Raw genomic sequence first — 43964 nt, forward strand, 5'->3', positions numbered from 1 at the left:
ATTGATTAAGCAGCTCGTCGATCCAAGACGTGTAAGTGCTGCTCTGAAAACGAATAGACCTGAATGGTGAGAGTCGCGCAATCACAGAGGCAATAATTTCGTCACATTCCAAGTGGCTTCAAATACTACTGTTGCAATTCAGTGACAAAATCGACGTAAGGTCGTAAAAACTGTTAAGGATCACTAATAAACTGAATGTAAATAATATAATTCTAAATTAGATTTCAATAAATATTATTGGTCTGCTGTGGCGTTCAGACAGTGCCCATCACACCGGGACAAAAATTTCCTTTATTTTGATATTTACTAGATTAGAATATCCATAATTAAATAGCGTACTTTTGTGACGCCGAGCAACTACTCGCCCGCGCGAACTGGGGCAGATAAAAAAAGTACGCCTCATCACTCACACGCTGGAAATTCGCAGATATGTGTCCCAGCTTCTTCATCGAATATGACAAGCCATGCTCTCGTGCCTAAGGCATCGGTAGAAAAGGTGATCGAGCGAGCCGTTTTCTAGGGCCGAAGCGACACCGCCTAGCGGCATCAAGAGGGGTAACGCGCAAAAGGGCCTACCCAAGTTTAGCACAGATACGAGCGAAATCGTGCAATTCAAACTAGCGAGGATTTCTAAACGGAACCTTGCGCAAAGTTCTGTCGTGCCCCGCGTAAATCATAAAAAAAACCCGGCTCGAGAGCCGGGTTTCTGTCACTGACAATGTCAGATCAGATTAGAACGAACGCTGAAGGCGAACGAAACCAGTCCACTGCTTCGGGTTGTTGTCGATGTCGAGGTAGTTGACAGCGACCTTCGTGGTCAAACCTTCAACGATCTTGTAGTCGACCGTGAGACCGCCCTTCCAACCGTCGTTGTTGGTGAAGTTGTCAGCGTTAACGAGACCGTAGTTACCGTAGTACTGAACGCCGGGGGTGATGGTTAGCTTGTCAGTTGCCTTGATCGCATACTGAGCAGCAACAGCCCACTCGGACACTGCATAGTAAGCGTTCGAGCCAGATGCCCAAACACCAGCCAGACCAAGCTGACCAGGACCAAGGTCAGCCGTTGCGATAATACGTGCAGAACCATTGCTGCGGTCGATGTCGTAGCCACCCAGAACTTCTACAGCAGCGCCGCCGAACTTGCCGCCCAGAGCACCAGAAATACCGACGTTGTTGTCGGTTGCGCCTGGCAGAGTAATGCCTTCCAGTTCGTCAACAGACAGACCAGCGTAGAAAGAGCCAGCGTCGTAGGTGTAACGGATGGAGTTGAACAGCGTGTTGGAAGCGAGGTTGTCTGTTTCGCCAGACAGGCCGTTATCCCACCAGTTGTAGAACTTACCAACCTTCAGGCCGCCGAGTTCGATGAACGCCTGCTCAAGGAATACAGCCGAACCGAGGTTAGCAGAGGTACCAGCCGTGGCAGCACCCAGACCGGAGTCACCATTACCCTGGAAGCCGATGTAACCACGCAGAACGCCGAGTTCGGTGTCGCTGCGGGTGTCAATGTTGAACTGGCCACGCGTAACTGCATCCCAGTCAGAGGGACCGGACAAATCGCGGCCATAGTTAACCTGGAAACGAACGAAGCCGTCGAACTTCAGGCAGGTTTCGGAACCAGGAATGTAGAAGAAGCCAGCACCGAAAGCGTCGCAAACGCGAACGTATTCCAGGGGCTCAGGCTCAGCAGCGACGATCGCGTCAGCGGCCTTTGCGCCAGATACTGCTGCAAGAGCTGCAGCGGAGCCAATGAGAAGGCTCTTGATGTTCATGTTGACCTCCAGTCAAGTTGCATAAGGGTCTGGGTTCTTAAGCTGAAGGACAGCATTCCCTGCCCCATTCCCGTTTTTTTTGAAAACGAGCGATCCACCGCCGCGCTTCCGGTCGTGAAAATACAAGAGCTTTCTCAGTAGGCAATCGGCAAACAGTTTTATGACGATTATAACTAGATGCTTCACATAACCATGTTGCTTAAACAACACATTCGGTGCCACCGCACTGTTCAATGATTTAACAAATAGTTAATAAAAACAAAGATAAAGCTCGAGCATTAGAGACTTAAAATGGACTGCGACCAACGTTGCCACTTCGGCCGAAGGCAGCGATGGCCAGCGCCTGAAGGGGAACTTGACGGCCTTTCTGATGGCCAGTGCGATAACGCACGATCCCTGTGTGAGAGTGAAAGTCGCATGAATCGCGATCTCCCCTCAGCATGGAATCATTTCGAGCGGCGACTCGATTCGTCGCGAACGTAGAGATTCGGAGTTACCCTTGGAGTTGTTAAGAGGGAAAACTGGCTTGTCGGCAGGTCTTTTTCCACACTCTGATTAAAAGCGCTTGCATTCGTTTTTCTTACGCAATAATCAGGCGGCACCGGAGAGGTGGCCGAGTGGTCGAAGGCGCTCCCCTGCTAAGGGAGTATACGTCAAAAGCGTATCGAGGGTTCGAATCCCTTCCTCTCCGCCATTCCCCAATTTGTCCGAACCGAAGACATAGGTAACAGTTTGCACCTACGTAGGTGACAATCTCCCGCCGAGCGGCTTGAGTGCATTTCAATAAGACACTCCGATACGCATCTCTCACAAGTATTCTGGCACACGCACCCTGTACCTGAATATCATCCACCCTTGTTGACCGGGCCCGATAGGGTCAGTTGGTTATGGAGCAGCAAAGGGAACACCGATGATTCCGGCTTCCTTCCTCCCATTAAAGAACATTAAAAAAGCGATACCGGGTTGCAGCATAAGTTAGATGCGCTAGGGCTTGTTTCGTGCATCTTCCATACGTAGGCGCGTAACCGGCAAACGTTATGACGATGACGTTGTTTCTCGCCTCGTTTGGCAGCGCTGCAGCGGAGCTTAAGTGCAATAAAATCGGTCCTGATCCGTACGGGCAGAAAGAGTCTTTGCTCGTGAACGGCTCAACTGGGGTCTTCAGCTACATCGCTGCGGACGGCAGCTTGCAAGTCGTCGAACTCAAATGCGCTTCGTTCCTCGGCGACGAGGCCACCGACAAAGGTGGTCTTCTCTGTAGTTATGTGTTCGAACGCAAAGAGGGCCTCACCACTGAGCATTACCTGATCCATTCAATATCGAATTTCACGACACTCACTCGATCAGGCTTGGTCGAAAATTCTGAGCGCAAGAGACAAAACGCAGACCACTACGCCAGCGTCACGCAGGATATGGTGTCATGCGAGGGAACGCCGTAGAATCAGATATCCACCCTCCGACCCAAAGTAGGGACCATTTCACCTTCGTCCGCTGTGGAACATTATCGAGTTTGATCGCGTTATCGCCTCGGAAACAACATGAGGTGATTTCAGATGGCACAGACCAAATTGAACGTTGTTGATGATTCTCTCGAAAGCCAGATCTCGGAACTTCGCTCCCAGATCGCTTCTCTTTCCAAGTCGGTGTCGTCCCGTGCAGGCGCGATCTCCGAAGAGGCGTCTGACTTTGTGGATGAAGCAAAGGGTCGCGTACAGCGTGCAGCACACAGTGCGGCAGAAACCGTGAAGGCGCAAAGCCAGAATGTGGTGGAAGCGGTCAGGGAAAACCCTGCGACAGCAACATCCGTTCTGACGGTTGTTGGCGCGCTCGGTTTTGCTCTCGGCTATTTCGTGGCAAATGCTTCGACTCAGCACAAAAGCAGCAGCCTCTATCGCTGGCGCTAACAGCGTCTAGTTCAAGGGCAGGAAGGCAACGCCTTCCTGCCCTATTTTTATTTTGAATGGAGGAGTGAAGTGCAATTCTCTCAGGAGATCGAAAACGCCCTGGCCGCCTTTGCTCGAAACAGCGGTGTGACTAAGGATGAAGCAATCGCTCGCATTCTCCGCGAAAGGCTGATTGCGGAAGGACATCTGGCGTCCGGCCAGGAAGGCATTCCGCCGGAAAAGCTGAACGCCACAAATGATGACTGAAGTTTAATATCCGGACGGCTTCGGCGCCGCCGTGCCACCCTTGTAGCGAGATGCAAGTTGGCGGAGCACATTCGAAAATTCGAAGACGTCGGCACCCACCGCAACAAATGACGCACCCAACTCGAGATAGCGCTTATTGTAGGTCTCGTTGAAGGTCAAAATCCCGGCAGCTTTGCCTGCAGCGACAATTTTGCGAATCGCTCCCTCAATGACGTTCTGGACCTCCGGCTCATCGAGCTTGCCGAGATATCCCATATCCGCCGCCAAATCGGCCGGGCCGATGAAGACACCATCCACGCCTTCGACCTGAAGAATGTTATCGAGATCGGCAATCGCGGCGCGCGTCTCCGCCTGAATCAGAAGGCAGACATTGTCCGAAGCCTTTTGATTGTAATCACTGACACTGCCAAACGCCGATGCCCGGGCAACAACCGCACCCATGCCGCGAATGCCGCGCGGCGGATAATGCATGGCGGATACGAGCGCACGGGCCTGATCCGCAGAATCCACCATCGGAACCAAGAGCGTGCGCGCACCTGCGTCGAGCATCTGCTTGATAATCCAGCTTTCACCCGTTGGCACGCGCACGACGGGTTCGGCCGGCGATGTCGAGAGGGCGCGCAACTGCTCTATAATGCTGCGCAGATCGTTAGGACCATGCTCGCCATCGATGACGAGCCAGTCAAAACCAGCCGTGCCGGCAATCTCAGCAGTAATCGCCTCGCCCATATCGAGCCAAAGCCCGATCTGTGGTTCACCCCGGTGGATAGCGTTCTTGAAGCGGTTCTCAAGGGTCGGCATGGCAGTCCTCATGTCAAAAGCAATTTCAGGTCAGCGGTGTGGTCATCAAGCACAGCGCGGTTCGGCTCCGCGCTAGCGTCGAGCAACTTCTTGCCGGTGACGTAGGCCTTGGCATCATTGATGGCATCGACAGCGATGAAGCGGCCTTGCCTGAAATACCAGATGGAGTGGCTGCCTTCTCGTTGGCCTGGGCGCAGTACTGTTTCGTCATAACCTGCGTTGAAGCCGGCGATCTGCAATTTCACGTCATACTGATCCGACCAGAACCATGGCTTCGGTCGGTAGGGTTTCTCTTCCCCTGCGAGCACCAGCGCTGCGGCTTCCGCCTGATCGACCGCGTTCTGCACCGATTCGAGGCGAACGGAAGCACCCTCCATCGGTAGAAGCGTGCAGTCCCCCATGGCGTGGATGTCTGGATCGGATGTGCGGGTGAATTCATCCACAACGATCCCATTGCCGACCTGCAAACCCGACTCACGAGCCAGGCGGTCGTTCGGCGTCACGCCAATGCCGGCGACAACGAAATCGACGTTGAGCGTTGAGCCATCGGAAAGCTCCGCCTTCGTCACGCGTCCATCTTTCCCATCCAGCCGAACGAGGCCCGTTTTCTCGCGAATGGAAACGCCTTTTGCGATGTGAATGTCGCGCATGATGGTCGCAGTTTCGGCTGAGGCGACGCGCTGGAGAATGCGATCCGCCATCTCGATCAGCGTCACCTCAAGCCCAAGCTGGCGCGCAACGGCTGCCGCCTCAAGCCCGATGTAACCGCCACCAATCACCAGCAATCGGCGGCCGGGCTGCATTTCTTCCATCAGACGATCGGCATCGCGCTTATCGCGAACAGTCAGAACGCCCTCCAGATCTCCGCCCAGACCCGCCGGAAGCTCACGCGGCGCAGCGCCTGTCGTTAGTGCAAGCTTGTCGTATTCCAGCAGAGAGCCGTCCTGCATCCGCACGGTCTTTGCCTTACGGTCGATCTCCTCCACCCAGGTCGACAGGCGGATATCGACATTGTTCTCAACAAACCATTCTGCCGGGCGAAACTCCAGTCGATCGAAGGTCATCTCACCCATGAGATATTTTTTGGAGAGCGGCGGACGCTGATAGGGAAGCACGTCTTCCGAGCCGATGATGGTGATAGAGCGATCGTCCTTCAAAGAACGAAGCTTGGCAGCTAGGGCGAAGGCTGCCTGTCCAGCGCCGACAATGACCAATCTACCTGCCATATGAGATGCTCCACCCAAACCGTCGTCTCGAATATCAGCGCAGGCGTAACGGCAAGTACGCTTCACGTCAACCATGCGCTTACGCTCTTGCCTGCGTGGATAAACAAGCCCTGCGCAACCTTGTGCATGCAATAGTGTTTTAGCGATGAGACAGGTGAGACTGATGGCGGGATTGCAAAGTCCGAAACGAAACAGAAGGATCGATTCCTAGTGATTTCATTCAGGATCCGGCAAGGTCGCAGGCGTATCATTCAGGAACGAGAAGAGACAATCGGGAGGTTGTCATGACACTCAATATCGATATCAAGGCAAAGGATACGGTTCCGCAAGACGAGATGTATGAGAAGTATGTGATCGACCGTCCCGGCAAGATCACATTCATCGGCCATCATCTCAGTACCAGCAACACGATGCGCTGCCTCATCCGCAAAATCTCTCTTTATGGCGCGGATATCGAAGTCAGTCCGCATCTCGATCTGCCCAGTAATTTCTACCTCGAAATTATCGGCATTCGCGATGAGATCGGTTGCACATTGATCCGCCGGGAAGACGAGAATGCATCCGTCGGGTTCAACATGCTGATTGACCCGGAGTTTTTGCACCACATCCGCCGCTTGAGTTTCGAGACATCGCTCTGATAAGCCCGGACTTCGACTGACGCGAAAAACTCGCCTAAAACCGTCGCATTCATCCCGGCCTGCCTTGCGCAGGCCGATTTTGTTTCTATTGTGAGCCCGTCCGCCTCAAGAACCACGGAACGTACTGAAATGTCCGCCTTTTCGCGCTTTACGCCTCTCGCCTCCTCGCTACCCTCCACCGTTCCATTCGTTGGCCCGGAGGCCATCGAGCGGACCCGTAAATTGGCGGTACAAGCGCGGATTGGCGCGAATGAAAGCGGCTTTGGTCCCGCCCCATCCGTCTTGGAAGCCATGCGCAATGCGGCGCATGAAACCTGGATGTATGCCGACCCGGAGAATTACGAGTTGCGCGAAGCGCTCGCCATCCATCATGGGATTTCGCGCGGCAATATCGCCATTGGCAGCGGCGTGGATGGACTTCTCGGCGAAATCGTCCGGTTGGTGGTTGAGCCGGGTACACCTGTCGTGACCTCCTTCGGCGGATATCCGACATTCAATTATCATGTGAATGGCTATGGCGGCCGGCTGGTGACGACGCCCTATCTCGACGACCACGAAAATCTCGACGGTCTGCTCGATCTCGTCATCAAGGAAAATGCGCCGCTGGTTTACTTTGCAAACCCGGACAACCCGATGGGAAGCTGGTGGGATGCAAACGAGGTTCTGACATTCGCCAAGGCGCTGCCGGAAACCTGTTTGTTGATTCTGGACGAGGCCTATTGCGAAACGGCGCCCGAGAGCGCCGTTCCCAGCGTTCGCGCCATGATCGGCATGCCGAATGTGCTGCGCATGCGCACTTTCTCCAAGGCCTATGGTCTTGCAGGCGCACGCGTGGGCTACGCGATCGGTACGCTGGGTAATGCTGAAGCCTTCGACAAGATTAGAAATCACTTTGGCATGTCGCGAGTCTCCGTCGCGGCAGCGCTTGCAGCCCTGAATGACCAGGCCTATCTACGCGACGTCGTCAAGCGTATCGCCAATGCACGTGAGCGCATCTCCACCATTGCTCGCCAGAACGGCCTGTCGCCCCTGCCCTCCGCCACGAACTTCGTTGCGATCGATTGCCACAAGGACGGCGCTTATGCGAAGTCGATCGTGGATGGTCTGATGGACCACGGCGTCTTCATCCGCATGCCGGGCGTTGAGCCGCTCAACCGCTGCATCCGTGTCAGCGCTGGCCCTGATGACAAGCTCGATCTTTTCGCAGAGGCTCTGCCCAAGGTTCTCCAGTCGCTCGGCTGATATCAAGACAAGAAAAAACCGTGCCAGCCTTGTTTCTGCCGGTCACGGTTTTGATCTCGTTGCAAGCGTGCGGCTTTACCGTCTTCGTTTGCGGGTATGGCTGGTGTTGCGACCGGGACTGGAGGGACCAGTCGAAACGATTGGCGATCTTTTGATCGCTCCGTCTTTTTGAATTGTCCTGGAATTTAGTGTGTGGTCATCCAATCTCGAGCGGCGCGAAGGGCTGCTGCGAGGTCTGCCTTGGTCATGTTCCGGGCAAGATCGGCGCGCAACGATGCTGCTCTTTCCGAACCCTTGATGGCTGCAATGTTCAGCCACTTATGGGCAGCAACGAGGTCCACCGGGCATCCCCGGCCTGTCGCATAGATCAGGCCGAGATTGCAGAAGACATCCGCGCGGCTTTGTCCACCGGCAACTGCCAACTCGATATCGCGCATTTCAAATCTTGCCATTTTTCTAGTCCCTGTTTGCCCGTATTCTTCCTGTTTTTGGTGCTTCTCTGCGGAAGCTTTCAGCCTGGGGACGCTGCCGTCTTCTGCGGCTTTTTCGTCTCCTGCTGTCGTCAGGTTGTCCCTGCTCTTTGTTGACCTCACTATGCCAAACGGCTTTCAACGGGCGCTTAAAATCCATGATTAACGGGGGCCAAACAAAGTCCAAACGATTGGTAAAGTTGGATTTTTGTTAAATATGGGAAGGCCTGCAAATTAAGGATTTTCCACGCAATTTTACGAAAAGTTTACGGATGGATTTAAACGCTTTGCTAACCACGGCAGAAGCTCGCGATTTTTCAGTGCAGCAATCTTCGGCGTCGAGAGCGTCAAAAAATTCGTCACGAGGCCCCGCCCCATGTTTCCTTTTACGTGAACGTCAACTATAAAGGTTGGCATTCGCATGGGAGTTGCGAAGGCTGACGGCCACGATGCGCTGTCGTGCCTGGTTTGGATTGGGAGGTCCATATGAAGAAATTGACGATTCTCGCAGGTCTGGCATTTCTGATCAGCAGCAGTGCCTTTGCTGCCGAAGCCATCGAAGGCAACTGGAAGACGGCAAGCGGCGAGACCGCAGCGATTGCCAAATGCGGCTCTGCCTTCTGCGTGACGCTGAAGACCGGAAAGCATGCGGGCAAACAGATCGGCAAAATGACGGGAAGCGGCGACAACTATGCCGGCGAGATCACCGATCCTGCCAACGACAAGACCTATAGCGGTTCCGGCACCGTATCAGGCAACTCTCTCAGCATGAAGGGTTGCGTATTGAAGGTGCTGTGCAAGTCGCAGACCTGGACAAGACTTTAAAGACCTGGGGCAGCCAAAGGCTGCCCCTTCTTCATTTAGAAGGGTGAGTCAGTTTCCGGATATTCCCTCTCCCATTAGGGATGAGGCATGAGAACCAGCCGAAGTGCGAACCCGATCAATAGGGCGGCGAAAGTCCAGCTCTGCGCGCGCTGGGCAAGTGGACGTCTCGACATCCAGCCGCTCAGCAACGAGCCGACGGTCGCATAGGTCAGGTCGAAGGCAAGGCCGACAACCACCAACGTCATTCCCAGCATCAGAAACTGAACGCCCAGCCCCTGCTCGCCCGGTACAATGAACTGTGGCAGCAAGACAGAGCAGAACAGCAGCGCCTTCGGATTTAGAATATTGGTGAGAAAGCCCCGCCACAGTGCCGTGCCGTGCGAGGACGGTTGTTTCGGACCGTTGATCCGAATCGCGTCATCTCCACTATATTCCGATCTCAGAATCTCCAGACCAAGCCAGAGAAGATAGGCGGAACCGACAAAGCGCACCACTTCGAATGCCATGGGGCTCGTCGTCAACAAGGCTGCCAGCCCCAAGCCGGCGAACGCCACATGGGCGGCTCTTGCAAGCGCCAAACCTGCGCCTGTTGCGATAGCTGGACCGCGCCCTGCACTCGCACCTGTTTGCAGGACAAGCACCATGTCTGGCCCCGGCAACAGATAGACGACAACCAACGCGCCGACGAACAGAATGAACTCGCTCATGATCAAGCCTCAAGATAATGGTCGGCGCAAACTAGATCAGGGACTTGAGGCGTGTCCTTGCAAATTGCATCAATAGGGATGAGGGTGAAGCATCGTTTGTGCCAATAATAGATCGATTTGTGGTGGTTTATGCCAAATCTTAAACTTGACGCAATTGACCGCCGAATTCTCACGGCGCTGCAGCGGGATGCGCGTCTGACCAATGTCGAGCTTGCCGAAGAGGTTGGATTGTCGCCATCCCCCTGTCTGCGGCGGGTTCGTGCGCTGGAGAAGGCAGGCGTCATTCGGGGTTATCATGCGAGGCTGGACCGCGCCGGCCTCAGTCTTGGATTGACGGTTTTCGTCAGCGTCAAAATCGAGCGCCATCAGGACGCTTCTGCAGCAGCCTTCAGAGAGGCGGTCGCCGTACTGCCAGATGTGATTTCATGCCATCTTGTCTCCGGCGAGGCTGATTTTCTCTTGCAGGTCGTCGTGCCCGATCTCGCGGCTTACGAACGGTTGCTGGTGGACCGCCTGCTGAAACTTCCAAGCGTCAGTGACATTCGCAGCAATTTTGCTATCCAGACGGTCAAATCTGAAGGCCCTTTGCCGCTCAGTCACCTGCCCAGCGCGGAAACTTAAACAGCAGGGCCAATACAACCCTAAGACGTTTCGTCTCTGCGGGTCTGTCATATCGCTGTGATAAACCCGCTTTAGTTGCCCTCTCTAGAATTGTTCGAAACGACGACAATGGAGAGCGCCATGACCAATATCGACACAAGCAAGCTAAGCTGGGACGAGTGGGACGAGCTGCAAAATCCGCCCCCAGCCGTGACCGATTTCGACCGCGTCGTCGAATCCGCCATTTCGCGGCGCGGTTTCCTTGGCGGTGTGCTCGCCTTTGGGTCTGCCGCTGCGGCTCTCGGTACGCTCGGCAACCTCGCGACGTCCACATCCGCTCAGGCACAGGAAGCAGCCTCGCGCTTCCCGTTCAAGCCGGTGCAAGCGGCGACTGATCACACCGTTCATGTGCCGGAGGGTTACGGCTGGAAACCGCTTGCCAAGTGGGGGCAGCCACTCTTTCCGAACGTGCCGGATATCGACCCCGCGAAGGGAGTCAGCCTGGAGAACTCCGACAAGGTCTTCGGAGAGAATACCGACGGCATGGAACTCTTCGTGGTCGGTGGTCATCAGTTGATCGCCGTGAACCACGAATATGTGAACAACGAAACCAACCTCCCCCACCGCGAAAAAGGCATGCCCGCCAATCTGGATGAGGTGAAGATCCTTCAGCACATGCAGGGCGTGACTGTCATGGAAGTGGCGGAAGGCAAGGATGGCTGGGAGATTGTCGTCGATAGCCCGTTCAACCGCCGTATTCACCACAACACACCGATGAAGCTTTCGGGACCCGCTGCCGGCTCCGATCTCGTCAAGACCGCAGCCGACCCGAAGGGTGTCGACTGTCTTGGCACCTTCAACAATTGCGGCGCCGGTCGCACGCCTTGGGGCACCTATCTGACCTGCGAAGAAAACTTCAACGGCTATTTCGGCTCCACCGATGCCAACTTCAAAATGCCGGATGACTATAAGCGCTACGGCATCGCCGCCGAGACACGCTACGGTTACGAGAAGTTCGACGAGCGCTTCGATGTATCGAAGCACCCGAACGAGCCGCGTCGTGCTGGCTATGTCGTGGAGATCGATCCGTCCAACGCTTCTTCCACGCCGATCAAGCGCACCGCACTTGGCCGCATCAAGCATGAAAATGCTGCCGTGGTCGTAGCGCGCGATGGCCGTGTCGTGGTTTACATGGGCGACGATGAGCGCGGCGAGTTCCTCTATAAGTTCGTCTCCAATGGCATCTATGTGCCAGGCGGTGACACCTCGAAACTTTTGGACGAAGGCACGCTTTACGTGGCGAAGTTTACCGATGACGGCAATGGCGAGTGGGTGGCTCTGACGCCGGAAACGACCGGAATGAAGCCGGATGAAATCTCCGTCTTCACCCGCCAGGCAGCCTCAAAGGTTGGCGCCACGACCATGGACCGCCCGGAATGGGTGGCAATCAACCCCGTCGCCATCGAAGCCTATTGCGCGCTGACCAACAACAGCCGCCGCGGCGAAGTCAAGGACGGCAAGATGCGCACCAATGCCGGTGGCGATGTCATGGCTGTCAACGCCGCCAATCCGCGCGAGAAAAACGAATATGGCCAGATCGTTCGCTGGTATCCTGCTAATGACGATCACGCCGACGGCAAGTTCAAGTGGGATCTCTTCTGCATGGCCGGTAATCCGGATGTGCACAAGGACGCCTATGCGGGCTCCTCCAACATCAACTCCGGCAACATGTTCAACTCGCCGGACGGCATGATGTTCGACTCCACCGGCCTTCTCTGGATCCAGACCGATGGCGAAGACAGCAATGAAGGCCAGTTTGCCGGTCAGGGCAACAACCAGATGCTGGCGGGCGACCCGGTTACCGGCCGCATCGAGCGTTTCCTGACGGCGCCAAAGGGTTCGGAAGTGACCGGCCAGACATGGTCGGCCGACAAGCGCACCCACTTCGTCGGTATCCAGCATCCGGATGCCCCCTTCCCCGATGGAGAAGGCAAGCTGCCGCGTTCGACCGTTATTGCGATCAAGCGAAACGACAATGCAATGATTGGCTAAGGCTCAAGAAGACGACACGACGTGGAGGCGCCGTTCATTGCGGCGCCTCTTCGCATTTTACTCAGCAGACGCAACGACCATCACAAGTCTTGACGTCTCCCAGAACGCTGGAGGTTCGTGAGGCTTGGTATTTTTTATCGGCGGCTGGACAACGCCGAGCCGGTCAGGTCTGCACGTAAATCAGAATCTTCTAACGCATTGAACTCTCGAGGTTGATCTGCCAGTCTCCGTCCGGGGGTATTTGAACTGGAGGAGAATGAGTTGCGTTTACTTCTGCCCTATATTCTTGTCGCCACCTGCATCGTGAGCGGACCTGCCATGGCAATCGATCCACCTGCTGCACCACCTGCCGACCGGCCCTTGAATGAATTCGTGACCGCGGTCGAACGGGACGGCTCGATCACCTTCCGTCTCTTCGCGCCTTCTGCGAAAACGGTCTCTGTCGTGCTCGGCTCTCGTGCGCCGATGGAAATGAAGAAGGCCCACAACGGTCTGTGGAGCGTAAAGACCGAGGCGCTAAAGCCTAACCTCTATGAGTACTACTTCAACATCGATGGCTTCCGCAGCATCGATACCGGCACGAATATGCCGAAGCCCCAGCGTCAGGTGAACACCAGCCTGGTTCTCGTGCCGGGGAGCGTTCTCGATATCCGCGATGTGCCCCATGGCGAGTTGCGCCGAGTGACGATCTCATCAAAAGCACTGAAATCGCAGCGCCAGACCTATGTCTATACGCCGCCGGGCTATAGCGATGCGTCAGAACCTCTGCCGGTCCTCTATCTCTATCACGGTTTTGGCGACACGGTGGACTCGTGGGTGGCGCAGGGTCGCGCGCCGCAGATCCTCGACAATCTGCTGGCGGAGAAAAAGATCGAGCCAATGATCGTCGTCATCCCGGATACCGAGGCGGATATCCCGGAGGCAATTGCGGAAAACTTCCCCGCCGCCGATCGGCGCAAGACCTTTTACCCTATCAATGCCGACGCCATTGATCGCGAACTGGTAGAAGACCTTATCCCCTATATGAAGGCGCATTACCGCGTGCGAGACGATGCGGATGGGCGGGCGATCGTCGGCCTGTCGCAAGGCGGCTATCAAGCGCTCGTCTCGGGTCTGACCCATCTCGGCACGTTTGGCTGGATTGCGAACTTCAGTGGCGTTTCCACCACCACCGTGCCCAACAAGGCCCTTGAAGCCGCGCTCAACACGCCGGAAAAAATCAACGAGAGCCTGCGCAATTTCACCGTTACCGTCGGCACGGAAGATCAGGTCACCGGCAAGGACATCGCCGGGCTGAAAACCATCCTCGACGACAAGAAGATCAAACACGACTATGTGGAATATAAGGGCCTCGGCCATGAGATGGATGTCTGGCGTCCATCGTTCGAGGCCTTCCTGCAGAAAGTCTTCAAGCAGTAGGGCACCCTGCGTTCTTCTGGGCGCAGAAGTGACGCGTTTACTGTTTTGAAGTGCGTCGTTCTTTTCCGAAAATCGATTTCGGTTTTCGGGCCGACACCGTAGTGGCCCCATGATTGCACCAGCCGTCTCGACATCTTTTTGCGCGCGACGGCTGGTCCAAACGATGCGATATGTGAGTGGCGATGGGAAAAGCTTAAGACACGGTTTCTGGCGCCGATTTCCATTCCGTCCTTGCAAAACCGAAAATTGAGCCTATATTGAATTTATCGACCATTGCTTGTGACGTCGGTCCAGAGCCTAGCTCCCGTCGGATTTCCTCTCAAAACATCGATCTAATCCCGCAAGGTATTTCGGGACAAACAACGATTGCTACGAAAGGAAATCGTTATGAACACTGGTACTGTAAAGTGGTTCAACGCCACCAAGGGCTTCGGCTTCATTCAGCCTGACAACGGCAGCACGGACGTTTTCGTTCACATTTCCGCTGTTGAACGTGCGGGCATGCGCTCGCTCGTCGACGGTCAGAAGATCAGCTTTGACATTGTTCAGGACCGCAAGTCCGGCAAGAACTCTGCTGACAATCTTCAGGCGGCATAAATTGTTTCTCGCTGACGCTGACCACGGATGTACTGGCAGCAGACGCTGAGTGACTGAAGAAAGGTCGGGCCTATCGCTCGGCCTTTTGTCTTTATGGCTTAGGAGAACCCTGATGCCAAAAACGCCTTACAAAACCGGCAATATCATCGTCTTGAAGCCCAGAAGTAACGGCGGTCATGCCTCCCAGCAGAGCGCCCGGGTTATCGCGGCAATGCCGGAAACACAGGGAAGCAGACGTTACCGTATTCGGCTCGACGGCGAAAATTTTGATCGCACGGTTAGTCAGGACGATATCGATCTTGCGGCAACGGCCAAGCAGACGCCTGTTGCCGTTGCTACCAAAGTCTCCGAACCGGGCGGTTGGATCAACCACGACCTCGTCCGAACACGAAAATAGCGGTGTAGAACCGAGTTAGGAAAAGCCTTTGCAAGTCCTCGTTAGAGATAACAATGTCGATCAAGCGCTTCGCGTACTGAAGAAGAAGATGCAGCGCGAAGGCCTGCTACGCGAAATGCGTGCGCGCCAGTCTTACGAGAAGCCTTCGGAAAAGCGCGTTCGCGAACAGGCCGAAGCCGTTCGTCGCCATCGCAAGCTCGCGAAGAAGAAGATGCAGCGTGAAGGCCTTCTGCCTGCACCGAAGAAAGCTGTCCGCACGCGCTGACAGCAACATCATCGTTCCGAAAATCGAGCTCGATTTTCAGAGAACACGATGGGTAGATTGAAGTAAGAGCGTCCTTTGTGCGTCTAGAGAGACGCACAGCGCTCTATCGCAATGAAAGGGTTTCAAAATGACCGCTACGAAAGATGAATTCTTCAAGCCCGGCAAACTGACCCCTCAGCAAAAAGCCTCCGCAACCAATGATGCCGTTTCTCAGATTCTGGCTGCGGAAACCGCACAGCGCCTGAAGAAGACCGAACGGCTGCGTGAAGCACGCCTTGCGCGCGAAGCCGAGACCGTCATCGTCACACCAGCCGCGCCGGCGAAGAAGAAAGCCAAAGCTCGGGCTTGATATCACGACGTGCAAAATCGAGAGGCGGCTAAGGCCGACACTCGTTCACTCTTCAGTAGGCGCCATTCTCTGGCGCCTTTTTATTGTGGTGAAGAGTCAAGAGCTAGAGGGAGGTAACGGTCCCGAGGCTAAGTTCTCATTCTTGCTCCCTCCCCCCAACTAAGTCGGAGCACGTCGCGCAAAACTGGTCACAGGTTTTGCGATAACGATATGCGATAAAAGAAGGACCTAAAGCGTAAGGAGCGAACCTGAAAGATTGCGACACGCTTTAAGCAAGCAAGAGCCTCATATCATAACAATCGAGCCCCGGCCCGAAGCCATCCGGTGTGATTTTCGTGACCACAAAGCCGTGACGCGCATAAAATCCATGCGTCCGCTGACTTGTTGAAAGCACAACCTTGGCAAGGTTGGGCGTTTCCTCTGCAATCTTGATCCGGTCACGGGTCATGCGGGTTCCGACACCTCTTCCGTGAAATGCTCGATCCACCATCCCCCAGGCAAACGACGCCCGTTGGTTTGTTGCGTCCAATTCGAGGCCGTGGCAGGCGACGACTGCGCCATCCAACGTCGATACGAAGTAGAGATAGCGGAGCGGATCCTTCGTCTCAAGGAATTGAACAAACTGCTCGCGTTCGGCCGGCGCGAAGTACCTCGGAACATTGCTCTCGAAGATTGAGAGGCAGGACGAGAAAGCTCCTGCGACGTTCGCGCGTCGCAACTGCTTGACGCTCCCCGCCCGTCGCCACACGCAATCCCGTTAACGTCCCTGAACCCCACATGAACCTGCCTCTCAGGGTCGGTTCAGTCCAACTGTGGCAATGTCATGTCCAGAGTAAGGGACGGCAACAACAAGGGGAATGGACATGGCAATCTTGATACGTCGCTTCAGCATCATCGTTCTTCTGATGGCGATTTTCGCCATCTCGTTCGCCGCCCTTGTGGTCAATCCTAATCGCAGCTTCCAGCGCATCAGTGTCGGCACTGCCTATACTTGCCAGCATGGCTTTTCGCCCAGCTGCCACGTGACCTTGTGAGGCCGGCAATGAACAGAAACTTTTCCAACGCCCTCTTCTCCGGACTTCGGGTGTTCATCATGGCGTCGGTTTTTCTAGGTCCATTTGCAGGACTTGCCGTCTACAAGGCCGATCCAAGGCCGGTCTCCAAAGGTGTCGGCTTTGTGTTGCTGATGAGCTTGCAGCGCGGGGCTATCGGCTGAGCCGGTTTTTGCCGGCTTTTTCAAAATGCACATATTTCTGTCGCTTGCCTGTCGAAATAGGCTCCCTATAATGGGCCATGACAATAGCAAAGCACACGATTCCACCCCTCGCCTTCATAACGCCAGAGCCCTTTGCGCCACGGACTTTCGATGATCCGAAAGAGGCCGTAGACGCGCTGACGGCGCTCTATGATCGCAACACCGATTTCCTCATCAAATCTTTTACCGATCTTGCCAAGGGCGCACCCATCGAGGGTCGCTACCGCGCCTGTTATCCGCAGGTCAGCATGGAGACCTCGACATTCGGACATGTCGATTCCCGCCTCTCCTATGGCCATGTCACCTCGCCCGGCGTGTACACGACCACGATTACCCGGCCGCAGCTTTTCCGCCATTACCTGAAGGAACAGCTTGGGCTTCTGATCAAGAACCACGGCGTCCACGTCACTGTCTCCGAATCGGCAACGCCCATTCCGCTGCATTTCGCCTTTGGCGAGGGCGCCTATGTGGAAGCGTCCGCGGCCTCTTCGCTCTCAGACGTGCCGCTGCGCGACCTCTTCGACACGCCGGATCTCAACAACACCGACGATCTGATCGCCAATGGCGAATACGATCAGGTGCCGGGAGAGCCCGCACCGCTGGCCCCCTTTACCGCCCAGCGTATCGATTACTCGCTGGCGCGGCTCAGCCACTATACGGCGACCAGCCCGAACCACTTCCAGAACTTCGTGCTCTTCACCAACTATCAGTTCTACATCGACGAGTTTGCCACATGGGCACGCAAGCTGATGGCTGATGGTGGCGATGGCTATACCGCCTTCGTGGAGCCCGGCAATATCATCACCCATGCCGGATCGGACCGACCCGAGACGGACATGACGCTTGGACGTCTGCCGCAGATGCCTGCCTATCACCTTAAGAAGAAGGGACATGCGGGTATCACCCTCGTCAACATCGGCGTTGGTCCGTCTAACGCCAAGACGATCACCGACCATATTGCCGTTCTTCGTCCGCATGCGTGGCTGATGGTCGGCCATTGCGCGGGCTTGCGCAACAGCCAGCGTCTGGGCGACTACGTGCTGGCTCATGCCTATGTGCGCGAAGACCACGTGCTGGACGACGACCTGCCCGTCTGGGTACCGATCCCGGCGCTTGCCGAAGTGCAGCTTGCGCTGGAAGGCGCGGTGGCGGAAGTCACCGGCTATGAAGGATTTGAGCTGAAGCGCATCATGCGCACCGGCACGGTTGCGACCATCGACAACCGAAACTGGGAGCTACGCGACCAGGCGGGCCCGGTGAAGCGTCTGTCGCAATCACGCGCCATTGCCCTCGACATGGAATCGGCCACCATTGCCGCTAACGGTTTCCGCTTCCGCGTGCCCTATGGCACCCTGCTCTGCGTCTCCGACAAGCCTTTGCATGGTGAGTTGAAGCTTCCTGGCATGGCAACGGAGTTCTACCGCACCCAGGTGGCGCAGCATCTGCAGATTGGCATTCGCGCCGTCCAGAAACTCGCAGCCATGCCCACGGAAACACTGCATTCGCGCAAGCTCAGAAGCTTCTACGAAACGGCGTTCCAGTAGGTCTCTGCTCTGGCGCTATTTTCGTGTCGGCACGAAAAGCGCCAGAGCCGTTCCAATCAGCGACGACAGGATCACCAGCAGGTGGAGGTTGACGGCCGCCTGGCCGAGTACCGATAGCGCATGCTCTTCCGCCGACGCTCCGAAGCCGATCGCGCCTGCCGTGATGCCTGCCGGGTAGGTGCCGACGCCCCCTGGCGCATGAACCGGCAGCACGGAAGACAGTTCACCACCGAGGGCCCCACCAAAGCCCGCAGGGAGACTGATCTCCCCCATCAGCATCAGCACCCAAGCCAGCACGGCGATCTTGACGAACCAGTTGATCAGTGTGGCACCCCACGCTCGAAGAAAGGCGTTGCCGTCCACCGGCAAGCCCGCCCTTAGCTCTGCAATGACCTTGGCAAGCTTGGTCGACGATCTTCGACCGACGAGACCGAAAGCGAGGTCACGCGCGACAAATCCCAGCGCGGGTAGAAGCAGAAATGCCAGCCAACCGGTCCATATCCACACGCTTCCTTCTTCCAGCGCCCACCCCATTCCGGCTGCAGCCAGAAGCGCGTGGAGATCAAAGAGCCGCATGACCAGAAGGGCAGAGGTGCCGCGCAGAAGATTGACGCCGAACTCTCGCCTCATCAGCAACGGAAAACTGGTCTCGCCGCTTCGAAACGGCAGCATGATGTTGAGAATGTTGTGGAGCTGGACCACACGAAAAAGCGTCGCAAAGCGGCGTTTCGTTTCCTGCGGGAAGTAGTCGTAAATGCGCCAGGTGCGCAGAAGATAGGTGGCGACGAGAAGCAACAGTGCCAGGGCAATCGTCCCCCAGCCGGCATGAGACCAGAGGCCCATGATCGTGCCCCAACCCCACACCCATTGAATGAACGCGGCGTAGGCAACGATGACGACCACCATGCCGAGCGTCATTGCGTTGCTTGCAAGCAACGCTGCCGGTCTGATCCTGTGTGAATTGTCTTTCAAATGACGGCCTAACTGGACAACTGGCGTGGTGACGCATATCCCGCAATTGAGCGTCTTAATAAAGTCTTACCGGGGAAGCCTCGTGCCCACACCGACAGCCCTTCGAAGCGAAATCCCGACGAGCACTGCGCCGGAATTATCGCTTGTCGTGCCAATTTTCAATGAGCAAGAAAGCGTCTGCCCTCTGATAGAGCGCGTTCTGGACGCGATGACAAGCTACCCTGGCGCTTGGGAACTGATCCTCGTGGATGACGGGAGCACGGATGCGACGATCGTCAATGCCAAATCCTATCTCGGTCGCGATGGGCTCGATCTCAAGATCGTTGCCCTTCAGCGCAATTTCGGCCAGACGGCAGCGATGCAAGCGGGCATCGACACGGCCAGAGGGCGGCTGATTGCCACCCTTGATGGCGATCTGCAAAACGACCCCAAAGACATTCCGATGCTGGTCGCCGAACTCGAACGGCGCGAGCTCGATCTTCTCGTTGGCTGGCGCAAGAACCGCCAGGATGGGCTGGTGCTGCGCAAGATCCCGTCGTGGATCGCCAACCGGCTTATCGGCCGTATCACCGGCGTGCGTCTGCATGATTATGGCTGCAGCCTGAAGATTTATCGCACCTCGGTCATCAAGCAGGTCAAGCTGATGGGCGAGATGCATCGCTTCATCCCCGCCTGGGTGGCGGGCGTCGTGCCGAGCAGCCGGATCGGCGAAATGGCGGTCACCCACCATGCGCGCCAGTTCGGCACGTCGAAATACGGGATCTCCCGCACTTTTCGCGTCATCCTCGATCTGTTGTCGGTGATGTTCTTCATGCGCTACAGGGCGCGGCCGGGGCATTTCTTCGGTTCTCTCGGCCTTGGCCTCGGCGCGCTTGCTGTCGTCATCATGGCCTATCTCTTCATCGAAAAGTTCATCCTTGGCAATGACATCGGCACACGCCCGCTGCTGATGGTGTGCGTGGTTCTGTCGCTCTCGTCCCTGCAATTCATCACCACGGGGATCCTGGCGGAAATGATCGCCCGCCTCTATTACCGCGACGACCGCACGCCGAACTACATTGTCAGCAAGACCTTCACCTCAGACGAGACCTGACACGATGCGCAAGGTTTTCTCCCGCAATCTCGATTTAACGTTGATCCTGATTGCAGGATATTTCCTCCTTGCATTCGTTGTCCGCATTGTCCGTTCCTCGGCCCTGGAAATTGACGAGACCCAACAGGCTCTTCTGTCCCAGCATCTGCTGCTCGGATACGGCTCCCAACCCTTCCTCTACACCTGGCTGCAGCATGGCGTAAACGTGCTCGTCGGCCCGTCGATCGCGTCGCTCAGCCTGTTGAAGAATGGGCTGCTTTTCCTCTGTTGCTTGTTCTTCTGGCTGACAGCGAGACTTTTGCTGCGCGACAGGACACTGGCCAATATAGCAACGCTCGGCGTGCTGACGATGCCCACCGTTTTCGTCATGGCGCAGAGGGATTTGACCCACACGGTTCTGGCGCTGTCTTCCGTCGCTCTGTTTTCTTACGCGCTTTTCATGACGCTGAAGGCTCCGAGTGTTGGCGGGTATCTCCTGACAGGGCTTGCCATCGGCATCGGCGCGATTGCCAAATATAACTTCGTCTTCGTTCCACTTGCGGCCGTCGTTGCCATCGCAATGGACAAGGAACTGCGTCAGCGGCTCTTTGACTGGCGCATGCTGCTGACGATCGGCGCAGCCGTTGCGCTTGTGCTACCGCACTGTCTTTGGGTGGTGAATCATTTCGATATCGCCACCACACAGACAACACGCGAAATGCGCGACATCAGCGATAGCACCACGCTTTATGCTGTCGATGGATCGCTTGATCTCCTGCTCGCCTTCCTGAAGGGCGTCGCTCTGCCCTCAGCAATCTGTGCCGCTCTCTATTTCGGCGACATCAAAGCAATTTTCCGAGCGAGCGATCAGTCCACACGCCTTGTCGGTCGCATCATTCTTTTTTCGATGATCTTTGTGCTGTTGATGGTCCTGGCCATGGGGATCACGCATATGCGGCAAAAATGGCTTGCCGTTTATGTGCTGCTGTGGCCGCTATACCTCTGTCTCAAAGTACAGGCCGCGGGTCTGTCCGGTGAGCGGAAGCTCAAGCCAATGCTGACGTCCACCTTCACGCTGGCCATTGGTTTCCTCGGCGTTCTCCTCGCACGCGGGCTTGTCTCTCCCCATTTCGAGCGATACTCGCTTGTCCACATTCCCTATGACGGATTTGCCGAAACGCTTCGCCATGAGGGTCCGTTCAAGCCTGACTATGTCATTGCTTTCGGTGGGCTTGCGGGTGGAAACCTGAAAATCCAATTTCCCGATGCGATGGTTGTAACAACAGATACCGATATCGAGACGATCCCCGCGCTCTGGCCGGCTGGCGCGGTTATCCTATTAGTCGATACGAAGGACGACGGGGAGTCGCCTGAGGATTTCAAGGACGCACTCGCTTCGCTTGCTGAGCGCGTTTCACTTCCGGCACCGACAGATATCCGTCATGTCAACGTGCCCTATGGCGCCTCTGGCCGTAGTCACACGTTCTACTATTCGCTCGAGACTGCCCAATCCAATTAACGCGATTTGATCGTTGGCTCCACGCGGATGGGGAAATTGACGGAGTTGGCGATAAAGCATTTTTCATGCGCATCGTGGTGGAGTTCTCGTGCGGTCTGCGGATCTCCCTTGGCGAGGGTGATCACAGGTTTCAGGACCGCTTCGGTAAAATGACCCGCGCCGTCCCGCTTCAGAACCATGGTGCCCTCGGGCTCATCCACATAGTCGCTGACCACCACGCCTGAGACAGCGCAGAAATGCAGATACCAGAGCTTGTGACATGCGGAGATGGAGGCAAGCAGCAGTTCCTCCGGATTCCAGCGTGCCGGATCGCCGCGAAAGGCCGGATCGGAAGAGCCGGCAATATCCGGCTTTCCATCTGCCGAGATGACATGGTCGCGATCATATTCCCGGTAGCCGGATGTACCCGTCCCGCGGTTGCCCGACCATGTGACCTTGAGGGTATAGCGATGCTCGTGATCGGCCATCGTCAAACTTCCGTGTTGTCGCGCAGGTGGTCCAACCCCTTGCGCAGTGTTTCAATAATCTGATCGACCTCGCCGCGGCTGATGGTCAAGGCGGGAGACGCCAGCATGCGATCGCCGGTGGCGCGCATCACCAGCCCATTGTCCAGGCAGTGATTGCGGACCATGGCACCAATATCTTCCGGCTTGTCGAAACGCCTGCGTGTCGCCTTGTCTGCCGTCAGTTGCAAGCCACCCATCAGGCCGACACTGGCTGCCTCGCCCACGACCTCGTGGTCCAGCAGGCTCTGCCAGCCTTGCGTGAAATACGGGCCGATATCATCGCGCACCCGCTCGACCAGTCCTTCCGCCTCGATGATGCGAAGATTTTCGAGAGCCGCGGCAGCGCAGACCGGATGGCCTGAATAAGTAAAACCATGGTTGAAATCGCCAGCCTCGGTCAGCATCACCTCGGCCACGCGGTCCGATACCAGCACACCGCCAATCGGCAGATAACCGGATGACAGGCCCTTGGCGATCGGTGCCAGATCAGGCTCATAACCGAAATGCTGGTAGCCGAACCAGGAGCCCAATCGCCCAAAGCCGCAGATCACCTCATCGGAGACCAGTAGAATATTGCGCGCCGTGCAGATGCGGGCAATCTCCGGCCAATAGGTGTCCGGCGGGACGATGACGCCACCTGCTCCCTGTATGGGTTCGGCGACGAAGGCAGCGACGTTCTCCTCGCCCAGTTCATCGATCTTGGCGTCCAGCTCACGTGCCACCTTGAGGCCGAACTCCGCTGGTGAGAGATCGCCGCCTTCCGCATACCAGTAGGGCTGCCCGATATGGCTAACGCCTTCGATCGGCAGATTGCCCTGCTCGTGCATCCAGGTCATGCCGCCAAGCGAAGCACCGGCAACCGTAGAGCCGTGATAGCCGTTGCGCCGTGCAATCACCTTCGTCTTCGTCGGATGACCGAGCGCCTTCCAATAGACCCGCGCCATGCGAAACCACGTGTCTGTGGCCTCGGAACCGGAATTGGTGAAGAACACGTGATTCATCGTCGGCCCGGCATGGGAGGCGATCTTCTGTGCCAGGAGAGCCGCGGGCGGTGTGGTGGTACCGAAGAAGGCGTTGTAGTAGGGCAGCTCGTTCATCTGCCGTGCCACGGCATCGGCAATCTCGCGGCGACCATAGCCGATATTGACGCACCAGAGGCCGGCAAAGGCATCAAGATATTTCTTGCCGGTGCTGTCATAGATGAAGACGCCTTCGGCACGCTCGATGATGCGCGTGCCGGTCGCATTCAGCTTCCCCATGTCTGAAAAGGGATGAAGATGATGTGCAGCGTCGATGGCAGCGAGGTTGGAGACTGGTCTCGATAAATCGTTCACGCCTTGTGTGCTCCCTGATCTGGTGACAGGAAGCATGGCCGCTGGTTGTTGATTTTGCAAGCGATGGCGATAACACCGGGCCGAAAATGGGTATCCCCTTTTCGGGCAAGCGCGATGCGTATATTCAAAGAGTTATGGCCCGCTTTTGCGTGCTAAAGGACGGTCTAAGGCCTGGATCAGACGTTGGCGAAGTCCTTGGCGACGATGACCTTCAGTTCACCGGCGTGAATTTTGAGTTCGACATCGCGCTTCATCGGCAAGAGTTCGCCGTCGATGACGCAACGCACGTCATGCCGCCTCTTTGGAAAATGCAGCTCGGCACGTTCGACCGCCATGGCCGTAACCGCCGCGTTTTCCTTCAGCCTGCCGCGCATAATATCGATCGCAAGACGCGCGACGCCAGAGGGGCTCAAGGCGTCAGCGACATAGAACCCGAGGCGGCCACGGGTAATGTCATCCGCTACCAGCAGAGGGTTAGGGCCGAATTCATTGTTGGAGGCCGAGATAGCGCAAACCTTCCGGTGCTGGGTTTCACCAGCAACAGTGAATTCCACGTCGAAGGCCGGCGGATTTAATACGACGCTCACGGCAGCGCGGATGTTGGCCCGGATTTTCCCAAGCCTTGAGGCATATTGCATGCGGTCGCGGTAGCGCACCATGCGCGCGTGCAGTCCCGCGGAGAACTGATGCACGAAGGGATGGCCATTGGCACTGGCGATATCGACGTTCTGCACATGGCCTTGGGCCAGCGTATCCACCGCTTGCCAGATATCGAGCGGAAGTTTCAGCGATCGCGCAAAGAGGTTCATGGTTCCAGCTGGTACGACACCGAGGGCAATGCCGTGCTTCCAGGCAATGCCTGCAGCAGCAGAAATCGTGCCATCGCCGCCACCGGCAATCAGGCCGTCGAGCCCCGCATCATCGGCAGTCCGCTCCATTTCCTGAACGATGTCCTTGCCGGAAACCAGACGGCATTCGATCTGGTGACCCGCCTGCGAAAATACCTTCCGCGCATGGTCGCAATAAGCGTCCAGATCGGTGGTCTTGAACGTTCCGCCATCGCGGTTGAAGATCGCAACCAGCCTCATCTATCCATCCAGTTATTGTGCACGAAGCGCGACCTAAATCGCCGAGCGTCAAAAGGGTTCCATCGGCAGTCGGTCAATCCGGAATTCGTAGAATCAAACACTACCGCGACGCACAAAAACATGATAGAAGCAACATAAGGTCATTTTGGTGACCAAAATCTCCAGTCAGGGCAGATCGGCAATGTCGATCTTGCCCTTTTTTCTTCGTGAACGTCTCTTTGTATGGGCAGCGTTCCGTCGCAGCCAGGAAACCCATGAGCCAAAGCAGTCCACGCGAAAACCGTTCCGAAGCGGCAGACGATGCTGTTGCGCCGTCGGCGCAGACCAGTCTCTCACCCCTTTCCATCGCGCTCATCGAACTGGCGCTTGCCGCCGGAGGCTTCGGCATCGGTACGGGTGAATTTGCGATCATGGGCCTCTTGCCGGAGGTGGCAACGACCTACGGAGTCAGCGTCCCCGTCGCCGGCCACGTCATTACGGCCTATGCGCTCGGCGTCGTCATCGGCGCGCCGATCATTGCGGTTCTTGCCGCGCGCCTGACACGCCGTGTGCTTCTGCTTTCGCTGATGGGCCTGTTTGCTGCCGGCAATATCCTAAGCGCCCTTGCGCCGGACTTCTGGACATTCACTGCTCTGCGCTTCATTTCCGGATTGCCACACGGCGCCTATTTTGGCGTTGCTGCCCTTGTGGCCGCATCGATGGCGCCGATTCACAAGCGTGCTCGTGCCGTCGGTCGGGTCATGCTGGGGCTCACCATCGCCACGCTTCTTGGCACCCCTCTTGCCACCTTCTTCGGTCAGCTGTTTTCCTGGCGGGCAGCCTTCTTGATGGTGGGCGGCATTGCGCTGTTGACGGTAGCGCTTCTCTTCCTGTTCCAGCCCCGCGACAAGGTGCAGGACGGTGCCAGTGTCTGGCGCGAACTCGGCGCCTTCCGCCGTGTCCAGGTCTGGTTGTCGCTTGCCATCGCCTCCGTTGGCTTCGGCGGCATGTTTGCCGTGTTCAGCTACATTGCCAAGACCACCACGGATGTCGCCATGATGCCAGTTTCCGCTGTGCCCATCGTGCTGGCACTGTTCGGCATCGGCATGAATGTCGGCAATGTTGTCGGCTCGCGTCTGGCAGACCTCTCCTTGAACGGCACGATCGGCGGCATGCTGGCCTTCAACGTCGTCCTGATGACGATCTTCGGGCTGACGGCGCATAATCCCTATATGCTGTGCCTCTGCGTCTTCCTGATCGGCTGCGGATTTGCCGCCTGCCCAGCCGTCCAGACCCGATTGATGGATGTGGCAGCCGATGCGCAGACGCTTGCCGCCGCCTCCAACCACTCGGCCTTCAACATCGCCAACGCCCTGGGTGCGTGGCTCGGTGGCTTGGTCATCGCGCTCGGATATGGCTACGCGTCCACCGGCTATGTCGGCGCCATTCTGTCCTTTGCCGGCCTGCTGGTTTTCATTGTTGCTGTTGTTCTGGAGCGGCAGGAAAAAGTCCGCAGCATCTGAAGCGTGTCGCGATCCTTCAGATTCGCTTCTTACGCTTTCGCTCTGTGTTTTGTCGCATGTCGCCATCGCAAAACCGGGGACCACTTTTGCGCGATATGCTGTAGGAATCGAATTTGCTAGAAATTGACCGTGAGGTTGGCAAGGGCCGCGTTCGAGCTGTATCCTTTGGCGAAGTCGCCGCTGTAGCTCAGCATCAAACGCGCCGATTTTGACAAATGAACGGTAACACCGGCCTTCACCACCATCGTATCCTCCGGCACCCCGATCCCCTCCAGCATGAAGGGACTGCCACCATCGAAGCGCGCCGTCGCGAAGGATGCCGTCTGGCCAAAATTGTGGCGCCAACCGACCATGCCTGACAGGAGAACCGGCACTTCGCCCATCTCCAGATCGGTCGAGAAGCGCAGACCCAAGGTAGAGGTGGTCGTATCGAAAGACCTGTCCTCTAAGGCGAGTGCTGCCACTCCTCCGTCCTCCCGGATCGCACCTCCGTCGATTGCGGTGTAGGCAAGACCCGCGAAAGGCTGCAAAACAAGTTTATCTGCCTCGAAGGTCCAGCCCACGTCCGCAAATACCTGCGACGTGGAGCGGGAGTAATCGGCATTCAGCACATCGGAAAACGTGCCGAAGGCGACGCTCCTGCGTGTCGCGATCTCGTTTCGCGTATAGATGGCGCCGCCGGTAAAACTGAACGGCTCCATCTCGGCATGGGTGTAGAGTCCAAGGTGGTAGGACTGGACCTCTGCTCCGGCGGCGGCGTCAAGCGTGCTGTAGCCCAGGACACCGCCGAGGCGCCAATCGTCTGAAATCGGAACGTCGCCACCGATCACCATTCCGGTTCTGCTGATATCGAGAGCGCCCGCCGTGGCATTGCCAGCGAAAGCCTCTCTTGAGACAAGGCCCGTCGCCCATATGCTGGCGTCCGCAACTTCGCCTTCGCTCGTGAGGCGGTTGGTCTTGTCGAGGATCGATTCGCGCAGCAACAGGTTGTCCGAAACGAGAGCGGATTTGAGCGAGGCGTGGATCTCGCCGTTGAGTTGGGCAAAGGCATTCTGCGCAGTCTGGATATCCAGGGGCAGGATCGCCTGAAACAGTCTGTTCGAAATCCCCGCCTCTTCAATGGCGCCTGCTGCCGCGCGGTCGTTGGAGGTGCGCGCAACATCCGCAAAGCGAACCGCGTTGCGGTCAAGATGCAGATCAACAGATGTTAACCCGTAGGTGAGCGTCGGCGACAGAAAGGCAAAGTCGCTGGTCACTTGATCGAAAGCGCCGACGACCAGGCCAGCCGTCAGGATCTGATAGTTTGTCGAAAGGCCATAAGTGCCGCTTGCTGCACGCAATTCGACCACACCGCCCTGCAGACGCGCCGTGCCGGAGACATCGAGACGATCGGAGCGACCGGTGGAGTCGATATCGACATCATAGATGGCTCCTGCCCGAAAGGTTGCATCGCCGCTGACAGTCATCGTCGCGATGCCGGGGCCCGGCGCGAGCACCCCGCCTGCGCGAACCAGCAGACCGCCAGACAAACCGGTACCGCTTAACAGGCCGCCATCGAAGATATCCACGGTGCCGGAAATTGTGCCGTCGTTTTTGATTTCGCCTCCTGTGATGGCGGCCTGACCGGCGATGGTCCCTGTGTTGGTGAAGCGCCCGGCGGCGTTGGTGAGAGATGCGACCGTGCCGTCATTCGTCGCCGCTCCTTCATTCGCGACAGCATCCACTGTCGCACCGAGGTTGTTGATGAAGCGGCCACCTGCTCGATTCTGAACATTGCCGAGCCTGTCGTTATTGACCACGGTACCGCCACTGATCGTCGTCGCCCCAGTCACCGTTCCACCCGTATTGTTGGTGAAGAGCCCGGCTTGATTGTCGAGCGAGGCGACCGTTCCGGCGTTGGTGGTCGCGCCCCGGTTGGTAATGGCTCCAGCGGAGGCTCCGGTATTATTGACGAAGGCGGCAGCGGCCGCAACATCAACATCCGTGACGACGAAATTGTTGGTAACCGTTCCTCCCGCAACCGTGGTCATGCCAGTGATCCTGCCGCCGGCATTGTTGGTGGTCGTTCCGGCGTCGTTTCGGAGTGAGGAGATCGTCCCGGCATTGGTGACGGAGCCGGAATTGCGAACATTACCAGCCGTCGCGCCGGCGTTGTTGGCAAAGGCCGCCGCCGCTGCAACATCGACATCCGTCACCACGAAGTTGTTGGTGACCGTCCCGCCAGCGATCGTCGTCTGGCCGTTGATCCTGCCGTCCACATTGTTGGTAAAGCTGCCGCCATCATTTTGAAGCGAGGCCACAGTGCCGGCGTTGACGACAGTGCCGGAGTTGCGGACATTGCCCGCCGTTGCACCAACATTGTTGGTGAAGGCCGCCGCGGCTGCGACATCCACATCCGTCACCACGAAATTGTTGGTAACGCTGCCGCCCGATACCGTCGTCTTGCCAAGAACCTCGCCACCGGCATTGTTGGTGAAATTGCCGTCGGTGTTTTGCAGCGTTCCGACACGACCCGCATTCGAAGCCGTACCGGCGTTGTTCAGGGTAGAGAGTGTCGCGCCGCCGTTGTTGGTGAAGGTGCCGCCGGAGGCGACCGAAGCGCCTGTCATCTTGCCGTTGTTGGAGAGCGAGGTTCCGTTTCCGACGACGGCATCGCGGAGCGTACCATTCACAGTCACGCTGCCATTTTGAAGTGAGAGCTTGCCGTCCAGAGTACCATCGACAGCAAGGCTGCCGCCGACAAGATCGACATCCGATGTCAAAAGGCCACCAGAATTAATGGTGACGCTGCCCGACGTTATCGTGGTGCCGCTGGTAACGGACAATGCGCCGGTGTTGGTGACGGTGACGTTGCCACCGCCAACGTTCAGCCGATCGATTGTCTCCCCTGTCGATACTTGCGGCGAGCCGGTGTTGACCGTGGCGCTATCGCTTGCGGCGGGGGCGCCTGGCGTCCAGTTCGCGTCATTCTCGAAGGCATTATCCGCCGTCCCCGTCCAGACCGATTGTGCAGCCGCATAGGTCGCCATAAGGGCGACGGGCGCAGTTGCGGCAAGCAAGGCTAAAAATCTGGGTGCTACGAAGAGCTGGTGGCGAACCATAAGCATACCGACAGTCGTCACGTCGCATCATGCCGACGTTGTCGCCCACCCTATCGAGGTTATGGTTAATCAACGATTAAACCCGATCGGAGAGAGGCACGTATCCCCTATCAAAACCATGTATATTAGCCGCTTGTCAGGGTGATGCAGGCGGGGCGAAACAGGAAAGGCTTTCGATCCACAAGCGGATTCTACATTGGCGAAAGGCGTGGCCGGACATCGTCCGGTCGCAACGCAGGCTCCTGATTTCAGAGGGAAATCCGCTCTGTTCGCCGGAGAGATCAACCTTGCCAAAATTTCATCTTTGGACCGCTTGACTATGACGCGGTTCAGGCGCACCACACACATCACGTGCAGGGGTTCGACAACCTTCTGGCACGGATATCCACGGAGCATCGTTTGATGTCTAGCGACAGTAGTAGTCGATTGCCTTTGCCGAGACCGGCGAGACGTGCTCTGATCTGACTCCTGTCGGCTCACCACGGCCCGCCGAGATCGGCGGATCGACTCGAAGGTGAGCAATCATGAACTTTCACACCCTCTCCCAGAGAGCCAGCAAGGCCGCACGTCTTTTTCGCAGCGGTGATGCAGGTCTTTCCACCATTGCAGAACGTGTCGAGCAACTGAACGCACTCGACGTCAACGACGCCGTCGACGCCCTGCTGAAAATGCCGCAGCCCAAAGCCGTTGCCATTCTGGACCGTCCGGAACTACACCACGCTGCCGATATCATTGCCGCCATTCCGCTGGAACAGGCCACCCGCTTCGTCAACCTGATGTCGGACGACCGCGTGGCGGACGTCATGGCCGAGATGGATGAGGCGCACCGCACCAAGCTCTTCTCGCGTCTGGACCGGGCAACGGCTGCTGCCATTCAGCATCTGATGACCTATCCGCCACGCACGGCCGGCTCCATCATGACGACGGAGTTCGTCAGCGTACCGGACAGCTGGACGGTGGAACAGACCCTCTCGCACATTCGCGTCGTCGAGCGTTCGCGTGAAACGGTCTATGCCATCTATGTGCTGGCCGAAGACGGCACCTTGAGCAAAGTGGTGACGCTGCGCCGCCTCGTGACCGCCGATCCCCAGGCATCGATCCTGTCCGCCGCATCGCGCGAAAGCGTTGTCTATGCCGATCCTCAGATGTCGCAGGAGGATGTCGCTCGCCTCATCCGCAAGCACGATCTTCTCGCCATCCCGGTGGTGGATGAGCACGCCCGCATTCTCGGCATCGTCACCGTCGATGACGTGATCGATACGATGATTGCCGACACGACGGAAGATGCCCACAAGTTCGGCGGTATGGAAGCGCTCGGCAAGCCTTACATGGCCATGGGCTTCATGGACATGATCCGCAAACGCGCCGGCTGGCTATCTGCCCTCTTCCTGGGTGAAATGCTGACGGCAAGCGCCATGCAGCATTTCGAAGGGGAGCTGGAAAAGGCCGTTGTGCTGACGCTCTTCATTCCGCTGATCATGTCGTCTGGCGGTAACTCGGGCTCTCAGGCTACGTCGCTCATCATCCGTGCTCTGGCGCTCGGGGAGCTGAAGCTTTCCGACTGGTGGCGCGTGCTCCTGCGCGAGCTCCCAAGCGGTCTCGCTCTCGGCGCGATCCTCGGCGCCATCGGCTTCCTGCGGCTCACCATCTGGCAGCAGGCAGGGTTTTATGACTACGGCGAACACTGGCTGCTGGTTGGCTTCACCGTCTTTGCAGCGCTGATCGGCATCGTCACCTTCGGCTCGGTCTGTGGCTCGATGCTGCCCTTCATTCTCCAGCGCCTGCGTCTGGACCCGGCAAGCGCATCGGCCCCGTTCGTCGCGACGCTGGTGGATGTCAGTGGTCTCGTCATCTACTTCTCGGTGGCGCTGGTCATCCTCAGCGGCACGTTGCTCTAAACCTGCCATCAGCCCGGCCGCCTACGGCGGCTGGGCTTCACCATCGCGCGACATCATTGCGCAGGCGTTTCAATTGTTTGTAGACTTGCCCTCGTTTTCTGATTCAGGATGATGAGGCTTCACATGCAGATATCGAACCTTCGCCACCAGCCATCCTTCGCCGATACGATCGCCCATCGCGGCTGGAATGCCTGGTGGACGGAAAGCGGCGTACCGCTTGAAGATTATCGAGCCCATCTCGATCCGATGCTTATAACGGATGCCATCCCATTCGCGCTCGTAGCGCATGACGGTGAGACCTATGTCGGCTCCGTACTCGTCATCGACAACGATCTCGACGCGCGACCAGACTATGCGCCCTGGATTGCCGCGCTCTGGGTCGATCCCGATTATCGAAAGCAGGGTGTTGCCGCTGCTTTGATGACACAGGCCCGCCAGCATATTGCGAGGCTTGGCCATGGCACATGCTATCTCTGTGCCACAGCCGAAAAGCGACCCTACTATCTGAAGCAGGGTTTCACCCTGCTGGAAGAGAACGTGACCGGTCTCGATGTATTTTCAATCGCGACGCGGTAGGTGTCACGACGCTCACAGCGGAGGTCCGAAAATCGGAGTCGATTTTAGGACAGCACCATGAGTAGATCAAAGAAGATAGAGCTTACTTTGTGCGTCCGATAAAACGCGTGGCTGTCTAAAGAGCGCGTAACGCTCCGGCGACCTTGTGGATGTGGGCAGCACCGATACCGCAGCATCCGCCAATCATCGTCGCACCGGCGTCAGCCCACGTGCAGGCAAAGCGGGAATAGATATCGTCGGTCAGGTCGGCGCGGGTGCTGTGCAGCCCCTCGTTGGCAGCTGTCTCTCCCTGCTCTCCTTCGAAGGCATTGGCATAGACGCCGATCTCAAGCGATGCGTTCTTTTCCTTGAAGGTGGTGGCGGCGGTCTCGACGGCAGCTTTCATTACCTCCGGCTTGCTGCAGTTGAACAGCAGAGCGGCAGCACCTGAACCGGCGGCCCATTCGGCAGCAGCACGCACGGTCTCACCGGAGCGCAGCTTCGGCGCGGCGCCGTTTACCTGCGCGGTGTCGTCATCCAAGGTAAAGGAAATCCAGAACGGCTTGCCGGTCTTTGCCACCGCCTGGCGCACTGCTTCGCCTTCGGCGATCAGGCTCAGGGTCTCACCAAGCCAGACGTCGACGAAGGGATCGAGATTTTCGACGAGCACGCCGAGATAATCCTGAACGCGGGAAGCGTCGAAATTCTGCGGCTCATAAGAGCCGAATATCGGCGGCAGCGATCCGGCCACCGTGACTTTGCGGCCGGACGCATCTGCTGCTTCACGCGCCAGGCGGCCTGAGAGTGCGATCAGCGACGCGCCCTCTTTGCGAAACCGGTCTTCGCCGATGTGGAAGGGCACCAGCGCGTAAGAGTTGGTGGTGACGACATCGGCACCGGCCTCGATGAATTCGGCGTGAACCTGACGGACAATGTCCGGCGCGTTGATCAGCGCTAGTGCGGACCATTCCGGCTGCTTCAGTTCCGCGCCCAGCCGCTGCAATTCGCGGCTCATGCCGCCGTCGAGAATGCGAATATCGCCCATGAAGAAACTCCTTGAATTGGCGAAGCTGAACGAGCGTCGCCCATTTAGCGTCGTACTGGCACCTGCGCTTCGATGATGCCGAAGCAGCGGGCAATGATGGCTGTGAGGATGAGATAGAAGACGGTGACGACCAGAAGCGGCTCGTAAACCAGAAGCGTGTCCTGACGGACCTTGTAAGCTACGGCATAGAGATCCATGACCGTGACGGTGAAGGCTAGCGGCGTGGCTTTCAGCTGCATGACGACCTCACCTGCGATGGTGGGAAGTGCATTGCGAATGGCGCGCGGCAGCCAGATGCGGCGGGCAAGCTTGAACGGGCTCATGCCGAAGGCTCGCGCGGCCTCCAACTCACCCTTCGGGACGCCGAGCAGCGCACCGCGCAGCACTTCCGCCTCATAGGCCGCGTAGTTCAACGTGAAGCTGACCGCGGCAAAGAAGAAGCCTTCCCTGAGGATTGGCCAAAGAAAACTCTGCCGCAAACCGGGGATCATCGGCAGAAACGAACCGACGCCATAATAGAGAAGCCAAAGCTGGATCAGCAGCGGCGTACCGCGAAAGAAGGTGCAATAGCCCCGCGCCAGAAGCCGCGTCACTCTGCCACCACTGACCTGAGCAAAGGCAAGGCCGATCGCCAGAATGAAACCGAGACTGACGGAGATGACGAGCAAGGCAACCGTCTGCCATGCTCCAGTGAGGAGAAGCGGCCAGTATTTTTCAATCCAGGAAAACGTCATTGCCCCTCCTCACGCAAGTGCCGGCTGGCCACGGCGCACGCGCCGTTCGAGCAACCGGAACAGAAAGTTGGAGACAAGGGTGATCGCCAGATAGATCAGCGCTGCGGCCATGAAGAACAGGAAATAATGCTTGGTGCTGGCGCCAGCGAGACGCGTGGCAAGCGCCAACTCCTGATAGCCGACGACCGCCACCAAGGCGCTATCCTTGGTGACAGAGAGCCAGAGATTCGAGAGCCCCGGCAGCGCATTCGGCAGGAGAGCAGGAAGGACGACGCGGCGAAAGCGCAAGAACGGCGACATGCCGAAGGCCTTGGCGGCCTCGATCTGGCCATTTGGGATCGCAAGGATCGCGCCACGCAGCACTTCCGTCATATAGGCGCCCTGCACGAAACCAAGCACAGCGACTGCGGCGACGAAACCGTTGACTTCGAGCGGCGGCAGGCCCGCCATCTGTAACAGACGGTTGAGGCCGTCCGTTCCGGCATAATAGAGGCCAACGATCAAAATGAGTTCCGGTACCGAGCGGATCAGCGTCGTGTAAAGATTGAGGACGACGCCGAGGGCCCGCTTGTCGGAAAGCTTGCCGAGGGCACCGGCCATGCCAATGACGATACCAATCAGATAGGCACCGGCAGAAATGGCAAGCGTTGCGGCGGCACCGGACAGCAGCGTGCCGCCCCATCCCGGAGGATAGGGAGACAATAGCTCCAGGATGCTGTCAGGCGTTGCCATCTGCGATAAGAGCCCGGCTTACTTCGCGCCATAGATATCGAAGCTGAAGTATTTCTTGGTGATCTCGTCATACTTGCCGTTGGCGCGAACGGCAGCGATCGCGGCATTCAACTTCTGCTTCAGTTCCTGATCGTCCTTGCGCAGGCCACCGGAAACACCAAGGCCCATGATCTCAGGGTCGTTGGCAACATTGCCGGCATCAGCGCAGCAATCTTTGCCGGTGTCGGTCTTGAGGAAATCGTCGAGTACCAGCGAGTCGCCGAAGACATAATCGATGCGGCCGGCGGCCAGATCCTGAAAGGCTTCGTCCAGCGTCTGGTAGGTCTTCTCGTCGGCAACATCCTTGAAGTACTTGGCGTAGTAATTGGACTGGATGGTAGCGACCTGGATACCGATCGTCTTGCCCTTCACGTCTTCCGCTGTGGCACCCGGCTTGCCGTCTTTCGCGCCGATCAGCTTGCTTGGCGTGTTGTAATATTTGTTGGTGAAGTCGATGACCTTCTGGCGCTCTGCCGTATTGGACATGGACGACCAGATCACGTCGAATTTCTTGCTCTCAAGTGCCGGAATCAGGCCGTCCCAGGAGAGTGCGACGATGGAGCATTTCTCCTTCATTTCCGCGCAAACCGCATCCATGAGATCGATTTCCCAGCCATGCCACTTGCCGCTGGCATCCTGTGCGAAAAAGGGCGGGTAGCTTCCATTCATCACACCGAAACGAACTTCCGCGCTGGCGGTGAAGGCCGACAATGCGAAAGCCGTACCGGCGAGCAGAGATGCAACAAATTTCATATCGAACTCCTGTGAGATTATCAGTTGGCGAGCGCGCCGGTAAATTCTCGGGTCCGCGCGCTCACGGGATTGTTGAAGACCTGCTGTGGAGACCCCTCCTCCTCCACCCGGCCCTGATGCAGAAACATGACGTGGCTCGAGACGTCGCGGGCAAAGCGCATTTCGTGGGTCACGAGGAGCATGGTGCGGCCCTCTTCGGCCAGATCGCGAATCACCTTCAGCACCTCGCCGACCAGTTCCGGGTCGAGCGCCGATGTCGGCTCGTCGAACAACATCACGGCAGGCTCAACGCAAAGCGCGCGGGCAATGGCGGCACGCTGCTGCTGTCCGCCCGACAGGAACGCCGGATAGGCATCCTTCTTCTCATAGAGGCCGACTTTGTGCAGCAGGGCCTCTGCCTTTTCGACCGCTTCCGCGCGCTTGACGCCCATGACATGCACGGGCGCTTCGATGACATTTTCCAGAACCGTAAGGTGAGCCCAGAGATTGAAACTCTGGAAGACCATGCCGAGGCCGGTGCGCAGGCGTTCCACCTGACGCCAGCTTTGCGGGACGGACCTGCCATCGCGCCTACGTGTCACCGCCACCTCTTCGCCATTGACAGTGACGCGGCCGCTGTCTGGCGTTTCCAGGAAGTTGATGCATCTGAGAAAGGTGCTCTTTCCGGAACCGGAAGAACCGATGATGGAGATGACGTCGCCCTTCTTTGCCGTCAGCGAAATGCCTTTCAGGACCTCGTGATTGCCGAAGCTCTTGTGGATGTCCTCCACAGCAAGGGCGCAAGGAACGTCGGCGGTCATTCATTCTTCCTGACAGTATCTAGTGGTCACAACAGCCGGAGCGGAGGTGATGTTGCAGCGGAAATAACCGCTCTGTCACATTATCGAAAGGAAAATCATTCTACGCGGGACGAAAGACATAAAAATAATCCGGCACGGAGGACCGTGCCGGACAAAACCGCTCGCCGATCTCACGCTAGACGCGTCAGATCGGATTGATGACACCGGTAAAGAGCAGGCCTAGCAACGCGATGCCAATGACGATTCGATACCAGACGAAAGGCATGTAGCTCTTCGTCGAAACCAGCTTTAGGAAGACGACGATGACGGCATATCCGACGACAAAGGATATCAGCGTCGCCAAGGCCGTCTGACCCCAACCGACCGGGTTTTGCTGCCCGATGCTCTTGAAGAGCTGGTAGAAGCCCGAGCCGAAAACGGCTGGAACCGCCAGGAGGAAAGAATAACGGGCAGCGGCTTCGCGCGTGTAGCCGAGCAGCAAGCCTGCGGTGATCGTTCCGCCGGATCGCGACACGCCGGGGATCAGCGCCATCGCCTGGGCGAAACCGAAGATGATGGCATCACGCCAGATCAGCTTCTTGATCGGATACTTCTTTTTGCCGATGCGATCGGCAAAGCCCAGAATGATACCGAAGACGATGAGCATGACGGCGGTGATGTAGAGATTGCGCAGCGAATGTTCGATGGCGTCCTTGAAAAGGAGCCCGAGCAGCACGATCGGTACCGAACCGACGATGATCATCCAGCCGAGGCGGACGTCCGCCGGATCATATTGTCCGCCGAGCCGCAAATGATGACGAAGCCAGGCAAGGGCGATCCGCATGATGTCGGACCAGAAATAGACCAGGACGGCCAATTCCGTGCCGATCTGAATAATTGCAGTGAAGGCGGCGCCAGGATCTTCCCCTGTCCCTAGAAACTCGCCCGCGATTCTCAAATGCGCGCTGGAGGAAATTGGCAAAAATTCCGTAAGCCCTTGAATAAAGCCGAGGATCGCGGCTTCTATCCAACCAATACCCATGCTGGTCCGTCCCTGAACTGACAATCACTGCGCGCGAAATTATGAACCAATCCGGGCAGTTCGATGTTGCGGTGCAAAAAAATGTGAATGATGAAGAGCCGGCGAATGCCGCGGCAAAATCCTTCCTCCTAAATTGTGCGAAAATCAAGGGTGCATCCGCAAATGGAACAGGCATAAGAGTAAGCAGAAAATTCGGCCTTGCGGTTAATCTCCAATCCCTAAAGTAAGACCTTAATAATATTGAGATCTTCGTCATAAGCATCTTCAAAGTAGTGCGGTTTAATCAAGCATTTTATCCATTAGACATTTAAAGGCAGGATGCCTATATCTTCCAGATATTGCCGTTGTCGCAGACACATGGCCTTCTTTTTCGGGATGGACTGGGCCGTTGATAAACACGCTGTCGGTAACGTCGGATCTTCTCACGGCAGAGCGGGATATTCTGTCACGCGTCGCACTTGGCGGCCCGCTGAAAGATGTGTTGCGTGATATCGTGCTTCTCGTGGAAAAGCCTGCGGGCGGCGAGTTGCTGGCGTCCGTCCTGCTGACGACGGAAGATGGCAAGCATCTGACCCAAGGGGCGGCACCGAGCCTGCCCTGCGATTACAACGACGCGATCGAGGGCATTGCCGTCGGTCTGGGTATCGGATCCTGCGGCACCTCGGCCCATACGGGCAGCCCCGTCATCGTCAGCGATATTTCAACGGATCCACTTTGGGCAGATTTTCGCAAACTCGCCCTCTCCCACAATCTTCATTCTTGTTGGTCGATGCCGATCCGGGCGGCTGATGGCCGTGTTCTTGGGACCTTCGCCAATTATTACCGGGAGCCGCGCAAGCCTTCCGAGCGCGATCTCGAGGTCATCGGCATGGTCTCGCGGACAGCGGCCATCGCGATCGAGCGTTCGCAGAACGAGAAGGCGCGCGATCGGGCCGAAGAGCAGCGTATGCTTCTTTTGCGAGAATTGAACCACCGGGTGAAAAACGTCTTCGCGCTGGCCGATTCGATGCTGGCCATGACCGCGCGAACCGCAACGAGCGCCGAGCAGCTTTCCTCCACCGTTCGAGGCCGTCTGCGCGCCCTGGGGCGTGCGCATGATCTCGTTCAGCCGACGTTTTCGGCCGAACATGTGGCCTATGCGCCTGACGTTCCCTTGCGCCAGATCATCGGCGACATTCTGGCACCCTATACGGATGCGGCGACCGACCGGGTCGCCTTCGTCGGCACTGATGACGTGCGCATCCGGGCAGATCACATTACCAGCGTCGCCCTCGTCTTACATGAGCTAGCCACCAACGCAGCCAAGTACGGATCACTCAGCAGCGAAGAAGGTCGGCTCGTGGTCGCCTGCACGACGGGTGAAACGATGCAGATCATGTGGAGCGAGCGCGGCGGACCCGTTGTCCGCGCTCCGACCAGCAAAGGCTTCGGCTCGACCCTCATCCAGCGCACGATCACCGGCATGCGCGGGGAGATTTGCTATACTTGGTCGCCTGATGGGCTGGACATCACCATCTGCCTGCCCATCAACACGATCTCCGCCTCGCCTGATCGCACCTCCTTATCGTAGCAGGTGATCAAGCCCGGCTTTGACCATCCGCCCGAAAGGCGGGCGTAGAAGGCTTGGCACGCTGAAACGTCCTCGCGAAAACACGCCCTTGGCATGGCTCATGCGGCGAAAGCCTTCTATGCCGTGATAGGCACCCATCCCGCTTGGCCCCACTCCGCCGAAAGGCAGGTCATCCTGCGCGACGTGCAACACCGTGTTGTTGATGCCGACATTGCCCGACGTCGTGCGGGACAGGATCGCTTTGCAGTCGTCGCCACCCGCCTCTCCGAAAACATAGAGCGCCAGTGGCCTTGGCCTCTCGTTGATATAGCCAATGACCTGCGAAACATCGCGGTAGCTCAGCACCGGCAGGATCGGCCCAAAAATCGCCTCCTGCATCACGGCCATGTCTTCGGTTGGGTTGATGACGAGCGTCGGCGGAAAAACGCGGGTTCTCGTTGCCGCGTCCGTCTCTATTCCGACTCGCCGCAACGTCGCGCCTTTGCTGACCGCATCATCGAGCAGCCCATTCAGGCGAGAGAAATGCTTCTCGCTGATGATCGAAGCGTAATCGCGGCTCGCTAGCCCATCTGGGTAGGATTGCGCCACCGCCTTGTGGAACGCATCGATAAAGGCATCGACCTCCGTTTCGTGGACAAAGACATAGTCCGGGGCAACGCAGGTTTGGCCGGCATTGGCGAGCTTGCCGAAGACGATAGAGGTTACCTTCCTGGCAATGACGTGACCCGGCAAGATAATCGTCGGGCTCTTGCCGCCAAGCTCCAACGTGACAGGAACGAGGTTTTCACTCGCAGCCTTCATGACCTGGCGCCCGACGTCAGTGCTGCCGGTGAAAAACAGATGGTCGAAGGGTGAGCCGCTGAACTCAGCGCCTATGCTGGCATCGCCGAGAACCACCGCAACCTTTTCCTCCGGGAAGGCCTCGGCCAGCATCGTCTTCATCAAGGCGCTGGTTTCCGGGGTGAGTTCGGAGGGCTTCAGCATGGCCCGGTTGCCAGCTGCGAGTGCTGTGACGAGTGGCACCATGGCCAGTAGAAACGGATAGTTCCAAGGCGACAGAATGCCGATGACGCCGAGCGGCTGATACTCCACCCAGGCCCTTCCGCTTTGTGACAGCGTTTCAACTTTTCGTCGCTCCGGTTTCATGAAGCGTTTCAGGTTCCGGTCGAGGTAATCAATGGCGTTGACGACGCCGACCAAGTCGAGAAGCGCGGTCTCATTCGGCGAACGTCCGCCGAAATCCGCATCGACCGCCTGTTCGATCCTGCTTCGACGAGATGTGACAGCTTTGCGCAAGGCCTTGAGATCGGCTCTTCGCTGGTCCAGCGACGGCGGTCCATCATGGAGAAAGGCGTGACGCTGCTTTTGCAAAAGATCAGCGATGGTGCTCATTCGGCGGCGGCGAGCGTTGTGACGCGATCCGCAGGAACAGCGAGCGTCTTGATACCGTCCTTGCAAACCACATGGGCCTCGCCCCAGGATTTGAGCGCCGATATGACCGGCGCCATGCTCTGGCCAAGCGCTGTCAGGCTGTAATCGACCCTTGGCGGCACGACGGGAAAGACGGTGCGGGAAATCAGGCCTGCCTCTTCCAACTCGCGAAGCTGCTTCGTCAGCATCCGCTGCGTGACGCTTGGAATGTGGCGACGCAGTGCATTGAAGCGCAGCGTTCCCTCGTTCAGCAGATGATAGAGGATCACGCCTTTCCATTTGCCATCGAGATAACAGAGTGTCGATTCCACCGGGCAGCCGGGAAAATTATCCTTCAATTTGGCGCGAGGACGGGACATGAAAAGCTCCGTTTTTCAGGATCTGCAGGCGGCTACAGTATCCTTTTTGTCAGTATAGACACAAAATGTGCATTCTTGCAGCCTTAGCTCATAGCTATCAAATAGACGCCGAAGCAACAAGCGAAGGAGAATGAACATGCGCGCTGTCGGTTACAAGAGCTGCAAGCCCGTGACGGAAGCAGACGCTTTGGTGGATTTTGAACTTCCTGCGCCAGAGGCAAAAGGCCTCGATCTTCTGGTGGACGTGAAGGCAGTCTCGGTCAATCCGGTCGATACCAAGGTCCGTCGCAACCAAGCACCTGAGGCAGGTCAAACTCGGGTTCTCGGCTTTGACGCCGCGGGTATCGTCAAGGCAGTGGGTGAGAAGGTCAGCCTGTTCAAGCCGGGCGACGAAGTCTTCTACGCCGGCGCCATCAACCGCCCCGGCACCAATAGCGAGTTTCATCTTGTGGATGAACGCATCGTCGGGAAGAAGCCGAAAAGCTTGAGCTTCGAGGAAGCTGCCGCCCTGCCATTAACCGCCATCACTGCCTATGAAGCGCTGTTCGATCGCCTCAAGGTAAAGGACCCGGTTGCGGGCGGCGCCAATGCCGTCGTCATCATCGGTGGGGCTGGCGGCGTCGGTTCGATCGCGATCCAACTTGCGCGGCACCTGACGGATCTTACCGTCATCGCCACAGCATCGCGGCCGGAAACGAAGGAATGGGTCGAGCAGTTCGGTGCGCATCATGTGCTCGACCACAGCAAGCCGCTTGCGCCACAGGTCGAAGCGCTCGGTCTTGGTGCGCCAAGCTTCGTCTTTTCTACCACCCATAGCGATCTCCACCGCGCCGACAGCATAGAGTTGATTGCGCCGCAGGGGCGCTACTGCCTGATCGACGATCCAGAGGGTGGTTTCGATATTCTGCCTTTCAAGCGCAAGGCCATTTCCGTTCACTGGGAGATGATGTTTGCCCGTCCGGTCTTCGAGACCGCCGATATTCTGGAACAGCACAAGCTGCTGAACCATGTGTCGGAACTGATTGACCAGGGCAAAATCAGAACGACGCTTACGGAGACGTTCGGCAAGATCAATGCCGCAAACCTTATCAAGGCACATGCGCTGATCGAAAGCGGCAAAGCCAAGGGCAAGATCGTGTTGTCAGGCTTCTAAGCTAAGAGCTTATACGGCCCTGTGACAGGCCAGTCGGACCATTGTCCGGCTGGCCTTCTTGGTCAATCATCTTCCGGATCGGCGGGACAAGGCCAGCTGGCCGGCTTGGTCAAGCCTTGTGGCAGCTTCGTCTTGTCGTCGCCGCAGGCAATATCGATCTGTTTTTGATCGAGCCCGGTGGCGGCGGATAGGTCCAGCCCTTCGATGCGGGCAAGCAGCAGGAACGAGTCGGAGAAATCGATCGGCCCGGTGAACTTGGCGCCGGTGAAGCTGGCGCGTGAGAGATTGGCCTTGGTGAATTTGGTGCCCGTCAACACCGCGCCATTGAAATCAGCCCGCCCGAGTTCCGCCTTGGAGAAATCGGCATTGACGAGTTTGGCGTTTTCGAAGTTGGCGCGCTGCATTTCAGCGCTGTTGAACTTGGCGTTTTCGGCATTGGCATCGCTGAAATCGCTGCGATAGGCCTCGATCTTGATCAGGTTGGCACCCTCAAGCTGGGAGGATGCAAGCGAAGTGCGGATCAGCTTGGCCTTCTCCAAATTGGCCTTATTGAAGGAGGAGCCGCGCAGATCGGTATAGGTAAAGTCCGTCCCGTGCAGATCAGCGCCATCCAAGACGCTGCCGCCCAGCATCAGGAGACGCTTGTTGCATTCGCTCCAGTCGATGCCAGCCGATGCATCGGCGCGGCAGCTTGCCGCCATCGCGGGTTGGCTGCTCGTCGATATCGTGCCGACCACTGCTGCAACCGCTGCCAGCAGATGATGACTGCGCAAAGCCGAGACCATTCCGGCAAGTTTCCTCATTGGCTCACTCCCAACCCCTTCAGGGGTACATTGATCCTCTTAATCTAAGAGGGACCCTCTTAACATATAGGGGTTCCGTTACTTTTAAATGATCCAGCCTGCGACTGTAAACGCCTCCCTGATGACCATCATTGGGAGCCTAACCCCAAAGGTTGCAGGTTGTTCACTCGCAATATCTTTCTGAACGGTCAGATGACCTCATAGGCTCTTCAACATCGCCACGCGACGCTCTGGATCAAGACCAGAATCGATTTGAGCCTTCAGCCTTCTGCGGAGAAAGGCCGGGGTCTCCGCAGCCTCCAGGATGCGAAAGCCGAGCCTTGTGTAAAAGGGTGCGTTGAAAGGCACGTATCGATCCGTGGTGAGAGCGACCTTAGCAAAGCCTCTTTCACGTCCGCGATCCAGCATAGCCAAGATCAGCGAAGTGCCGACGCCCCTACCCTGTGCCGCACGCTCCACATCGACCTCGACGATATAGAGGGTACCTCCCTCATTCAGCCCAAGCGTAAAGCCGACGACACGTCCCGCTTCCTCAGCCACGAGAAGCAGTTCCTCGTGCAGGCTCTGTTCAAGGAGGAACACCGGCGCGCAGACGGGCTTCTGCGTCACCCCGCAGGCTTCCGCCCAGACAACAAACGCATCCAGTTCGATTTCCGCAAGACGCGGAAAGTCTTCCCTCCGTCCGGCGCGGATCGTGACCAAGTGGGCATTCCCTCTGTCTGCTTTGCCGTCCCATTCTTCCATAAGACGGCGAGCCGCGCCGACACAACATATTGGCGTAGACCGGCCCTTCGCCGAACATCCTTGCTGACGGCGGTCCGTGCGGGCCGCGCCAATATCAAATATTGGCGTAAACCGGCCCTTCGCCGAGCATCCTTGCTGACGGCGGTCCGTGCGGGCCGCGCCAATATTACATATTGGCGTAAACCGGCCCTTCGCCGCCTTGTGGCGGTACCCAGTTGATGTTCTGGTTCGGGTCCTTGATATCGCAGGTCTTGCAGTGGACGCAGTTCTGCGCGTTGATGACGAAGGTCGGTTCGCCTTCCTTCTCCACCCACTCATAGACCCCGGCGGGACAGTAACGCTGCGATGGGCCGGCATAGACATCATGCTCGGAGCGCTTCTGCAGCTCCATGTCCTTCACCTGAAGATGGACCGGCTGGTCCTCTTCGTGATTGGTGGAGGAGAGGTAGACGGACGACAGACGGTCAAAGGTCAGCACGCCATCCGGCTTTGGATAGGCAATCGGCTTGTGATTTGCCGCAGGCTCCAGGCTTTCTGCATCTGTCTTGCCATGCTTCAGCGTACCGAAGATGGAGAAGCCGAAGAGCTGATTGGTCCACATATCGAGACCGCCAAGGCCGACGCCAATCGCCGTGCCGAACTTCGACCAAAGCGGCTTGACGTTGCGGACCCGCTTCAGGTCCTTGCCGATATCGGTGCCACGCCATTCGTTCTCGATCTCGATCACTTCATCGTTGGCGCGACCCGATGCGAGGGCCGCAGCAATCTTGTCCGCCGCCAGCATGCCGGAGAGAACCGCGTTGTGGCTGCCCTTGATGCGCGGAACGTTGACGAGACCTGCCGAACAGCCGATCAGCGCGCCGCCCGGGAAGGTGAGCTTCGGCACCGACTGATAACCACCTTCGGTGATAGCTCGCGCGCCGTAAG

At 57.4% G+C, this 43964-nt stretch carries 45 protein-coding genes and 1 tRNA gene; 24 read left to right on the forward strand and 22 right to left on the reverse strand.

Annotation, left to right across the window (positions count from 1 at the left end):
- Window positions 1-731: 731 nt before the first annotated feature.
- A complete protein-coding gene (locus EYC79_RS15790) occupies window positions 732-1769 on the reverse strand; it encodes a porin (protein WP_130978575.1) in 1038 nt (345 codons plus the stop codon).
- A 603-nt stretch (window positions 1770-2372) separates the two neighbouring features.
- Between EYC79_RS15790 and EYC79_RS15795 the strand changes: the two genes are divergently transcribed.
- The 4 genes from EYC79_RS15795 (at window position 2373) to EYC79_RS23485 (ending at window position 3919) form a co-directional block, all read left to right on the forward strand.
- A tRNA-Ser gene (locus EYC79_RS15795) sits at window positions 2373-2463 on the forward strand.
- Between the two features lie 343 nt (window positions 2464-2806).
- Entirely contained in the window at window positions 2807-3208 is a 402-nt protein-coding gene (locus EYC79_RS15800; RefSeq protein ID WP_130978576.1) for a hypothetical protein, read from the forward strand.
- Window positions 3209-3322: 114 nt separating this feature from the next.
- Window positions 3323-3673 carry a hypothetical protein gene (locus tag EYC79_RS15805; protein ID WP_062425683.1) on the forward strand — a complete coding sequence of 117 codons (351 nt, stop codon included), beginning with the start codon at window positions 3323-3325 and terminating at the stop codon, window positions 3671-3673.
- A 69-nt stretch (window positions 3674-3742) separates the two neighbouring features.
- A complete protein-coding gene (locus EYC79_RS23485; protein ID WP_165457047.1) occupies window positions 3743-3919 on the forward strand; it encodes a hypothetical protein in 177 nt (58 codons plus the stop codon).
- 3 nt (window positions 3920-3922) lie between these two features.
- Here the strand turns inward: EYC79_RS23485 and EYC79_RS15810 are convergent, their stop codons facing one another.
- Both EYC79_RS15810 and EYC79_RS15815 read right to left on the reverse strand, forming a co-directional pair.
- The gene (locus EYC79_RS15810) at window positions 3923-4720 is read right to left on the reverse strand and encodes an aldolase/citrate lyase family protein (protein WP_130978577.1); all 798 of its coding nucleotides are present in this window, start codon (window positions 4718-4720) and stop codon (window positions 3923-3925) included.
- Window positions 4721-4728: 8 nt separating this feature from the next.
- A complete protein-coding gene (locus EYC79_RS15815; RefSeq protein ID WP_130978578.1) occupies window positions 4729-5946 on the reverse strand; it encodes an NAD(P)/FAD-dependent oxidoreductase in 1218 nt (405 codons plus the stop codon).
- A 284-nt stretch (window positions 5947-6230) separates the two neighbouring features.
- Here EYC79_RS15815 and EYC79_RS15820 point away from each other — a divergent pair, with 284 nt between their 5' ends.
- Together EYC79_RS15820 and EYC79_RS15825 are read left to right on the forward strand one after the other, a co-directional pair.
- Complete coding sequence (locus EYC79_RS15820) at window positions 6231-6584, forward strand: hypothetical protein (RefSeq protein ID WP_062598278.1); 354 nt, start codon at window positions 6231-6233, stop codon at window positions 6582-6584.
- Between the two features lie 129 nt (window positions 6585-6713).
- A complete protein-coding gene (locus EYC79_RS15825; protein WP_130978579.1) occupies window positions 6714-7826 on the forward strand; it encodes a pyridoxal phosphate-dependent aminotransferase in 1113 nt (370 codons plus the stop codon).
- A gap of 185 nt (window positions 7827-8011) precedes the next feature.
- Here the strand turns inward: EYC79_RS15825 and EYC79_RS15830 are convergent, their stop codons facing one another.
- The gene (locus tag EYC79_RS15830) at window positions 8012-8278 is read right to left on the reverse strand and encodes a sel1 repeat family protein (RefSeq protein ID WP_062425688.1); all 267 of its coding nucleotides are present in this window, start codon (window positions 8276-8278) and stop codon (window positions 8012-8014) included.
- A gap of 504 nt (window positions 8279-8782) precedes the next feature.
- Between EYC79_RS15830 and EYC79_RS15835 the strand changes: the two genes are divergently transcribed.
- Window positions 8783-9121, forward strand: a complete 339-nt coding sequence (locus tag EYC79_RS15835; protein ID WP_062425689.1) for a DUF2147 domain-containing protein — start codon at window positions 8783-8785, stop codon at window positions 9119-9121.
- A 74-nt stretch (window positions 9122-9195) separates the two neighbouring features.
- Here EYC79_RS15835 and EYC79_RS15840 read toward each other — a convergent pair whose 3' ends face one another.
- Window positions 9196-9828, reverse strand: a complete 633-nt coding sequence (locus EYC79_RS15840; protein WP_130978580.1) for a LysE family translocator — start codon at window positions 9826-9828, stop codon at window positions 9196-9198.
- Between the two features lie 129 nt (window positions 9829-9957).
- Here EYC79_RS15840 and EYC79_RS15845 point away from each other — a divergent pair, with 129 nt between their 5' ends.
- The 7 genes from EYC79_RS15845 to EYC79_RS15875 all read left to right on the forward strand — a co-directional run bounded on the left by EYC79_RS15845 (window position 9958) and on the right by EYC79_RS15875 (window position 15507).
- On the forward strand, window positions 9958-10449 hold the full coding sequence (locus EYC79_RS15845; protein WP_130978581.1) for an Lrp/AsnC family transcriptional regulator: 492 nt from the start codon (window positions 9958-9960) through the stop codon (window positions 10447-10449).
- 120 nt (window positions 10450-10569) lie between these two features.
- Window positions 10570-12480, forward strand: coding sequence for a PhoX family protein (locus EYC79_RS15850; protein WP_130978582.1), 1911 nt, complete (start codon window positions 10570-10572; stop codon window positions 12478-12480).
- 261 nt (window positions 12481-12741) lie between these two features.
- Window positions 12742-13899, forward strand: coding sequence for an esterase (locus tag EYC79_RS15855; RefSeq protein ID WP_130978583.1), 1158 nt, complete (start codon window positions 12742-12744; stop codon window positions 13897-13899).
- Window positions 13900-14286: 387 nt separating this feature from the next.
- A complete protein-coding gene (locus EYC79_RS15860) occupies window positions 14287-14496 on the forward strand; it encodes a cold-shock protein (protein WP_062425694.1) in 210 nt (69 codons plus the stop codon).
- 112 nt (window positions 14497-14608) lie between these two features.
- Window positions 14609-14893, forward strand: a complete 285-nt coding sequence (locus tag EYC79_RS15865) for a hypothetical protein (RefSeq protein ID WP_062425695.1) — start codon at window positions 14609-14611, stop codon at window positions 14891-14893.
- 28 nt (window positions 14894-14921) lie between these two features.
- Entirely contained in the window at window positions 14922-15158 is a 237-nt protein-coding gene (gene rpsU, locus EYC79_RS15870; RefSeq protein ID WP_062425696.1) for a 30S ribosomal protein S21, read from the forward strand.
- A gap of 127 nt (window positions 15159-15285) precedes the next feature.
- Window positions 15286-15507, forward strand: a complete 222-nt coding sequence (locus EYC79_RS15875) for a hypothetical protein (RefSeq protein WP_062425697.1) — start codon at window positions 15286-15288, stop codon at window positions 15505-15507.
- Between the two features lie 268 nt (window positions 15508-15775).
- Here the strand turns inward: EYC79_RS15875 and EYC79_RS15880 are convergent, their stop codons facing one another.
- Window positions 15776-16255, reverse strand: coding sequence for a GNAT family N-acetyltransferase (locus tag EYC79_RS15880; protein WP_245495295.1), 480 nt, complete (start codon window positions 16253-16255; stop codon window positions 15776-15778).
- 115 nt (window positions 16256-16370) lie between these two features.
- Here EYC79_RS15880 and EYC79_RS23490 point away from each other — a divergent pair, with 115 nt between their 5' ends.
- The 3 genes from EYC79_RS23490 to amn all read left to right on the forward strand — a co-directional run bounded on the left by EYC79_RS23490 (window position 16371) and on the right by amn (window position 18306).
- Window positions 16371-16541 carry a hypothetical protein gene (locus EYC79_RS23490; RefSeq protein WP_162686453.1) on the forward strand — a complete coding sequence of 57 codons (171 nt, stop codon included), beginning with the start codon at window positions 16371-16373 and terminating at the stop codon, window positions 16539-16541.
- Between the two features lie 8 nt (window positions 16542-16549).
- Complete coding sequence (locus EYC79_RS23495) at window positions 16550-16723, forward strand: hypothetical protein (protein WP_165457048.1); 174 nt, start codon at window positions 16550-16552, stop codon at window positions 16721-16723.
- A gap of 77 nt (window positions 16724-16800) precedes the next feature.
- Window positions 16801-18306 (forward strand): AMP nucleosidase, encoded by a 1506-nt coding sequence (gene amn, locus EYC79_RS15885; RefSeq protein WP_062425698.1) that lies wholly within the window; start codon window positions 16801-16803, stop codon window positions 18304-18306.
- A gap of 15 nt (window positions 18307-18321) precedes the next feature.
- On the opposite strand, the gene EYC79_RS15890 is transcribed toward amn, so the two are convergent.
- Window positions 18322-19224, reverse strand: a complete 903-nt coding sequence (locus tag EYC79_RS15890) for a lysylphosphatidylglycerol synthase domain-containing protein (RefSeq protein ID WP_130978624.1) — start codon at window positions 19222-19224, stop codon at window positions 18322-18324.
- A gap of 136 nt (window positions 19225-19360) precedes the next feature.
- On the opposite strand from EYC79_RS15890, the gene EYC79_RS15895 reads away from it, so the two are divergent.
- Window positions 19361-20371, forward strand: coding sequence for a glycosyltransferase family 2 protein (locus tag EYC79_RS15895; protein WP_116494013.1), 1011 nt, complete (start codon window positions 19361-19363; stop codon window positions 20369-20371).
- A 4-nt stretch (window positions 20372-20375) separates the two neighbouring features.
- A complete protein-coding gene (locus EYC79_RS15900; RefSeq protein WP_130978584.1) occupies window positions 20376-21869 on the forward strand; it encodes an ArnT family glycosyltransferase in 1494 nt (497 codons plus the stop codon).
- Here EYC79_RS15900 and EYC79_RS15905 read toward each other — a convergent pair.
- The 3 genes from EYC79_RS15905 to EYC79_RS15915 all read right to left on the reverse strand — a co-directional run bounded on the left by EYC79_RS15905 (window position 21866) and on the right by EYC79_RS15915 (window position 24797).
- Window positions 21866-22336, reverse strand: coding sequence for an OsmC family protein (locus tag EYC79_RS15905; protein WP_130978585.1), 471 nt, complete (start codon window positions 22334-22336; stop codon window positions 21866-21868). The two genes, EYC79_RS15900 and EYC79_RS15905, sit on opposite strands and share 4 nt — an antisense overlap.
- A 2-nt stretch (window positions 22337-22338) precedes the next feature.
- Entirely contained in the window at window positions 22339-23709 is a 1371-nt protein-coding gene (locus EYC79_RS15910) for an aspartate aminotransferase family protein (protein WP_165457049.1), read from the reverse strand.
- 176 nt (window positions 23710-23885) lie between these two features.
- Entirely contained in the window at window positions 23886-24797 is a 912-nt protein-coding gene (locus EYC79_RS15915; protein WP_112952303.1) for a diacylglycerol/lipid kinase family protein, read from the reverse strand.
- 254 nt (window positions 24798-25051) lie between these two features.
- Between EYC79_RS15915 and EYC79_RS15920 the strand changes: the two genes are divergently transcribed.
- Window positions 25052-26299, forward strand: coding sequence for an MFS transporter (locus EYC79_RS15920; protein WP_130978587.1), 1248 nt, complete (start codon window positions 25052-25054; stop codon window positions 26297-26299).
- Between the two features lie 116 nt (window positions 26300-26415).
- On the opposite strand, the gene EYC79_RS15925 is transcribed toward EYC79_RS15920, so the two are convergent.
- A complete protein-coding gene (locus EYC79_RS15925; RefSeq protein WP_245495296.1) occupies window positions 26416-29421 on the reverse strand; it encodes an autotransporter outer membrane beta-barrel domain-containing protein in 3006 nt (1001 codons plus the stop codon).
- A 503-nt stretch (window positions 29422-29924) separates the two neighbouring features.
- On the opposite strand from EYC79_RS15925, the gene mgtE reads away from it, so the two are divergent.
- Both mgtE and EYC79_RS15935 read left to right on the forward strand, forming a co-directional pair.
- Window positions 29925-31298 carry a magnesium transporter gene (gene mgtE / locus EYC79_RS15930; RefSeq protein WP_062425706.1) on the forward strand — a complete coding sequence of 458 codons (1374 nt, stop codon included), beginning with the start codon at window positions 29925-29927 and terminating at the stop codon, window positions 31296-31298.
- A gap of 123 nt (window positions 31299-31421) precedes the next feature.
- A complete protein-coding gene (locus EYC79_RS15935; RefSeq protein WP_130978588.1) occupies window positions 31422-31874 on the forward strand; it encodes a GNAT family N-acetyltransferase in 453 nt (150 codons plus the stop codon).
- Window positions 31875-31989: 115 nt separating this feature from the next.
- Here the strand turns inward: EYC79_RS15935 and EYC79_RS15940 are convergent, their stop codons facing one another.
- The 6 genes from EYC79_RS15940 to EYC79_RS15965 form a co-directional block, all read right to left on the reverse strand.
- The gene (locus EYC79_RS15940) at window positions 31990-32898 is read right to left on the reverse strand and encodes a homocysteine S-methyltransferase family protein (protein ID WP_130978589.1); all 909 of its coding nucleotides are present in this window, start codon (window positions 32896-32898) and stop codon (window positions 31990-31992) included.
- A 44-nt stretch (window positions 32899-32942) separates the two neighbouring features.
- On the reverse strand, window positions 32943-33632 hold the full coding sequence (locus tag EYC79_RS15945) for an ABC transporter permease (RefSeq protein ID WP_062425709.1): 690 nt from the start codon (window positions 33630-33632) through the stop codon (window positions 32943-32945).
- Window positions 33633-33641: 9 nt separating this feature from the next.
- Window positions 33642-34364, reverse strand: a complete 723-nt coding sequence (locus EYC79_RS15950) for an ABC transporter permease (protein WP_130978590.1) — start codon at window positions 34362-34364, stop codon at window positions 33642-33644.
- An 18-nt stretch (window positions 34365-34382) separates the two neighbouring features.
- The gene (locus EYC79_RS15955; protein WP_130978591.1) at window positions 34383-35156 is read right to left on the reverse strand and encodes a transporter substrate-binding domain-containing protein; all 774 of its coding nucleotides are present in this window, start codon (window positions 35154-35156) and stop codon (window positions 34383-34385) included.
- A gap of 20 nt (window positions 35157-35176) precedes the next feature.
- Complete coding sequence (locus EYC79_RS15960; protein WP_062425712.1) at window positions 35177-35956, reverse strand: ABC transporter ATP-binding protein; 780 nt, start codon at window positions 35954-35956, stop codon at window positions 35177-35179.
- Between the two features lie 184 nt (window positions 35957-36140).
- The gene (locus EYC79_RS15965) at window positions 36141-36977 is read right to left on the reverse strand and encodes an undecaprenyl-diphosphate phosphatase (RefSeq protein WP_130978592.1); all 837 of its coding nucleotides are present in this window, start codon (window positions 36975-36977) and stop codon (window positions 36141-36143) included.
- 388 nt (window positions 36978-37365) lie between these two features.
- Between EYC79_RS15965 and EYC79_RS15970 the strand changes: the two genes are divergently transcribed.
- On the forward strand, window positions 37366-38547 hold the full coding sequence (locus EYC79_RS15970; protein WP_130978593.1) for a sensor histidine kinase: 1182 nt from the start codon (window positions 37366-37368) through the stop codon (window positions 38545-38547).
- On the opposite strand, the gene EYC79_RS15975 is transcribed toward EYC79_RS15970, so the two are convergent.
- Both EYC79_RS15975 and EYC79_RS15980 read right to left on the reverse strand, forming a co-directional pair.
- Window positions 38539-39939 carry a coniferyl aldehyde dehydrogenase gene (locus tag EYC79_RS15975; RefSeq protein WP_130978594.1) on the reverse strand — a complete coding sequence of 467 codons (1401 nt, stop codon included), beginning with the start codon at window positions 39937-39939 and terminating at the stop codon, window positions 38539-38541. The two genes, EYC79_RS15970 and EYC79_RS15975, sit on opposite strands and share 9 nt — an antisense overlap.
- Window positions 39936-40337 (reverse strand): winged helix-turn-helix transcriptional regulator, encoded by a 402-nt coding sequence (locus EYC79_RS15980; RefSeq protein ID WP_062438075.1) that lies wholly within the window; start codon window positions 40335-40337, stop codon window positions 39936-39938. The genes EYC79_RS15975 and EYC79_RS15980 overlap by 4 nt, the downstream gene beginning before the upstream one ends.
- A gap of 136 nt (window positions 40338-40473) precedes the next feature.
- Here EYC79_RS15980 and EYC79_RS15985 point away from each other — a divergent pair, with 136 nt between their 5' ends.
- Window positions 40474-41490: a zinc-binding alcohol dehydrogenase family protein gene (locus EYC79_RS15985; protein WP_130978595.1), complete on the forward strand. Its 1017-nt coding sequence runs from the start codon at window positions 40474-40476 to the stop codon at window positions 41488-41490.
- Window positions 41491-41552: 62 nt separating this feature from the next.
- Here the strand turns inward: EYC79_RS15985 and EYC79_RS15990 are convergent, their stop codons facing one another.
- The 3 genes from EYC79_RS15990 to EYC79_RS16000 form a co-directional block, all read right to left on the reverse strand.
- Window positions 41553-42293, reverse strand: coding sequence for a pentapeptide repeat-containing protein (locus EYC79_RS15990; protein ID WP_245495297.1), 741 nt, complete (start codon window positions 42291-42293; stop codon window positions 41553-41555).
- A gap of 198 nt (window positions 42294-42491) precedes the next feature.
- Window positions 42492-42995, reverse strand: a complete 504-nt coding sequence (locus tag EYC79_RS15995; RefSeq protein ID WP_165457050.1) for a GNAT family N-acetyltransferase — start codon at window positions 42993-42995, stop codon at window positions 42492-42494.
- 208 nt (window positions 42996-43203) lie between these two features.
- The coding region (locus tag EYC79_RS16000) for an electron transfer flavoprotein-ubiquinone oxidoreductase (protein WP_205654406.1) at window positions 43204-43964 on the reverse strand (761 nt) is incomplete at its 5' end.

The organism is Agrobacterium cavarae (assembly GCF_004310285.1).
In the GTDB taxonomy this organism is placed as follows: Bacteria; Pseudomonadota; Alphaproteobacteria; order Rhizobiales; family Rhizobiaceae; genus Agrobacterium; species Agrobacterium cavarae.

What these genes read in the sequence shown, in the direction of transcription:
- EYC79_RS15825 (WP_130978579.1), top strand. Translation starts at nt 6,714, where the DNA reads ATGTCCGCCTTTTCGCGCTTTACGCCTCTCGCCTCCTCGCTACCCTCC.
- EYC79_RS15815 (WP_130978578.1), bottom strand. Translation starts at nt 5,946, where the DNA reads ATGGCAGGTAGATTGGTCATTGTCGGCGCTGGACAGGCAGCCTTCGCC.
- EYC79_RS15990 (WP_245495297.1), bottom strand. Translation starts at nt 42,293, where the DNA reads ATGAGGAAACTTGCCGGAATGGTCTCGGCTTTGCGCAGTCATCATCTG.
- mgtE (WP_062425706.1), top strand. Translation starts at nt 29,925, where the DNA reads ATGAACTTTCACACCCTCTCCCAGAGAGCCAGCAAGGCCGCACGTCTT.
- EYC79_RS15800 (WP_130978576.1), top strand. Translation starts at nt 2,807, where the DNA reads ATGACGATGACGTTGTTTCTCGCCTCGTTTGGCAGCGCTGCAGCGGAG.
- EYC79_RS15975 (WP_130978594.1), bottom strand. Translation starts at nt 39,939, where the DNA reads ATGAGCACCATCGCTGATCTTTTGCAAAAGCAGCGTCACGCCTTTCTC.
- EYC79_RS15960 (WP_062425712.1), bottom strand. Translation starts at nt 35,956, where the DNA reads ATGACCGCCGACGTTCCTTGCGCCCTTGCTGTGGAGGACATCCACAAG.
- EYC79_RS15835 (WP_062425689.1), top strand. Translation starts at nt 8,783, where the DNA reads ATGAAGAAATTGACGATTCTCGCAGGTCTGGCATTTCTGATCAGCAGC.
- EYC79_RS15890 (WP_130978624.1), bottom strand. Translation starts at nt 19,224, where the DNA reads ATGACGCTCGGCATGGTGGTCGTCATCGTTGCCTACGCCGCGTTCATT.
- EYC79_RS15945 (WP_062425709.1), bottom strand. Translation starts at nt 33,632, where the DNA reads ATGACGTTTTCCTGGATTGAAAAATACTGGCCGCTTCTCCTCACTGGA.
- amn (WP_062425698.1), top strand. Translation starts at nt 16,801, where the DNA reads ATGACAATAGCAAAGCACACGATTCCACCCCTCGCCTTCATAACGCCA.
- EYC79_RS15900 (WP_130978584.1), top strand. Translation starts at nt 20,376, where the DNA reads ATGCGCAAGGTTTTCTCCCGCAATCTCGATTTAACGTTGATCCTGATT.
- EYC79_RS15830 (WP_062425688.1), bottom strand. Translation starts at nt 8,278, where the DNA reads ATGGCAAGATTTGAAATGCGCGATATCGAGTTGGCAGTTGCCGGTGGA.
- EYC79_RS15860 (WP_062425694.1), top strand. Translation starts at nt 14,287, where the DNA reads ATGAACACTGGTACTGTAAAGTGGTTCAACGCCACCAAGGGCTTCGGC.
- EYC79_RS15790 (WP_130978575.1), bottom strand. Translation starts at nt 1,769, where the DNA reads ATGAACATCAAGAGCCTTCTCATTGGCTCCGCTGCAGCTCTTGCAGCA.
- EYC79_RS15985 (WP_130978595.1), top strand. Translation starts at nt 40,474, where the DNA reads ATGCGCGCTGTCGGTTACAAGAGCTGCAAGCCCGTGACGGAAGCAGAC.
- EYC79_RS15840 (WP_130978580.1), bottom strand. Translation starts at nt 9,828, where the DNA reads ATGAGCGAGTTCATTCTGTTCGTCGGCGCGTTGGTTGTCGTCTATCTG.
- EYC79_RS15875 (WP_062425697.1), top strand. Translation starts at nt 15,286, where the DNA reads ATGACCGCTACGAAAGATGAATTCTTCAAGCCCGGCAAACTGACCCCT.
- EYC79_RS15810 (WP_130978577.1), bottom strand. Translation starts at nt 4,720, where the DNA reads ATGCCGACCCTTGAGAACCGCTTCAAGAACGCTATCCACCGGGGTGAA.
- EYC79_RS15940 (WP_130978589.1), bottom strand. Translation starts at nt 32,898, where the DNA reads ATGGGCGATATTCGCATTCTCGACGGCGGCATGAGCCGCGAATTGCAG.
- EYC79_RS15905 (WP_130978585.1), bottom strand. Translation starts at nt 22,336, where the DNA reads ATGGCCGATCACGAGCATCGCTATACCCTCAAGGTCACATGGTCGGGC.
- EYC79_RS15805 (WP_062425683.1), top strand. Translation starts at nt 3,323, where the DNA reads ATGGCACAGACCAAATTGAACGTTGTTGATGATTCTCTCGAAAGCCAG.
- EYC79_RS15980 (WP_062438075.1), bottom strand. Translation starts at nt 40,337, where the DNA reads ATGTCCCGTCCTCGCGCCAAATTGAAGGATAATTTTCCCGGCTGCCCG.
- EYC79_RS15950 (WP_130978590.1), bottom strand. Translation starts at nt 34,364, where the DNA reads ATGGCAACGCCTGACAGCATCCTGGAGCTATTGTCTCCCTATCCTCCG.
- EYC79_RS15935 (WP_130978588.1), top strand. Translation starts at nt 31,422, where the DNA reads ATGCAGATATCGAACCTTCGCCACCAGCCATCCTTCGCCGATACGATC.
- EYC79_RS23495 (WP_165457048.1), top strand. Translation starts at nt 16,550, where the DNA reads ATGAACAGAAACTTTTCCAACGCCCTCTTCTCCGGACTTCGGGTGTTC.
- EYC79_RS15955 (WP_130978591.1), bottom strand. Translation starts at nt 35,156, where the DNA reads ATGAAATTTGTTGCATCTCTGCTCGCCGGTACGGCTTTCGCATTGTCG.
- EYC79_RS15850 (WP_130978582.1), top strand. Translation starts at nt 10,570, where the DNA reads ATGACCAATATCGACACAAGCAAGCTAAGCTGGGACGAGTGGGACGAG.
- EYC79_RS15865 (WP_062425695.1), top strand. Translation starts at nt 14,609, where the DNA reads ATGCCAAAAACGCCTTACAAAACCGGCAATATCATCGTCTTGAAGCCC.
- EYC79_RS15920 (WP_130978587.1), top strand. Translation starts at nt 25,052, where the DNA reads ATGAGCCAAAGCAGTCCACGCGAAAACCGTTCCGAAGCGGCAGACGAT.
- EYC79_RS15820 (WP_062598278.1), top strand. Translation starts at nt 6,231, where the DNA reads ATGACACTCAATATCGATATCAAGGCAAAGGATACGGTTCCGCAAGAC.
- EYC79_RS15845 (WP_130978581.1), top strand. Translation starts at nt 9,958, where the DNA reads ATGCCAAATCTTAAACTTGACGCAATTGACCGCCGAATTCTCACGGCG.
- EYC79_RS15965 (WP_130978592.1), bottom strand. Translation starts at nt 36,977, where the DNA reads ATGGGTATTGGTTGGATAGAAGCCGCGATCCTCGGCTTTATTCAAGGG.
- EYC79_RS15915 (WP_112952303.1), bottom strand. Translation starts at nt 24,797, where the DNA reads ATGAGGCTGGTTGCGATCTTCAACCGCGATGGCGGAACGTTCAAGACC.
- EYC79_RS23490 (WP_162686453.1), top strand. Translation starts at nt 16,371, where the DNA reads ATGGCAATCTTGATACGTCGCTTCAGCATCATCGTTCTTCTGATGGCG.